At 75.1% G+C, this 54091-nt stretch carries 66 protein-coding genes (2 of these 66 only partly in view); 38 read left to right on the forward strand and 28 right to left on the reverse strand.

Going from position 1 to position 54091, the window contains the following annotated elements:
* From AAHH18_RS05695 to AAHH18_RS05710, 4 genes are all read left to right on the forward strand, one after another.
* Positions 1-519: the 3' portion of a PHP domain-containing protein gene (locus tag AAHH18_RS05695; protein WP_343300897.1), read on the forward strand. 525 nt of this gene lie to the left of the window's left edge; only the last 519 of its 1044 coding nucleotides appear in the window; its start codon lies beyond the left edge, outside the window; its stop codon occupies positions 517-519.
* A 139-nt stretch (positions 520-658) separates the two neighbouring features.
* Entirely contained in the window at positions 659-940 is a 282-nt protein-coding gene (locus AAHH18_RS05700; RefSeq protein ID WP_222169356.1) for an HU family DNA-binding protein, read from the forward strand.
* Positions 941-1092: 152 nt separating this feature from the next.
* Complete coding sequence (locus AAHH18_RS05705; protein ID WP_283320394.1) at positions 1093-1488, forward strand: Fur family transcriptional regulator; 396 nt, start codon at positions 1093-1095, stop codon at positions 1486-1488.
* A 360-nt stretch (positions 1489-1848) separates the two neighbouring features.
* Positions 1849-2907, forward strand: a complete 1059-nt coding sequence (locus tag AAHH18_RS05710; RefSeq protein WP_343300898.1) for a threonine aldolase family protein — start codon at positions 1849-1851, stop codon at positions 2905-2907.
* A gap of 61 nt (positions 2908-2968) precedes the next feature.
* On the opposite strand, the gene AAHH18_RS05715 is transcribed toward AAHH18_RS05710, so the two are convergent.
* Positions 2969-4819, reverse strand: coding sequence for a DEAD/DEAH box helicase (locus AAHH18_RS05715; RefSeq protein WP_343300899.1), 1851 nt, complete (start codon positions 4817-4819; stop codon positions 2969-2971).
* A gap of 244 nt (positions 4820-5063) precedes the next feature.
* Positions 5064-5489, reverse strand: a complete 426-nt coding sequence (locus AAHH18_RS05720; RefSeq protein ID WP_283320391.1) for a CoA-binding protein — start codon at positions 5487-5489, stop codon at positions 5064-5066.
* A 207-nt stretch (positions 5490-5696) separates the two neighbouring features.
* Between AAHH18_RS05720 and AAHH18_RS05725 the strand changes: the two genes are divergently transcribed.
* The 8 genes from AAHH18_RS05725 to AAHH18_RS05760 all read left to right on the forward strand — a co-directional run bounded on the left by AAHH18_RS05725 (position 5697) and on the right by AAHH18_RS05760 (position 11207).
* The gene (locus tag AAHH18_RS05725; RefSeq protein WP_283320390.1) at positions 5697-6308 is read left to right on the forward strand and encodes a CDP-alcohol phosphatidyltransferase family protein; all 612 of its coding nucleotides are present in this window, start codon (positions 5697-5699) and stop codon (positions 6306-6308) included.
* A complete protein-coding gene (locus AAHH18_RS05730; protein ID WP_343300900.1) occupies positions 6305-7282 on the forward strand; it encodes a DUF881 domain-containing protein in 978 nt (325 codons plus the stop codon). The genes AAHH18_RS05725 and AAHH18_RS05730 overlap by 4 nt, the downstream gene beginning before the upstream one ends.
* Positions 7279-7611, forward strand: a complete 333-nt coding sequence (locus tag AAHH18_RS05735; RefSeq protein WP_222169362.1) for a small basic family protein — start codon at positions 7279-7281, stop codon at positions 7609-7611. The genes AAHH18_RS05730 and AAHH18_RS05735 overlap by 4 nt, the downstream gene beginning before the upstream one ends.
* Before the next feature lie 3 nt (positions 7612-7614).
* On the forward strand, positions 7615-8382 hold the full coding sequence (locus AAHH18_RS05740; RefSeq protein WP_283320388.1) for a DUF881 domain-containing protein: 768 nt from the start codon (positions 7615-7617) through the stop codon (positions 8380-8382).
* A gap of 119 nt (positions 8383-8501) precedes the next feature.
* Positions 8502-9014 carry an FHA domain-containing protein gene (locus tag AAHH18_RS05745; protein WP_283320387.1) on the forward strand — a complete coding sequence of 171 codons (513 nt, stop codon included), beginning with the start codon at positions 8502-8504 and terminating at the stop codon, positions 9012-9014.
* Complete coding sequence (ftsR, locus tag AAHH18_RS05750) at positions 9011-9817, forward strand: transcriptional regulator FtsR (protein ID WP_283320386.1); 807 nt, start codon at positions 9011-9013, stop codon at positions 9815-9817. Before AAHH18_RS05745 ends, ftsR begins: the two co-directional genes overlap by 4 nt.
* A gap of 100 nt (positions 9818-9917) precedes the next feature.
* A complete protein-coding gene (locus AAHH18_RS05755) occupies positions 9918-10481 on the forward strand; it encodes a bifunctional nuclease family protein (RefSeq protein WP_283320385.1) in 564 nt (187 codons plus the stop codon).
* A 141-nt stretch (positions 10482-10622) separates the two neighbouring features.
* Complete coding sequence (locus tag AAHH18_RS05760) at positions 10623-11207, forward strand: MerR family transcriptional regulator (protein ID WP_283320384.1); 585 nt, start codon at positions 10623-10625, stop codon at positions 11205-11207.
* Positions 11208-12032: 825 nt separating this feature from the next.
* Here AAHH18_RS05760 and AAHH18_RS05765 read toward each other — a convergent pair.
* Complete coding sequence (locus tag AAHH18_RS05765) at positions 12033-12797, reverse strand: ParA family protein (RefSeq protein WP_283320383.1); 765 nt, start codon at positions 12795-12797, stop codon at positions 12033-12035.
* 113 nt (positions 12798-12910) lie between these two features.
* Between AAHH18_RS05765 and AAHH18_RS05770 the strand changes: the two genes are divergently transcribed.
* Entirely contained in the window at positions 12911-13585 is a 675-nt protein-coding gene (locus AAHH18_RS05770; protein WP_283320382.1) for an MBL fold metallo-hydrolase, read from the forward strand.
* Between the two features lie 54 nt (positions 13586-13639).
* Here AAHH18_RS05770 and AAHH18_RS05775 read toward each other — a convergent pair whose 3' ends face one another.
* The 3 genes from AAHH18_RS05775 to AAHH18_RS05785 all read right to left on the reverse strand — a co-directional run bounded on the left by AAHH18_RS05775 (position 13640) and on the right by AAHH18_RS05785 (position 16317).
* Positions 13640-14917, reverse strand: coding sequence for an endo-1,4-beta-xylanase (locus AAHH18_RS05775; protein ID WP_283320381.1), 1278 nt, complete (start codon positions 14915-14917; stop codon positions 13640-13642).
* A 126-nt stretch (positions 14918-15043) separates the two neighbouring features.
* Positions 15044-16039: a LacI family DNA-binding transcriptional regulator gene (locus AAHH18_RS05780; protein WP_283320380.1), complete on the reverse strand. Its 996-nt coding sequence runs from the start codon at positions 16037-16039 to the stop codon at positions 15044-15046.
* Positions 16040-16161: 122 nt separating this feature from the next.
* The gene (locus AAHH18_RS05785) at positions 16162-16317 is read right to left on the reverse strand and encodes a hypothetical protein (RefSeq protein WP_283320379.1); all 156 of its coding nucleotides are present in this window, start codon (positions 16315-16317) and stop codon (positions 16162-16164) included.
* A 355-nt stretch (positions 16318-16672) separates the two neighbouring features.
* Here AAHH18_RS05785 and AAHH18_RS05790 point away from each other — a divergent pair, with 355 nt between their 5' ends.
* From AAHH18_RS05790 to AAHH18_RS05805, 4 genes are all read left to right on the forward strand, one after another.
* Entirely contained in the window at positions 16673-17788 is a 1116-nt protein-coding gene (locus AAHH18_RS05790; protein ID WP_283320378.1) for an AI-2E family transporter, read from the forward strand.
* A gap of 80 nt (positions 17789-17868) precedes the next feature.
* Positions 17869-18204 carry a cupin domain-containing protein gene (locus AAHH18_RS05795; RefSeq protein WP_343300901.1) on the forward strand — a complete coding sequence of 112 codons (336 nt, stop codon included), beginning with the start codon at positions 17869-17871 and terminating at the stop codon, positions 18202-18204.
* Positions 18205-18312: 108 nt separating this feature from the next.
* Positions 18313-18759, forward strand: coding sequence for a hypothetical protein (locus AAHH18_RS05800; RefSeq protein WP_283320376.1), 447 nt, complete (start codon positions 18313-18315; stop codon positions 18757-18759).
* A gap of 63 nt (positions 18760-18822) precedes the next feature.
* Positions 18823-19116: a hypothetical protein gene (locus tag AAHH18_RS05805; protein ID WP_343300902.1), complete on the forward strand. Its 294-nt coding sequence runs from the start codon at positions 18823-18825 to the stop codon at positions 19114-19116.
* 11 nt (positions 19117-19127) lie between these two features.
* Here AAHH18_RS05805 and AAHH18_RS05810 read toward each other — a convergent pair whose 3' ends face one another.
* Positions 19128-20012: an alpha/beta fold hydrolase gene (locus AAHH18_RS05810; RefSeq protein WP_343300903.1), complete on the reverse strand. Its 885-nt coding sequence runs from the start codon at positions 20010-20012 to the stop codon at positions 19128-19130.
* Between the two features lie 91 nt (positions 20013-20103).
* On the opposite strand from AAHH18_RS05810, the gene AAHH18_RS05815 reads away from it, so the two are divergent.
* From AAHH18_RS05815 to arr, 6 genes are all read left to right on the forward strand, one after another.
* Entirely contained in the window at positions 20104-20589 is a 486-nt protein-coding gene (locus AAHH18_RS05815; RefSeq protein WP_343300904.1) for a MarR family winged helix-turn-helix transcriptional regulator, read from the forward strand.
* 52 nt (positions 20590-20641) lie between these two features.
* Positions 20642-21151: a sigma-70 family RNA polymerase sigma factor gene (locus AAHH18_RS05820; protein ID WP_343300905.1), complete on the forward strand. Its 510-nt coding sequence runs from the start codon at positions 20642-20644 to the stop codon at positions 21149-21151.
* Positions 21148-22278, forward strand: a complete 1131-nt coding sequence (locus AAHH18_RS05825) for a hypothetical protein (RefSeq protein WP_343300906.1) — start codon at positions 21148-21150, stop codon at positions 22276-22278. Before AAHH18_RS05820 ends, AAHH18_RS05825 begins: the two co-directional genes overlap by 4 nt.
* A gap of 284 nt (positions 22279-22562) precedes the next feature.
* The gene (locus AAHH18_RS05830; protein WP_343300907.1) at positions 22563-23108 is read left to right on the forward strand and encodes a hypothetical protein; all 546 of its coding nucleotides are present in this window, start codon (positions 22563-22565) and stop codon (positions 23106-23108) included.
* Positions 23109-23261: 153 nt separating this feature from the next.
* Positions 23262-23861 (forward strand): VanZ family protein, encoded by a 600-nt coding sequence (locus AAHH18_RS05835; RefSeq protein WP_283320369.1) that lies wholly within the window; start codon positions 23262-23264, stop codon positions 23859-23861.
* Positions 23858-24280 (forward strand): NAD(+)--rifampin ADP-ribosyltransferase, encoded by a 423-nt coding sequence (gene arr / locus AAHH18_RS05840; RefSeq protein WP_283320368.1) that lies wholly within the window; start codon positions 23858-23860, stop codon positions 24278-24280. The genes AAHH18_RS05835 and arr overlap by 4 nt, the downstream gene beginning before the upstream one ends.
* A gap of 70 nt (positions 24281-24350) precedes the next feature.
* Here arr and AAHH18_RS05845 read toward each other — a convergent pair whose 3' ends face one another.
* The 4 genes from AAHH18_RS05845 to AAHH18_RS05860 all read right to left on the reverse strand — a co-directional run bounded on the left by AAHH18_RS05845 (position 24351) and on the right by AAHH18_RS05860 (position 28557).
* Complete coding sequence (locus AAHH18_RS05845; protein ID WP_343300908.1) at positions 24351-25814, reverse strand: MFS transporter; 1464 nt, start codon at positions 25812-25814, stop codon at positions 24351-24353.
* 142 nt (positions 25815-25956) lie between these two features.
* A complete protein-coding gene (locus AAHH18_RS05850) occupies positions 25957-27057 on the reverse strand; it encodes an epoxide hydrolase family protein (protein ID WP_343300909.1) in 1101 nt (366 codons plus the stop codon).
* Positions 27058-27109: 52 nt separating this feature from the next.
* Complete coding sequence (locus AAHH18_RS05855; protein ID WP_343300910.1) at positions 27110-27613, reverse strand: CGNR zinc finger domain-containing protein; 504 nt, start codon at positions 27611-27613, stop codon at positions 27110-27112.
* 104 nt (positions 27614-27717) lie between these two features.
* Entirely contained in the window at positions 27718-28557 is an 840-nt protein-coding gene (locus AAHH18_RS05860) for an oxidoreductase (RefSeq protein WP_343300911.1), read from the reverse strand.
* 52 nt (positions 28558-28609) lie between these two features.
* Between AAHH18_RS05860 and AAHH18_RS05865 the strand changes: the two genes are divergently transcribed.
* Entirely contained in the window at positions 28610-29155 is a 546-nt protein-coding gene (locus AAHH18_RS05865) for a TetR/AcrR family transcriptional regulator (RefSeq protein ID WP_343300912.1), read from the forward strand.
* Positions 29156-29227: 72 nt separating this feature from the next.
* Here the strand turns inward: AAHH18_RS05865 and AAHH18_RS05870 are convergent, their stop codons facing one another.
* From AAHH18_RS05870 to AAHH18_RS05905, 8 genes are all read right to left on the reverse strand, one after another.
* Positions 29228-30226 carry a hypothetical protein gene (locus tag AAHH18_RS05870; protein ID WP_343300913.1) on the reverse strand — a complete coding sequence of 333 codons (999 nt, stop codon included), beginning with the start codon at positions 30224-30226 and terminating at the stop codon, positions 29228-29230.
* Entirely contained in the window at positions 30226-30822 is a 597-nt protein-coding gene (locus AAHH18_RS05875) for an RNA polymerase sigma factor (protein ID WP_343300914.1), read from the reverse strand. The genes AAHH18_RS05870 and AAHH18_RS05875 overlap by 1 nt, the downstream gene beginning before the upstream one ends.
* Positions 30823-30965: 143 nt before the next feature.
* Entirely contained in the window at positions 30966-31625 is a 660-nt protein-coding gene (locus AAHH18_RS05880) for a response regulator transcription factor (protein WP_343300915.1), read from the reverse strand.
* Entirely contained in the window at positions 31622-32875 is a 1254-nt protein-coding gene (locus AAHH18_RS05885) for a sensor histidine kinase (RefSeq protein WP_343300916.1), read from the reverse strand. Before AAHH18_RS05885 ends, AAHH18_RS05880 begins: the two co-directional genes overlap by 4 nt.
* A gap of 177 nt (positions 32876-33052) precedes the next feature.
* On the reverse strand, positions 33053-33574 hold the full coding sequence (locus tag AAHH18_RS05890; RefSeq protein ID WP_343300917.1) for a putative immunity protein: 522 nt from the start codon (positions 33572-33574) through the stop codon (positions 33053-33055).
* A 60-nt stretch (positions 33575-33634) separates the two neighbouring features.
* On the reverse strand, positions 33635-34504 hold the full coding sequence (locus AAHH18_RS05895) for an AraC family transcriptional regulator (protein ID WP_343300918.1): 870 nt from the start codon (positions 34502-34504) through the stop codon (positions 33635-33637).
* A gap of 88 nt (positions 34505-34592) precedes the next feature.
* Complete coding sequence (locus AAHH18_RS05900; RefSeq protein ID WP_343300919.1) at positions 34593-36062, reverse strand: MFS transporter; 1470 nt, start codon at positions 36060-36062, stop codon at positions 34593-34595.
* Positions 36063-36170: 108 nt separating this feature from the next.
* Complete coding sequence (locus tag AAHH18_RS05905) at positions 36171-36854, reverse strand: MarR family winged helix-turn-helix transcriptional regulator (RefSeq protein ID WP_343300920.1); 684 nt, start codon at positions 36852-36854, stop codon at positions 36171-36173.
* A gap of 235 nt (positions 36855-37089) precedes the next feature.
* On the opposite strand from AAHH18_RS05905, the gene AAHH18_RS05910 reads away from it, so the two are divergent.
* Entirely contained in the window at positions 37090-37887 is a 798-nt protein-coding gene (locus tag AAHH18_RS05910; RefSeq protein WP_343300921.1) for a DUF4184 family protein, read from the forward strand.
* Here the strand turns inward: AAHH18_RS05910 and AAHH18_RS05915 are convergent.
* Entirely contained in the window at positions 37884-38492 is a 609-nt protein-coding gene (locus AAHH18_RS05915; protein WP_343300972.1) for a TetR/AcrR family transcriptional regulator, read from the reverse strand. The genes AAHH18_RS05910 and AAHH18_RS05915 overlap by 4 nt on opposite strands.
* A gap of 113 nt (positions 38493-38605) precedes the next feature.
* Between AAHH18_RS05915 and AAHH18_RS05920 the strand changes: the two genes are divergently transcribed.
* The 6 genes from AAHH18_RS05920 (at position 38606) to AAHH18_RS05945 (ending at position 42795) form a co-directional block, all read left to right on the forward strand.
* Positions 38606-38917 carry an SDR family NAD(P)-dependent oxidoreductase gene (locus AAHH18_RS05920; protein WP_343300922.1) on the forward strand — a complete coding sequence of 104 codons (312 nt, stop codon included), beginning with the start codon at positions 38606-38608 and terminating at the stop codon, positions 38915-38917.
* The gene (locus AAHH18_RS05925; RefSeq protein WP_343300923.1) at positions 38910-39383 is read left to right on the forward strand and encodes a nitroreductase family deazaflavin-dependent oxidoreductase; all 474 of its coding nucleotides are present in this window, start codon (positions 38910-38912) and stop codon (positions 39381-39383) included. The genes AAHH18_RS05920 and AAHH18_RS05925 overlap by 8 nt, the downstream gene beginning before the upstream one ends.
* Before the next feature lie 80 nt (positions 39384-39463).
* Positions 39464-40333 (forward strand): MBL fold metallo-hydrolase, encoded by an 870-nt coding sequence (locus AAHH18_RS05930; RefSeq protein WP_343300924.1) that lies wholly within the window; start codon positions 39464-39466, stop codon positions 40331-40333.
* Entirely contained in the window at positions 40330-40815 is a 486-nt protein-coding gene (locus AAHH18_RS05935; RefSeq protein WP_343300925.1) for a MarR family winged helix-turn-helix transcriptional regulator, read from the forward strand. Before AAHH18_RS05930 ends, AAHH18_RS05935 begins: the two co-directional genes overlap by 4 nt.
* 41 nt (positions 40816-40856) lie before the next feature.
* Complete coding sequence (locus tag AAHH18_RS05940; protein WP_343300926.1) at positions 40857-41318, forward strand: carboxymuconolactone decarboxylase family protein; 462 nt, start codon at positions 40857-40859, stop codon at positions 41316-41318.
* Positions 41319-41433: 115 nt separating this feature from the next.
* Positions 41434-42795, forward strand: a complete 1362-nt coding sequence (locus tag AAHH18_RS05945) for a TrkH family potassium uptake protein (protein WP_343300927.1) — start codon at positions 41434-41436, stop codon at positions 42793-42795.
* 101 nt (positions 42796-42896) lie between these two features.
* Here the strand turns inward: AAHH18_RS05945 and AAHH18_RS05950 are convergent, their stop codons facing one another.
* Positions 42897-43424 (reverse strand): GAF domain-containing protein, encoded by a 528-nt coding sequence (locus tag AAHH18_RS05950; RefSeq protein ID WP_343300928.1) that lies wholly within the window; start codon positions 43422-43424, stop codon positions 42897-42899.
* 393 nt (positions 43425-43817) lie between these two features.
* On the opposite strand from AAHH18_RS05950, the gene AAHH18_RS05955 reads away from it, so the two are divergent.
* Positions 43818-44288, forward strand: a complete 471-nt coding sequence (locus tag AAHH18_RS05955) for a GNAT family N-acetyltransferase (protein WP_343300929.1) — start codon at positions 43818-43820, stop codon at positions 44286-44288.
* A 276-nt stretch (positions 44289-44564) separates the two neighbouring features.
* On the opposite strand, the gene AAHH18_RS05960 is transcribed toward AAHH18_RS05955, so the two are convergent.
* Genes AAHH18_RS05960 through AAHH18_RS05970 form a run of 3 tightly spaced genes read right to left on the reverse strand, consistent with a single transcriptional unit; the run spans position 44565 to position 48132 of the window.
* Positions 44565-45905, reverse strand: a complete 1341-nt coding sequence (locus tag AAHH18_RS05960) for a glycoside hydrolase family 130 protein (protein ID WP_343300930.1) — start codon at positions 45903-45905, stop codon at positions 44565-44567.
* Complete coding sequence (locus AAHH18_RS05965; RefSeq protein WP_343300931.1) at positions 45902-46969, reverse strand: glycosyltransferase; 1068 nt, start codon at positions 46967-46969, stop codon at positions 45902-45904. The genes AAHH18_RS05960 and AAHH18_RS05965 overlap by 4 nt, the downstream gene beginning before the upstream one ends.
* On the reverse strand, positions 46969-48132 hold the full coding sequence (locus AAHH18_RS05970; RefSeq protein WP_343300932.1) for a glycosyltransferase: 1164 nt from the start codon (positions 48130-48132) through the stop codon (positions 46969-46971). Before AAHH18_RS05970 ends, AAHH18_RS05965 begins: the two co-directional genes overlap by 1 nt.
* A 179-nt stretch (positions 48133-48311) precedes the next feature.
* Here AAHH18_RS05970 and AAHH18_RS05975 point away from each other — a divergent pair, with 179 nt between their 5' ends.
* On the forward strand, positions 48312-49325 hold the full coding sequence (locus AAHH18_RS05975; protein ID WP_343300933.1) for a glycosyltransferase family 4 protein: 1014 nt from the start codon (positions 48312-48314) through the stop codon (positions 49323-49325).
* Positions 49326-49391: 66 nt separating this feature from the next.
* Here AAHH18_RS05975 and AAHH18_RS05980 read toward each other — a convergent pair whose 3' ends face one another.
* From AAHH18_RS05980 to AAHH18_RS05995, 4 genes are read right to left on the reverse strand one after another with little or no spacing between them, the layout of a single operon-like run.
* Complete coding sequence (locus tag AAHH18_RS05980; RefSeq protein ID WP_343300934.1) at positions 49392-49604, reverse strand: hypothetical protein; 213 nt, start codon at positions 49602-49604, stop codon at positions 49392-49394.
* 15 nt (positions 49605-49619) lie between these two features.
* Complete coding sequence (locus AAHH18_RS05985) at positions 49620-50717, reverse strand: fatty acid desaturase family protein (protein ID WP_343300935.1); 1098 nt, start codon at positions 50715-50717, stop codon at positions 49620-49622.
* A gap of 6 nt (positions 50718-50723) precedes the next feature.
* Complete coding sequence (locus tag AAHH18_RS05990; RefSeq protein ID WP_343300936.1) at positions 50724-51188, reverse strand: hypothetical protein; 465 nt, start codon at positions 51186-51188, stop codon at positions 50724-50726.
* A gap of 57 nt (positions 51189-51245) precedes the next feature.
* The gene (locus tag AAHH18_RS05995; RefSeq protein ID WP_343300937.1) at positions 51246-51620 is read right to left on the reverse strand and encodes a LapA family protein; all 375 of its coding nucleotides are present in this window, start codon (positions 51618-51620) and stop codon (positions 51246-51248) included.
* 297 nt (positions 51621-51917) lie between these two features.
* On the opposite strand from AAHH18_RS05995, the gene AAHH18_RS06000 reads away from it, so the two are divergent.
* From AAHH18_RS06000 to AAHH18_RS06020, 5 genes are all read left to right on the forward strand, one after another.
* On the forward strand, positions 51918-52166 hold the full coding sequence (locus AAHH18_RS06000; RefSeq protein WP_343300938.1) for a hypothetical protein: 249 nt from the start codon (positions 51918-51920) through the stop codon (positions 52164-52166).
* Entirely contained in the window at positions 52163-52288 is a 126-nt protein-coding gene (locus AAHH18_RS06005; protein ID WP_343300939.1) for a hypothetical protein, read from the forward strand. Before AAHH18_RS06000 ends, AAHH18_RS06005 begins: the two co-directional genes overlap by 4 nt.
* A 416-nt stretch (positions 52289-52704) precedes the next feature.
* Complete coding sequence (locus AAHH18_RS06010; protein WP_343300940.1) at positions 52705-52827, forward strand: hypothetical protein; 123 nt, start codon at positions 52705-52707, stop codon at positions 52825-52827.
* Positions 52828-52867: 40 nt separating this feature from the next.
* Positions 52868-53074 carry a hypothetical protein gene (locus AAHH18_RS06015; RefSeq protein ID WP_343300941.1) on the forward strand — a complete coding sequence of 69 codons (207 nt, stop codon included), beginning with the start codon at positions 52868-52870 and terminating at the stop codon, positions 53072-53074.
* Between the two features lie 88 nt (positions 53075-53162).
* A protein-coding gene (locus AAHH18_RS06020; RefSeq protein WP_343300942.1) for a hypothetical protein crosses the window boundary here: on the forward strand, positions 53163-54091 show its 5' portion. Its footprint extends 838 nt past the window's final position; only the first 929 of its 1767 coding nucleotides appear in the window; it begins with the start codon at positions 53163-53165; the stop codon falls past the right edge of the window.

The following is a 54091-nucleotide window of genomic DNA, read 5'->3' on the forward strand; positions in this document are numbered from 1 at the left end:
GTGCTCAGCGGCATCGAGGTCGACGTGCTCGACGACGGCTCGCTCGACCAGGAGCCGGAGCTGCTCGACCGGCTCGACGTCGTGGTGGCGTCCGTGCACTCCAAGCTCCGCATGGACGGCGAGGCGATGACGCGCCGGATGCGTGCCGCCGTCGCGAACCCGCGGGTGGACGTGCTCGGTCACTGCACGGGACGGCAGCTCACCGGCCGGCGGCAGCGGCCCCCGAGCGAGTTCGACGCCGCGGCCGTGTTCGCCGACTGCGCGGAGCACGGGGTCGCCGTGGAGGTGAACTGCCGCCCCGACCGCCTCGACCCGCCGCACGCGCTGCTCGAGGTCGCGGTGGACGCCGGCTGCCTGTTCACGGTCGACACCGACGCCCACGCACCCGGTCAGCTCGCGTGGCAGGCGGCGGGGTGCGCCCGGGCGGCGGCCCACGGCATCGGGCCCGAGCGGGTCCTCGACGCGTGGCCGCTGGACCGCCTCCTGGGGCACCTGCGGGGCCGCGACGTCGCTCCCTGAGCGACACTCCGACCGCGTGGCGTTGGGGGAAGCGCCCTGCCTGCCGTTATGGTCGTCCGCGTCGGTCCGCCGGATGCTGACGCCCCACGCAGGCGCCGAGCGGCCCGCGCACCCCGTTCGAACACATAGGAGCACATCCGTGAGCGTGAACCGCACCGAGCTCGTCCAGGCCATCGCTGCCAAGGCCGGGCTCACCAACACCGCTGCCGACGCGGCCCTCAAGGCCTTCCAGGAGGTCCTGGTCGAGCAGCTCAGCGCCGGCGAGAGCGTGACCATCCCGGGTCTGCTCGCGGTGTCCCGCGCCGACCGCGCCGCCCGCACGGGCATCAACCCGCAGACGGGCGAGAAGCTCGAGATCCCCGCCGGCTACCGCGTCAAGCTCACCGCCGGCAGCGCCCTCAAGCGCGCCGTCGCCAGCTGAGCGACCCGCACCCGCACCGCGAGCCGGGGTCCCCACGGGGGGTCCCGGCTCGCGGCGTCCCCGGGACTGCCACCGGGTCGCGCGATGTTGAGTATCATGGTCAGTCGCCCGTTCGGGGCGGTGCCGGAGGGAGAGCAGCCACGATGGCGGTCATGCAGCGCAACACCAGGCAGCGCGCCGAGATCCTGACGCTCCTGGACGACCTGGACGAGTTCCGCAGCGCCCAGCAGCTCCACGACCTGCTCAAGGGCCGCGGGTCCACCACCGGGCTGGCCACCGTCTACCGCGCGGTCCAGACGCTCGCCGACGCCGGCGAGGTCGACGTGCTGCGCTCCCCGGAGGGCGAGGCCGTCTACCGGCGCTGCGTCCGCCGCAGCCACCACCACCACCTCGTGTGCCGCTGGTGCGGCAAGGCCGTCGAGATCGACGGCCCGGGCGCCGAGGCCTGGGCCGAGCAGGTCGGGGCCGCCCACGACTTCTCGGACGTCGAGCACACCATCGAGCTGCTCGGCACCTGCGCGGACTGCCGCGCCGCGCGCACCGCGTAACCCGCACCCCGGGCACCCGCCCGCCCGCCCCGCGCACACACGCGCGCGCACACCCGCCCGCCTGCCTCCCTCGAGATGACAGGACACGCGCGGGTTCCGCGTCGGCGTGTCCTGGCATCTCGGCGATCCGCGCCGCGGACGGGCCGCGCGGACCACGCGCGCACCCTCGGGCCGCGTGGCCCCGCGCCTCCTGCCCCCCGCGCTTCCTGCCCCCGCGCGCCTCCGCGCGGCTGCCTCCTTCGAGCTCACTCGAGACTCCAGGACACGCGCGGGTTCCGCGTCCGTGCGTCGGCGTGTCGTGGCGTCTCGGCGGTGCGTGCCGCGGGCGGGCCCGGTTCCGGGCTGCGGCAGGATGGGCGCGTGGACAGACTGCACGACGCCGACCGACGCGAGCTGGGCTCCGACAACTACGCCGGGGTGCACCCCGAGATCCTGGCGGCGCTGGCCGTCGCCAACGAGGGCCACGTGCCCGGCTACGGCGCGGACCCGTACACCGCGCACCTGCAGGACGTGCTGCGCGGGCACTTCGGGCCGGACGCCGCCGCCTACCCGGTGTTCAACGGGACCGGCGCGAACGTCCTCGCCCTCCAGACGATGCTGCCGCGCTGGGGCGCGGTGATCTGCGCGGAGACGGCGCACATCAACACGGACGAGAACGCGGCCCCGGAGCGCGTCGGCGGGCTCAAGCTCCTCACGGTGCCGACGCCGGACGGCAAGCTCACGCCCGAGCTCGTGGCCACGCGGGCGCACGGCTGGGGCGACGAGCACCGCGCCCAGCCGGGCGTCGTGTCGATCACCCAGGCCACCGAGCTCGGCACCGTCTACACGCCCGACGAGATCAGCGAGCTCGCCGACCACGCCCACTCCCTGGGGATGCGGGTCCACCTCGACGGCTCGCGGCTCGTGAACGCCGCCGCCGCTCTCGACGTCCCGCTGCGGGCCCTCACCACGGACGTGGGCGTCGACGTCGTCTCGCTCGGCGGGACCAAGAACGGCGCGCTGTTCGGCGAGGCGGTCGTCGTGCTCACCCCGGACGCCACGCCGGGCATCGGGTTCCAGCGCAAGGTCGACATGCAGCTCGCGTCGAAGATGCGCTTCGTGTCGGCGCAGCTGATCGCCCTGTTCGAGGGGGACCTGTGGCTGCGCTCGGCGCGGCACGCGAACGCGATGGCCGCCCGGCTCGCCGCCGGGGTCGCCGACGTCCCCGGTGTGCGGGTCGTGCAGCCGCGGCAGGCGAACGCGGTGTTCGCCGCCCTGCCGCCCGGCTGCGCCGACGCCCTGCGCGAGGTCCGGCGGTTCTACGACTGGGACGCCGCGACGGGCGTGGTGCGCTGGATGTGCGCGTTCGACACCCGCGAGGAGGACGTCGACGCGTTCGTCGACGCCGTGCGCGAGGTCGTCGGCCGGTCCGCCGCCTGACGCGCGGACGCCGGGCCGCACCGTGCGGTGCGACCCGGCGTCCCGGTCGGGCGGTGGCCGCTCAGCGCGGCGTGGCGGTGCGGCGCGGCCGCGCGTCCCGGGCACCGGCACGCGGGTCGCGGGCGTGGTGCACCGGTCCGCGGGACGCCCCGCGCTCCGGGCGCGCCGCGCGCGGGCCCTCGTCCACGCGGATGCGCAGCGGGCGGCCGGCGACGCGGGCCCGGCCGATGCGGTCGAACGCCTCGGGCGTCAGACCCGCGGGGATCTCCACCAGGGAGAACGTCGAGAAGATGTCGATCTTCCCGAGGTCCTTGCCCTGCAGGCCGCCCTCGTTGGTCAGTGCGCCGACGATGGCGCCGGGCTGCGCGCCGTGCTGCTGCCCGACGGCCAGCCGGTAGCGCAGCGCGCCGGTCGGCCGCGCCGGGTTGCGGCGGCGGTCGCCGTCGGGCCCGGCACCGCGGTCGGGGCGCGGACCCCGCTCGCCGCGCTCGGGGGCCAGGCGCGCCCGCGACAGCGCGTCGTCGAGGTCGTCGCCGTCCGCAGGCCGGGGCGCGGGGCCCTCGTCGCCGACGGCCAGCGCCGCGAGGACGGCCACGAGCTCGGCGGTGTCGACACCCGGGTTCGCCGCGAGGAAGTCCGCGACGGCCGTGCGGTACAGGTCCAGCCGGCCGGCCTCGGCGCGCGCGGGCACGCGGCCCAGCAGCGCGGTGACGCGGTGCGCGGAGACGTCGGCGGGGGAGGGGATCTCGATCTGCGCGAGGCGCTGCCGGGTGGTGCGCTCGATCGCCCGCAGGCGGCCCTGCTCGTTCGGCGTCACGAACGTCAGCGCCTCGCCCGTGCGACCCGCGCGGCCGGTGCGCCCGATGCGGTGCACGTACGCCTCGGGCTCGCCGGGCACGTCGAAGTTCACGACCAGGCCGATGCGGTCGATGTCGAGGCCGCGCGCGGCCACGTCGGTGGCGACCAGCACCGTGATGGCTCCGCTGCGCACGCGCTCGACGATCTTCTCGCGGTCGGACTGCGCGACGTCACCGGAGATGTAGGCGGCGGCCACGCCGCGCTCCACCAGCGACACCGCCACGTCCTCGGCGGCGCTGCGCGTCCGCACGAACACGATGGCCGCCTCGGCGGACGAGACGGCGAGCACGCGGGCGAGCGCGCCGGCCTTGTGACGGAACGGCACCACCGCGTACGTCTGGTGGACGCTCGAGACGGTGGACGACTGCCGGGCCACGCTGATCTCGACCGGGTCGGTCAGGTGCTGCGCGGCGACGCGGCGGATGGCCTGCGGCATGGTCGCCGAGAACAGCGCCACCTGCTTCTGGGCGGGCGTGGCGGACGCGATGCGGTCCACGTCCTCCGCGAAGCCCATGCGCAGCATCTCGTCGGCCTCGTCCAGCACGAGGAACCGCACCGCGTCGAGCGTCAGGGAGCCGCGGTCCAGGTGGTCGATGACGCGCCCGGGCGTCCCGACGACCACCTGCGCGCCGCCGCGCAGCGCGCGCTGCTGCGGCAGGTAGGGCGCGCCGCCGTACACCGGGACGACCTCGAGCCCGGGGATGCGGGCCGCGAACGACTCGAGCGCCTCCGCCACCTGCATGGCGAGCTCGCGGGTCGGGGCCAGGACGATCGCCTGCACCTCGCGGCGCTCCGGGTCGACGGCCGCGAGCAGCGGCAGGCCGAACGCGGCGGTCTTGCCGGTGCCGGTCTGGGCGACGCCGGTGATGTCGCGCCCCGCGAGCAGCGCGGGGATCGCCTCGGCCTGGATGGCGGTCGGGGTCGTGAAGCCGAGCTCGTCCACGGCCGCGCGCAGGGCGGCGGGCAGCTCGAGGTCGGCGAAGGTGACCGAGGGGCCGTCCGCGGGGGTCGCGTCGGCGGAGGAGGGCAGGGCAGGGTCGAGCACGGACGTCATCGGGTCAGCACCGTTTCGTGTCGCTGGGGGAGCTGCTGGTCCGGCCCGGACGGCCGGTCGCGGTCGCACTCCCACACCCACACATCACGAGGCCGCGCGGGGACCGGGAACGGTCGGGCGGGACCTCGGCACGCACATCACGGGAACCTGCGACGAACTCCGAGTCCTCCCATGGTACCGCCGCGGGGCGCCGGGGCCGGGGAGCGGGCGTGGTGACCTCGGGCACAGCGGCCGCCCGCGCGGGTCAGCCGAGCCCGAGCCGGCGCCCCTCGATGGCCGGGCACGCGTCCATGACGACGTCCAGCCCGGCCGCGGCCGCCCGGGCCGCCGCGGCCTCGTCGACCACCCCGAGCTGCAGCCACACGGCGCGGGCACCGGCGGCGACGGCCTGGTCCACCACCTCGCCCGCGAGCGAGGAGTTCACGAACACGTCCACGACGTCGACCGGCCCCGCGGCGGCGACCGCCTCGGCGACGGTCCGGGCACCCGGCGCCCCGTGCACCGTCTCGGCGCGGGGGTGGACGGGCACGATCCGGTGCCCGAGGTCCTGCAGGTAGGCGGCGACGCCGTACGCGGCGCGTGCCCGGTTGCCGGAGAGCCCGACCACGGCCCAGGTGCCGGGCGTCGTCAGCAGGCGGCGCACCACCGCGGGGTCGTGGACGTGGGCCATGCCCGTCAGGGAACCACACGGTGCGGGGCGGCGCGCGGGACGGTCGTCCGGGCCGGGGCGGCGCGGCGACGCGACGGCCTGCGGCGCGGCGGCGTGTCGGGCGCCCGCCTGCTCCGCGCCTGCCGCCGGCGTGGCGCGGTGGCCCCGGGCGGTCCGGGCCGGTGCGTAGGATGGGGCGTTGATCAGCAGCGACAGGCAGGAGCGGGCGTGGCCGAGCGCGACGTGGTGAGCGACCGCGTGCTCACCGTGCCGAACCTGATCAGCCTGGTCCGGCTGCTGATGGTGCCGGTGTTCGCGGTCCTCATCGCCGCCGGGCACGACGGCTGGGCGCTGGTCGTCCTGGCCGTGTCGGGCGCCAGCGACTGGCTCGACGGCGTGCTCGCGCGCCGGCTCGGTCAGGTGTCGCGGCTCGGGCAGGTGCTCGACCCGGCCGCCGACCGTCTCTTCATCCTCGTCACGCTGCTCGGCCTCGCGGCCCGCGGCGTCGTGCCGTGGTGGCTCGTCGTCGTCCTGCTCGCGCGCGAGGCCATGCTCCTCGTGATGCTCGTCGTGCTCGCGCGGCACGGCTACGGCCCGCTGCAGGTGCACCTGGCCGGCAAGGCCGGCACGTTCGCGCTCCTGTACGCCTTCCCGCTGCTGCTGCTCGCGCACTGGGGCGGCATCGTGGGCGACCTCGCGTCCGTGCTCGGCTGGGCCTGCGCGTGGTGGGGCATCGCGCTCTACTGGTTCGCCGGGATGCTGTACGTCCGGCAGGCGTGGCTGCTCGTCGGGCGCCGGGGCGGTGCGGACGCGGGGGAGCCCCGCACGGTGGCCGTGTGACGTCCACGGGCGGCGACGGGGGCGCCCCGCTGTCGGGGGCCGCGACGCCGTGGCCCCGGCGCCCGGACGCCTCGATGTCGCTGCTGACGGAGGTCACGCGCAACCCGCTCGACCCCGAGTACCGCGAGGCCGCCGAGCGCCGCGCGCTGGCCGGCCACCCGCGCCGCCGGTGGGGCCCGGGCACGGTGGCGGTGGTGGCGATCGCGGTGCTGCTGGGCGTCGCGACCACCTGGTCGGTGCTCGCGCTGCGGGCCCCGCAGCCGTCCGCCCTCGCCGCGCGCGAGGTGCTCGCCGGCCAGATCGACGAGCGCAGCGCCGAGGTCGAGCGGCTGCGGGAGCGCAGCGCCGAGCTCTCCGCGGAGGTCGCGACGCTCCAGGAGCAGGCGCTGTCGGCGGCCGAGTCCCCGCTGCTCGACCGGCTCGCCGCGGACTCCGTGGTCTCCGGAGCGGCCGCGGTCCGCGGCGAGGGGCTGCGCATCACGCTCGAGGACGCCGCGCAGGTGGCCGGCGACGAGGACCCGGACTCCCGGGTGCGGGACTCCGACCTGCAGATCGTGGTGAACGGCCTGTGGGCGTCGGGCGCCGAGGCGATCGCGGTCAACGGCCAGCGCCTCGCCACGACGACGGCCATCCGCACCGCCGGTGACGCGATCCTGGTCGACGTCGTGCCGCTGGTCGGCCCGTACACGATCGAGGCGATCGGCGACCCGCAGGACCTGCAGACACGGCTGGCGCGGACGTCGGGCGGCCAGCTGCTCGCCGTGCTGCAGTCGACCTACGGCATCCGCACGCAGGTGTCGTCGCAGCGCGAGCTCGACCTGCCGTCCGCCGCGACGACGACGCTGCGCTCCGCGCGGCTGCCCGAGGGCGTGGAGATCGTGCCCGGCACCCAGGACCCGGGACCCTCCGGGGTGGCGCTCGGGTCGGGCACACTGGCACCGGACGACGCGCACGACAGCGAGGGGGACCTGTGATCGCGGTCATCGGACTGCTCATCGGCGTGGTGGCGGGCCTCGTGCTCGAGCCCACCGTGCCCGCGGCCCTGCAGCCGTACCTGCCGATCGCCGTGGTCGCGGCGCTCGACGCGCTGTTCGGCGGCCTGCGTGCGGTGCTCGACGGGCTGTTCGACGACCGGGTGTTCCTGGTGTCGTTCCTGTCGAACGTCGTGGTGGCGGCGCTGATCGTCTTCCTCGGCGACCAGCTGGGCGTGGGCTCGCAGCTCTCGACCGCCGTGGTCGTCGTCCTCGGCATCCGGATCTTCTCCAACGTCGCGGCGATCCGCCGCCACCTGTTCAAGGCCTGAGCGGTGTCGACGCCCGACGCCACGCCGGCCGCCCGCCCCGCCACGCCGGTCGTCGGCTGGCGCGCGCTGGCCCGCGCCCTGCGCCCGCGCGCGACACCGGCCCAGGCGCTGACCGGTGTGCTCTGCGTCATGCTGGGCTTCGCGATCGCGGTGCAGGTCCGCCAGACGAACACCGCCAGCCTGTCCACCATGCGCGAGACCGAGCTGGTGTCGCTGCTCGACCAGACGACGCGGCAGGCGGACGAGCTGCAGGACCAGGTGTCCGAGCTCGAGCGGACGCAGCAAGAGCTCCGGTCCGGCTCGACGAGCCGTGAGGCGGCGCTCGACGCCGCGACCCGCAGCGCCGCCGCGCAGGGCATCCTGTCCGGCCGGCTGCCGGCGGAGGGCCCAGGCGTGACGGTGACCGTCCGGGACCCCGAGGCCCAGGTGTCCGCCCTGACGCTGCTGAACCTGCTGGAGGAGCTGCGGAACGCCGGGGCCGAGGCCGTGCAGCTCAACGACCAGCGCCTGACCGCGTCGTCGTACGTGCTGGGCACGGACGCCGGGATCGAGGTGGACGGGACGCTGCTCTCGCCGCCGTACCGCTGGGTCGCCATCGGGGACCCGGACACGATCGCGACGGCCCTGGCGATCCCCGGCGGTGCGCTGGCGAAGGTCCAGATCGACGGCGGCCAGGCGTCGGTGCAGACGCAGGACCTCGTCCAGGTCACCGCCACCCGCACCGTGCCGGAGCCCCAGCACGCCACGCCGCGGTCGCCCGAGCAGGGGTGACACCCGCAGGGACGCACGCCACCCGACCGCGGGCTGTGCCGGGCGGCCCTGCGGCATCTAGGCTGTCGGGGACCCCGGTGCAGGTCGGGGCCGGTGCAGCAGCAGGTCTGGAGACTGGCATGAGCGACGAGCAGCAGGCGCGGGGCGTCACGCCCCCGGCGGCGCCCGACGGGGCGACGGCGCCCGCGGCCCCTGACACCACGATCAGCTTCGGCTCCCTCGGGGCGCTGGACCACGAGGCCGGCGGCCCCGTCGGGCTGACCGCCGAGCAGGCGGCGGCCGTGCAGGCGCTGCCCCCGACGTCCGCGCTCCTGGTGATGCAGCGGGGACCGAGCAGCGGCGCGCGGTTCCTGCTCGACGCCGATCGCACGCTGGCGGGCCGTAGCCCGAGCGCCGACATCTTCCTGGACGACGTCACGGTGTCGCGCAAGCACGCCGAGTTCGTCCGGGAGCTCGACGACTTCGTGGTCCGCGACGTCGGTTCGCTCAACGGCACGTACGTGAACCGCGAGCGGATCGACTCGGCGGTGCTGCGCGCCGGCGACGAGGTGCAGATCGGCAAGTTCCGCATGACGTTCCACCCGAGCCCCGCGGCGCGCCCCGGAGCGCAGCCGGCCGGTCCCGCGCAGTGAGCCCGGCGCGTCCCGCCCGGCGCCCGGAGCCCGACCAGCAGCAGCCCGGCACGGGGGCGCACGAGCAGCCCGCCGACGGTCTTCGCGAGTCGACCGGTCCGTGGCCGCGCGGGCTGTCCCGGCACGCGACGATGCGGATCTCCGACGTGCTGGCCGCGCTGCGGATCGAGTTCCCGGCCGTCACCAACTCCAAGCTGCGCTTCCTCGAGGAGCAGGGTCTCGTCGAGCCGGTGCGGACGCCCTCGGGCTACCGGCAGTACAGCCCCGCCGACCTGGAGCGGCTGCGCTTCGTGCTGCGCGAGCAGCGCGACCGGTACGTGCCGCTCAAGGTGATCGGGGAGCGCCTCGCCGCGCTCGACGCCGGCACGGAGACCGAGCCGCTGGCGCCGTCGCTGATCGTCACCGAGGACGGCGTCCCGCGCACCGGCGCCGTCGACGCCCGGTACACCACGGCGGCCCTGGCCCGGGACGCGGCGGTGGACGAGAGCCTCGTCACCGACCTGGTGCAGGCGGGCGTGCTGCGCCCGTCGCCGTCGGGCCACCTCGACGCCTGGGCCAAGGACGTCGTGGTCGCGGCGGCGGCGCTGGCGGAGCACGGGATCGAGGCGCGGCACCTGCGGGCGTTCCGCAGCGCCGCCGACCGGCAGGTCGACATGGTCGAGGCCGTGGTGGCGCCGTGGCGGGGGCAGTCGTCGCCGTCGGCGCGCGGCCGGGCGAGCACCGTCGCGGCGGAGGTCGGCGAGCTGTGCACGCGGCTGCACACCGCGCTGGTGCGCGCGGGGGTCGCGGACCTCACGCCCTGACCGCGTGCGCCCGCGCCGTCAGGGCTCGGCCGGTGCCCGACCGGGCGCGACCGGGGTTCGACCGGTGCGCCGAGGGTCGGACGGTCGTAGCGTGGGGTGCATGCACGAGGACGACCTGGTCGAGCTGGAGGTCCTCGGCGTGCGCCGGCACCCCGGCGACGACGAGCTCGTCGTGCTGCTCCTGGAGCCGGTGGGCGAGCTGATCGTCCCCATCGCCATCGGGCCGGCGGAGGCCGGGGCGATCGCGACCGCCCAGGCCGGTGTCGTGCCGCCGCGGCCGATGACGCACGACCTGCTGCGCGACGTGCTGGCCACGCTCGGGGTGCGGGTCCGCCAGGTGGAGATCACGGAGCTCGTCGGCGGCGTGTTCCACGCGGCGCTCGTGCTGGGGGACGGGTCCACGCGGGTCGACGCCCGGGCCTCGGACGCGATCGCGCTGGCCGTACGGGTCGGCTGCCCGGTGCTGTGCGCCACCGACGTGCTCGCGGAGGTCGGCGTCGAGGCGGCACCGGCCGACGACGAGGACCAGGAGGCGGGCAGCCCCGAGGAGCAGGTCGCCCAGTTCCGCGAGTTCCTGGACCAGGTCTCGGCCGAGGACTTCGAGCGCGGAGAGCCCGGAGAGCAGGGGGACCAGGGCCGGGGTTCAACCTCAGGTGGAGGGTGAGACACACCGTGCGCGACACGCCGGGAACCGCGGGTGGCGCGGTCGTTGACCGCCCCCTGACCCGGCCCTAGCGTTGCACCAGGACAGCACAGATCCGTGGCGCCGCACCGGCGGCTGCGGGCGCGACGAGCGGAGGACCCCGTGACCGGCACCGAGCAGACCGCAGAGGCGGCCGGAGGGGTCCCCCAGCGCGCACAGGGTCTGCTGTTCGGGGACGACCTCCCGGACCTCGACGTGACCACCGGCTACCGCGGGCCCACCGCCTGCCGGGCCGCGGGGATCACCTACCGCCAGCTCGACTACTGGGCCCGCACCGGCCTCGTCGAGCCGTCCGTGCGTCCCGCGACCGGGTCGGGCACGCAGCGCCTGTACTCGTTCCGCGACATCCTCGTGCTCAAGGTCGTCAAGCGGCTGCTCGACACCGGGGTGTCCCTCCAGCAGATCCGCACCGCGGTCGGCCACCTGCGCGAGCGCGGCGTCGAGGACCTCGCGCAGATCACGCTCATGTCCGACGGCGCGAGCGTCTACGAGTGCACCTCCGCGGACGAGGTCATCGACCTCGTGCAGGGCGGGCAGGGCGTCTTCGGGATCGCGGTCGGCCGGGTCTGGCGCGAGGTCGAGGGCACGCTCGCCGAGATGCCGACCGAGCGGGCGGAGGACGACCACCCCGTGGCGCACGCCCACGACGAGCTCGCCGCCCGCCGCGCCGCCCGCACCGCCGGCTGACCGCACCCGCCCCCGCCCTTCGCGCGGGCACCCCTTCGCATCCGCCGCCGCGCGCCCATCCGGCGCCCGGCGGGCAGCGCCGCCGCGTCCCCGCCTGCCCGCACCCGCCCGCACCAGCGCGTCCGCACCTGCACCCGGGCGCATGCGCACTCGAGCGCGTCCGCACCTGGGCGCGTCCGCACCTGCACCCGGGCGCATGCGCACTCGAGCGCGTCCGCACCTGCACCCGGGCGCATGCGCACTCGAGCGCGTCCGCACCTGCACCCGGGCGCATGCGCACTCGAGCGCGTCCGCACCTGCACCCGGGCGCATGCGCACTCGAGCGCGTCCGCACCTGCACCCGGGCGCATGCGCACTCGAGCGCGTCCGCACCTGAGCGCGTCCGCACCTGGGCGCGTCCGCATCGTCGGAGGCTCCGAACGTGCTCGGAGGGTGCTGCGTGTCATCGGAGGTCTCCGCGGACACCTCCGAGCCCGCGCGGACCCCTCCCACGCCGTTCGGAGCCTCCGAAAGGCAGGACGGGGAGGGGCACTCGCTCACACGCCGGCGCCGCCGTCGATGCGCCCGGCGCCTGGCGCCACGACCGTCGCGTCGGTACCGGTCGGGCACGCCGGCGTCCGCACCGTCGGAGGCTCCGAACGTGCTCGGAGGGTGCTGCGTGTCATCGGAGGTCTCCGCGGACACCTCCGAGCCCGCGCGGACCCCTCCCACGCCGTTCGGAGCCTCCGACGGGGATGCCGTCGGGGGCGGAGGCCGAGGGGGCACCCGGAGCCGATGGCACCCAGGGTGCGGGTGCGGGTGCCGGTGGTCTCGGGGCGCGGTGGGTCAGGTGCGCGGTGCGCGCAGGGCCCGGTCCAGCAGGTCGTCGAAGGCGCTTGCCAGCTCGCGTGCCCCTGCTCCGGGCCAGGCGTGGACGGGCTGCGCCGCTCCCTGGGCCTGCTGCAGGGCGGCGCGCTCGGGCACGAACGGCGTGAGCACCAGCGGCCCGTAGAGACCCCGGAGCTCCTCGAGCCGGAACGCCTGCTCCACGGAGCGGGCACGGACGCGGTTCACCACGACGCCGAGCGGCTGCAGCTGCGCCGCCGGGCCACGCCGCAGGTCGTCGATGGTCCGCATGGCCCGACCCACGGCGGTCACCGAGAACAGCCCGGGCTCCGTGACGACCACCGCGCGGTCGCAGGCGGTCAGCCCCGTGCGGGTCAGGCCACCGAGCGACGGCGGGCAGTCCACCAGCACGAGGTCGTAGTCGTGCACCCACGCGAGCGCGAACCGGAGGCGGTCCAGGTCGTCCCCGTCACGGCTGTCGTGACGGGCGGAGGCCGCGGAACCGACCAGCACGTCCAGGCCCGCCTCCGCCCACGCGCTCGGCGAGGTGGCGGCGGCGAGCGCCTCGGCCGAGGGCGCGTCGAGCACATCCGCCACGTCCCCGCCCGCGGGAGCGGTGGCCAGCGCCAGGGTGCTGTCGCCCTGGGGGTCGAGGTCGACGACCAGCGTGCGCAGCCCGCGCTCCAGCGCCGCGGACGCCAGGCCGAGCGTTACCGACGTCTTGCCCACGCCGCCCTTGAGCGAGCACACACCCAGCACCAGCACAGGCACACCGTAGCCGCCGACCAGCGTCGTCGCGGAATCGACCGGCCCCGGCGTCCGGTCGCCGCGGTCCCGCACGGCTCGACGCGGGGACGCTGCGGGGTGATGCTGGCTGCATGCCCGGAGCCCTCACCCTGACCCACTGGGGCCACGCCTGCGTCCGCCTCGAGCGCGACGACCGGCGCCTGGTCCTCGACCCCGGCGCGTTCAGCGACCTGTCCGTGCTGGGGGACGCCGACGCCGTGCTCGTCACGCACGACCACCCGGACCACGTCGCGCCGCCCGAGCTGGTCGCGGCGGTGCGTGCGCGGCCCGGGCTGGAGGTGTGGGCGCCCGGCACGGTCCTCGACCGCCTGGCCGAGGAGGGCGCGCCCCGCGACCGCCTGCACGTCGCCGCCGACGGCGACCGGTTCACCGCCGCGGGCTTCGACGTCCGGGTCACGGGGGAGTGGCACGCCGTGATCCACCCCGACGTGCCGCGGATCGCGAACGTCGCCTACGTGGTCGACGGCGCGGTGCTCCACCCCGGGGACTCGTTCACCCCGCCGCCCGACGACGTGGAGGTGGACCTGCTGCTGGTGCCGGTGGCCGGCCCCTGGATGAAGGTCGCGGAGGCGGTGGACTACGTCCGTGCCGTGCGACCGCGGCTCGCCGTCCCGGTGCACGACGCGATCCTGGCGGACGCCGGGCGGGCGCTGGTGGACCGGCTGGTGGGCGGGCTGGGCGGCGCGCAGGAGTACCGCCGCGTCACCGCCGCCGAGCCGCTCGTGTACGAGCCGCCGGTGCGATGACGCCCACGCGCCCGGGCCGCCGGGGCTGCCGGGCCGCCGACGTCGCCCGCGGCCTCACGCCGGCGCGGTGAGCCGGGCGTCGACGTCCGCACCCCCGGCGGCCAGCGTCACGGACGCCTCGCCGCGGCCGTCCGCCGTCACCCGGTAGTCGCCGAGGTACCCGTCGAGCACGAACCGCCCGTCGGCGTCGGTGCGCACCGGGGTCGGCCCGAGCCACCACGCGCCCTTGACCAGGCCGTGCAGCGCGTCGTACGCGGGTTTCGGGGTCCCGTCGGTCCGGACGAGCCCGGCGGGCGCCCCGAGCCACGCCCCCGCGTCGCCGAGCCCCCAGTACGTGACGACCTCCACGGCCGGGTGCCCGAACAGCGTGCGGTAGTGCCGCGCGACCTCGTCCGCCTGCCGGGCCTCGCCCTCCGGCGTCGACGGCCACGACGGCACCTGCCAGTCGTTGAGGTCCTCGATCTCCGGCGGCATGAGGTCGCCGGACACCAGCGTGGTCTCGGTGAGGTGCAGCGGGAGACCGAAGCGGGCGAACCGGTCGAGGACGCCGAGGGTCCACTCCTCGCCGCGGTAGCCCTGGTGCATGTGCGTCTGCAGCCCGAGCGCGTCGATGCGGATGCCGGCCGCGAGGCAGTCCTCGACGAGCCGCTCGTAGTCGGCGGACAGGTTGAAGTCGTTGAGCAGCAGCGTCGCGCCGGGGTTCGCCGCCCGCGCCGTGTCGAAGGCGAGCCGCGCCGTCGCGACCCGGCCGTCCCGGGCTGCCAGGCGCGTCAGCCCGTTCGGCTCCTTGTCGAACACCGGCATGATGACGACCTCGTTGATCGCGTCCCACGTGTCGACCAGGCCGCGGAACGCCGTGACGTCCCGCGTGATCCGCTCCCGGACGGCGGTCGCGACGTCGTCCTCCGGCAGGTCGCGCAGCCACGCGGGGGCCAGCGTGTGCCAGGCGAGCGGGTGGCCCTTGACGGCCACGCCGCGCTCGGCCAGCCACCGGGCCGCGCGGAGCAGGCGCTCCGTGTCGGGCCGGCCGCGCTCGGGCTCGAACCGCGCCCAGTAGAACGGCAGGGTCGCGGTGTTGAACACGTCGAGCCAGAGCTCCACGAGTCCCGGCAGGACGTCGGCCGGCGGGTCCTCGGGCCCGGGCTGCTCGCCGGCGGCGAGCGGGATCACCTCGAACGCGGTGCAGCCGAACCCGAAGGCGTGCCGCGTCTGCGCGACGGTGACCGTGGCGTCCGCGAGCGGGAGCCCGTCGGCGCCGCGCACGGTGACGACCGCGCGCGCGCCGCGGTGGGCGAGCTCGGGGGACCGGGGGGCGACGGCTGCGTCGGTCATGCGGTGCACTCCTTCGTGCGGGGCGGGGTCGTGCGGGGCGGGGGTCGTGCGGGCCGGGGTCGTGCGGACGAGGAGCTGCGGCCGACGTCGTGCGGACGGCGCGGCCGGGAGCGGGCCGGCGACGCGTCAGAGCGGCGCCGTCGACCCGCGGCGGACCAGCGAGGTCGGCAGCCGCACGTGCGGCTCGCGGACCTCGTCGCCGTCGAGCAGCGCCGTGAGCAGGGTGATCGCCGCGGCACCGAGCTGCTGGATGGGCTGGTGGACGGTGGTCAGCGGGGGCTCGGTCTGCGCGGACTCCGGGATGTCGTCGAAGCCGATGACCGAGAGGTCCTGCGGGACCCGCAGGCCCAGCTCCCGCGCGACCTCGAGGGCGGCCATCGCGGAGAGGTCGTTGGCCGCGAACACCGCGGTGGGGCGGTCCGGCAGCGACAACAGCTCGCGGACCGGCTCCCGGGAGGACTCCTTGCGGTAGTCGCCCGCGCGGACCAGGTCGTCGTCCACCGGGACGCCCGCGTCCGCCATCGCGGCACGGAAGCCCTGCTCGCGCAGGCGCGACGACTCCAGGTCGGCGCGCCCGCCGACGAACGCGATGCGGCGGTGGCCGAGCTCGAGCAGGTGCTGCGTCCCGATCACGGCGCCGCCGTGGTTGTCCGAGTCGACGGTCGGCAGCCCGGTGGGGCCCGTGTGGGGGTCGATCGCGACGACGGGGACGCCGTTGCCGGCCTCGACGACCGTCGGCGTGACGAGGACGGCGCCGTCGATGAGCGTCCCGCTCAGCCGGGAGAGGTAGCGGCGCTCCCACCCCTCGCCGCGGCCGTGCAGACCGCCGGTGTAGGCGAGCAGCTCGTACCCCGAGTCGGCCAGCGCGCCGGCCGCGCCCTTGAGGATCTCGGCCGAGAACGGCTCGAACTCGGCGACGAGGATGCCGATCACGTGCGTGCGGTGCGACCGCAGGGAGCGGGCGACGAGGCTGGACTCGTAGCCGAGCGCGTCGATGACCTCCATGACGCGGGTGGTGGTCGCCTGCGCGACGCCGTACCGTCCGTTGATGACCTTCGACACCGTCGCCACGGAGACGCCCGCGGTCCGCGCGACGTCGGTGATGGTCACACGCTGCCCCATGCGGTGATCGTAGCGCCCTGACAACGTTATCGATATCGATTTAGGTCCCGGGTCGTCGCGCACGCCCGCCGTGATCCGGGGCCACGGTGCGCTCGGACCCGTCCTGCCGTACCCCCGCCGGGTCAGGCCCCGGTGCCGGGCCGCGGGCGCATCGCCGGGTCCACCGCGAGCCGCAGCGCGACCTCCAGCGGCAGCCGCGTGCGGCGCCTGCTGCGCCGGGCCAGCAGCTCGGCGCGCCGCCGGGCGCGGGTGTCGCCGGACCAGCCGTCTCTCGTCATGCGACCAGCCTGCCGCCGCAGGGCCGCCCGCGTCGTCGCCCCCGGGTCGGATCCGCGGCACGACGGGGGTCCACCGCAGGGTGGAGGTCACTGCGCCGCGGGGGCACAGCGCGACGGGGGACCGCGGGGCGCGCAGGCGCACGGCACGGCCGGGGACCGCGGGGAGCGAGTCGCACGGGGCGGCGGGAGACCGCGGGCCGCGCCGCCGCCCCGGTCGCGGCCTCGCGCCCCTGCCCGTAGCGTCCGAGGTCCGGGCCGCGCCGTGCCCGGGACGAGCCGAGGAGGACGCGTGGGCTGGTGGGGACGGGGACGTCAGGGGCGGGACCCGCAGGGCGCCCCGCCCGCGTCGACCGCCGTGCCCCCTGCCACCGGGCACGCCCGGGGGGTGGCGTCGCTGTGGTCCGACGGCCTCGGGCGCGTGGCCACCCGCTCGCTCCAGGTGCTGGCCGTGACGGCCGTCGCGGTCGTCGTGGGCTACGTGCTGACCCGTCTCACGCTCGTCGTCATCCCGGTGCTGATCGCCCTCGTCCTGGCCTCGGCCATCCACCCGCTCGTGTCGTGGCTCCGGCGCCACCGGTTCCCGTCGATGCTGGCCACCTGGGTGGCGCTGCTGCTGGTCGTCGCCGTGCTCGCGGGAGTGCTGTGGGCGGTCGTGCGGGCCGTCGTCGACCAGTGGGACGAGCTCGCCGACCAGGCCGTCGACGGGTTCGCCGAGCTGCAGGACTCGCTCACCGCCCTGCCGGTCCAGATCTCGCAGGAGCAGATCGAGGACGCCCGCACCGCGGTCACGGACTTCCTCACGTCCTCGTCGTTCGGCGCGAGCGCCGCGGCCGGGGTCTCCGCGACCGCGAACTTCCTCACCGGGTTCGTGCTGATGCTCGTCGTGCTGTTCTTCTTCCTCAAGGACGGCCCGCGCATCTGGGAGTTCCTGCTCCGGCCGTTCGAGGGAGAGCACTACGCCCGCGCGCGGCGTGTCGGGACGCGCACGGTGAGCACGCTCGGCGGCTACGTGCGGGGAACGGCCATCGTGGCGGCGGTCGACGCGGTCGGCATCGGGATCGGCCTGCTCGTCGTCGGGGTGCCGCTGGCGATCCCGCTCGCGGTCCTCGTGTTCCTGCTCGCGTTCATCCCGCTGGTCGGCGCCACGCTCGCCGGCGTCCTGGCGGCGCTCGTCACCCTCGTGGCCAACGGCTGGGTCGACGCGCTGATCGTGGTGGCGATCGTGGTCGTCGTGAACCAGCTCGAGGGAGACCTGCTCCAGCCGGTGGTGATGGGCCGCTCGCTGCGGCTGCACCCCCTGGTGATCCTCGTCGCGTTGACGATCGGCACCGTGGTCGCCGGCATCACGGGCGCCGTGCTCGCGGTCCCGGTGGCGGCCTCGATCTGGGGCGCCGTCCAGGTGTGGAACGGCGAGCACGAACCCGCACGACCGGCCCGGCAGAAACGCCCCGAGACCGTCGCGGGCCGCTGACCCGCCGGATCGCCCCGCGCGGCCGGTGTGCACGTGCCAGAGTGGACCCAGCCCCGCCGACGACGACGGAAGGACGCCGCATGGACACCCAGCAGCTCGCCCAGGACCAGCTCGCCGCCGCCCACGAGGACCCGCACGGTCGCTCCGCGCAGATCATGGTGCACGACGGCCCGCTGCGGCAGACCGTCATCGCGCTGACCCGCGGCACCCGCCTGGCGGAGCACAACTCGCCGCCGGCGGGGAGCATCCTCGTGCTGCGCGGCACCGTCGGCGTGAGCACCGGGGACCGCGTCGACACGCTGCCCGCCGGGTACCTGGTCACGCTCACCCACGACCGGCACGCCGTCGAGGCCCTGAGCGACGCGGCGATCCTGCTGACGACGGTGACGGGCACCGGCGAGCCGTCGCACGGCTGACCTGCCCCCGCCGACCCCCGGACCGGCGGGACCGCGCCGGCACCGCGCTGGCACCGCGGCGTCGCGGCACGTCATGCTGGACGCCTGCCGACGAAGGGGACGACACCGATGGCCGGTCACGACGAGGACGAGGGCACGTTCAGCGACGCCGAGCGCGCCGCGATGAAGCAGCGGGCCGCCGAGCTGCGCGCCCAGGCCGGCGGGACCGGCTCCGCCAAGAAGCAGCGCGAGGCGCAGGCGTGCCTCGACGCGATCGCGGCGTTGACGGACAGCGACCGCCGGATCGCCGAGCTGCTGCACGCCGTCGTCACGCAGGAGGCCCCGCACCTGGACCCGAAGACCTGGTACGGCTTCCCGTCGTACGCCCGTGACGGGAAGGTCGTCGTGTTCTACCAGCCGCGCGCGAAGTTCGGGACGCGGTACGGCACGGTCGGGTTCAACGAGGACGCCCTGCTCGACGACGGCGTCTTCTGGCCGACCGCGTTCGCCGTGCTGGACGTCACCGACGACGTCGAGGCCCGGCTGCGGGAGCTGGTCCGCACCGCCGCGGGCTGACCCCGCACCGGGAATCGCCCCCTCCGCCGGCCCACGCGGCGCTACGGTCGGCGGGGAGAGGCGGTGGTGCGCGTGTTCCTGCTGGTGACGGTCGCCGGTGTCGCGCTGGGCATCGGGTACGCGACGGCGGTCGGACGGCGTCCGGGCCTGCGGGACCCGCGCGCGTGGGCGCTCCTGGCGCCGGTGTGGGTCGCGTACGCCGTCGTCCTGCTCGCGGGTGGCGTCACCGGGTCGCCCGCGCAGGCGGTGCAGGCGGTCGCGCTCGGGTCGCTGGTGGAGACGGCCGCGGGGACGGTGCGGCTGGTGGCGTCCACGCGCCGCGGGTCCGCGGCCGGTGCCGGGCCGCGGACCCCGTAGCGGTGGCAGGGTCAGCCGTCGACGCGCTCCAGGAACGCCAGGACCGCGGACGCCAGCGCGTCGGGGGCCTCCAGCGCCACGTGGTGCCCGACCCCGTCGAGGAGCACCGACCCGACCGGGCCCCGGACGACCTGCCCGAGGGTCGCGGCCGTGAACGGACCGCCGGAGCCGCCGACGGCGAGCGCCGGCACGGTCAGCGGACGCGCGGCCACGAGCGAGCGCAGCTCGTCCGCCTCGGTGAGCAGCGAGCGGTACAGGCCTGCGGCCCCGTTCCAGCCGCCCGGCCGGCCGTACGTCCGGGCGAGCTCCGCGACGTCGGCGTCGGTGACGGCGCCGGGGACGGCGGTCATCGTCGGGAAGGCCCAGGCGCCGAGCACCTCCCGCTCCCGACCCGCCAGCAGCAGGTCGGGGATCCCGGGCGCCGCCAGGACGCCGATGTGCCAGGAGCCGCCGTGCGTCACGTCGGCGAACGCCTCGAGGCCGTACCCCGCGAGGCCCATCTCGACGGCGACGAGGCTCGCGACGTCCTCCGGGTGCTGCGTCGCGAGCCGCAGGACGGCGCCACCCGCGACGTCCTGCGCCAGCACGTGCACGGGGCCGAGGCCCAGTGCCTGCACCAGCGCGTGCAGGTCGTCGGCCGCCACGGCGCTGCCGAACGCGTCGTCGGCGACCGCGGAGTCACCGAACCCCCGCAGGTCGACGGCCACCACGCGGTGCCGCGCGGCGAGCAGGGGGAGGAGCCGGTGGAACGCCCACCAGGTCTCGGGGAAGCCGTGGACGAGGAGGACGGGCGAGCCCTCCGCGCCGGCGGTGACGTGGTGCAGCCTCGTGCCGCCGACGTCGGTGACGTGGTGGACGACGCCGGGGATCGTGGCTCCGGGGTGGGGGACGGGCACGGGGACCTCCTTGATGGACAACCGGGTTGTCAGCCTGCGGTGTGCGCAACGTGGTTGTCAATACCCCCGGCCCGCCTCTAGGCTCGACGCCGTGCCCGTCCCGACCGAGACACCCCCGACCGACCCCGCCGCGGGCGTGCGCCTCGCGCTCCTGCTGCTGGGGGCCTTCGAGCAGCTCGTCGACGAGGTCGTCGCCGAGCTCGACCGGCAGGGTCATCCCGGCGTGACCGCGAACCTCGAGTTCGCGCTCGCCGCTGTCGCCGACGGCGCCGACAGCGCCTCCGCCCTCGGGCGCCGGCTCGGGACCAGCCGCCAGGCCGCGGCCAAGACCGTCGCCACCCTCGAGCAGCTCGGCTACGTGGAGCGCGTCGACGACCCCGCCGACGCGCGGCTCAAGCGGCTGCGCGTCACCGCGCGCGGGCACGAGATGACACGGATCGGTGCCGCGACCTTCGGCGAGCTGCGGGCGCGGTGGGCCGCGCCCCTGTCGCCCGGGACCGCCGACCGCGTCGAGGAGGCGCTGGCGCAGCTCGCCGGCACGCGGGCCCCCGGGGCGCCGGGGACGGGGGCCGGCTGACGGGTCCGCGGTGCCGACCCAACGTTCCGCGGCCCCCAGGACTTGGAGGGGCATGAGACCTCCGCGGGACGCCGACCCACCCCCCGACTTCGCGACGTGGTACGCCGCGGAGCTGCCGCGCACCTGCCGCGCGCTCGCGCTCGCCGTCGGCGACCCGGGCCTCGCCGAGGAGGCCGCCGCCGAGGCGTTCGCCCGGGCGCTCAACGCCTGGGGCACCGTCAGCCGGATGGAGCGGCCGGGCGCCTGGGTCTACACCGTCGCCCTGAACGAGGTGCGCCGGACCTGGCGCCGCGCCCAGCTGGAGCGCCGCTACGTGCAGCGCCTCCGGGACGAGGGCGTGCCGCCGCCGGCCGCCCCGGACGACGCCCTGTGGCGAGCGGTCGCCGACCTGCCGCACCGCGCGCGCACCGCCGTCGCGCTCCGCTACGTCGCCGATCTGACCGAGCCGCAGGTCGCCGAGGTCATGAACGTCTCGCGCGGCACCGTCGCGTCGACGCTCTCCGCCGCCCGCCGGCGGCTCGCCGCCGTCCTGGAACCCACCCGTGAGGAGCTCGTCCGATGACCACCGACCCGCTGGACCGCCTGGCCCTCGTCGACCCCGTGACCCCCGTCCCCGACCTCCTCGGCGTGCAGCGGCGCGCCCGCGCCCTGCGGCGCGCCCACCGGCGCACCCGCCTGGTCGGCGGCACCGTCGCCCTCGCCGCGGCGCTCACCGTCGGCGGGGTCGTCCTGCCCCAGCTCGGCGGTGACGGCACGGGCGCCGAGCCCGGTCCCGCCGCCGTCGCGCTCGGCCTCGGGGCGGCGCCGGCCCGGGCGGCGGACGTCGCGGCCGGGTGCGGCACCGGGCGCGCCGACTGGGTCGACCCCGCCGGGTGGGCCGCCGACCCCCGCATCACGCGCGCAGCGACCCTGATCGACGGCGCGCCGTGGCCGCTCGCCAGCGCCGGCGTCCACGAGACCACGATGGACTGCCCCGACGCCGTTCCGGTCGCGGTCCTGCTCGCCACCGGGCCGCAGCGCGGGGTGTCGGTGTGGTCGCAGGTCGCCGACCCGTTCCCGGCGGGCACCGAGGGCGTCACCGACGTCCGGGTGCGCGGCGTCGACGGCCGGCTGCGTGACTTCGGCGGCGGCCTCCTGCTGAGCTGGGTGGACGCCGACGGCACCCGGTGGATCGTGAACGGCAGCGGCATGACGCCCGAGGACCTCGTGTCCCTGGTGGACGGCCTGCAGCTCGACGGCTCCCGGGTCGACACCGGACGGTTGCCGGCGGGCTACGAGCCGGTGCCGGTGCCCGATGCCCCCGCGAGCCCGGTCACGCGCCGGTGGTGGGTCACGTACGGGGACACGCAGCCCGTCGAGGCGCAGGACGGCGTCGCGAAGGCCCCGCTGGGAGCCGGCGTCGAGCTGGAGTCGCGCGTGGCGACCGCCCCGCCCGAGCTGGCCGTCAGCTACTGGGCGGCGGAGACGGTGCTGGTCGACGTCGACGGCCACCGCGGCGTGTTCACCCCCTGGGGGCAGCCGGGCGTCGACGTCGGCGGGTGGCTGACCTGGGTCGACCACGGGATCGAGTACCGGCTCTCCGGGGCGCTGCCTGTCGAGCAGCTCGCCGCCCTGGCCCGCGCTGCGACGCCGGTCGCCGTGGACGACGCGCGGCTCGCGGGTCTGCCGCAGACGCCCGGGGAGTCCTGACCGGAGGGGGCCAGGCGGTGCGCGGCGACGTCACTGGCCGTCCGGCCTGGTCCGAGTACGTCGTCGTGGAGACCGACGCCGGTCCGCTGCGGTTGGGCGGCTTCGACGTCGGCGTCCCGGTCCTCGTCAGCCGGATCCAGGCGTGGGCAGGTGTGGGTGAGCAGCCGGCGGACCCGCACAGCGGATGAGCCGCTGGAGCGAGCCTGTCGCCCGCCCGCACTACACCGTGTGGTGCAGACGTAGACTCGGCGGCGTAGGGTCGGACGCCGACGACAGGGGGAGCGATGACGGCACCGCACGACGGGTCCGCGCCGGGCGACGCGCACACGGCGGGCGACGCCGCCACCCGGGCCGGCCGGGCCGCCGCCCTCAAGGAGCGGGTGTACGTGTCGTTCACGGCGCTGGCGGTGATCATCACCCTGCGGGCGCACGACACCCACGCGAGCGCCGGCACGGCCGCCGGGACGCTGGCGGTCGCCGTCGCGGCCACGGTCTGCGCGGTCTACGTCGCCGACCTGCTCAGCCACATGGTCGTCCACTCGCACCTGCCGGACCGCACCGAGCACCGGCGCATCGTCACGGGGACGCTCGGCGCCGCGTCCGTCGCGCTGCCACCCCTCGTGTGCATCGCCCTGTCCGGCACCGGCCTGTACCCGACGTCGGCCGGGCTGCTCGCCGCGATGGTCGTCACGGTGGCCACGCTGACGGCGGTCGGGGTGCTGGCCGTCCGCAACCTCGACCTGCCGCCGCTGCAGCGCCTCGTGATCCTCGCCGCGGAGGCCCTGCTGGCGGTGCTGGTGCTGGCGCTCGGCGTCCTGGCGCACCAGTAGCGCGCCCACGTCCGTGCTGGTGCCCCGTGCTCGCCGGCGCGGGCGACGGCCCCGGCTGACGCACCGGTCCGACCACGGGTGGATGCCCGGCGGGGCAGTCGCCTGGCAGCCTGGCGCGTGGCGGGCGTCCAGCCGCGGCGCCGCCGGTCCTCGATGAAAGCGCAGGTCGTCGTGTTCCACCAGGTCCCCGTCCTCCCGGTCGTCGTCCCGCTCGCCGCGGTCGTGCTCGCGGCGCTGCTGTGGTCGCTGCACCGGACCCGACGGCTCACCGCGCCGCGGGCCGTCGTCGCTCTCGTGCTGTGCGTCTACGTGGCCGGCGTCGTCGCGAACACGGTGTTCCCGGTCTTCACGGACAAGCCGGCCCGCTCGGGGGCGTGGGGCGACGCCCTGGCCCTGGTCCCGTTCGCGCACTACGAGGTGGCCGACGCGCTCATGAACGTGCTCGTGTTCGCGCCGCTCGGTGTGCTGGTGGCGCTGCTCGTCCCCCGGGCGCGGTGGTGGACGGCCCTGGTCGTGTCGGCGGTGTTCAGCCTGGGCATCGAGCTCACGCAGTACGTCACGGCCGGCCTGCTCGGCGGCGGGCACGTGGCCGACGTGAACGACCTGCTGTCGAACGTCGCGGGCGGGGTGCTGGGCTTCCTCGTGCTCGCGGCGCTGGTCCGGGTCCCCGCGGTCTCCGCGCTGGTCGACCGGTTCCGGTGGCCGCCGGTCACCACCGGGGCGCGGCCCTCGGGCGTGGCGGTGGGCGCGTGAGCGCGGGACCCGACGAGGGGCCGTTCTTCCACGGCACGCGGGCCGACCTGCGCCCCGGCGACCTCCTGACGGCGGGGTTCCCGTCGAACTACCGGCCCGAGATCACGATGAACCACGTGTACTTCACGTCGCGGGTGGCCGGCGCCGGCCTCGCCGCGGAGATCGCCGCCGAGCTCGCGCCGGGGGACGCCACGCCGCGCGTGTACGAGGTGGAGCCGCTCGGCCCGTTCGAGGACGACCCGAACGTGACCGACAAGAAGTTCCCGGGCAACCCGACGCGGTCGTTCCGCACCAGCGAGCCGCTGCGGGTGGTCCGCGAGGTCGACGACTGGCCGCGGCTGAGCCCCGAGGACCTCGCGGCGTGGCGCGAGCGGCTGACGGTGCTGCTGTCCGACGGGGGCGGCGAGATCGTCAACTGAGGGCCCGGGACGGCCCGTGCCCCGGGTCGCCGCCCCGGCCGCCGGGTCCGGCGGTCACGTGGCGGCCTCGTCAGCCCCCGGCGGACCCCTGTCGCGCCCGGACGAGGCCGACGGTCACCAGGACGCCCGCCACGAGCGTGAGCGTGCCCCCCGCCGCGTGCACCACCCCGCCGAACTGCGCGACCTGCTGCGGGGTCCACGCGCCCGCCGACACGTCGCCCGTGACCAGGGCCGCGAGGAACGTCCCGCCGACCGCGACGCCGGCGGCGGTGGCGACCTGGGCCGCGGTGTCCGCCAGCGCCGCCCCGGTCGTCGTCCGGTCGGCAGGCAGGCCGCGCATGACGTTGGTGCCCGCGACCACACCGTTGACGCGCATGCCGGCCGCGACCAGCACGAGCGCGAGGGCGACCCAGGCGTACCCGCGCCCGCCGAGCACGACGTAGGCGAGGAGCCCGAGCACCACGGTCAGCGCGCTGAGCGAGGCGGCGCGCTCGAGGCCGAGCCGTCGCATCACCGGCCGGATCAGGAACCCGCCACCGATCAGCACGACCACCTGCGGCAGGGTGCCGACGGCGGCCCGGGCGGGGCTCCAGCCCCAGGCCAGCTGCAGCTGCAGGGTCACGAGGAAGCCCAGTCCCGCAGTCGCCAGACCCGTCGCGGCTTTGAACGCGAGGCCGGACGACACCAGGGGGTGGGCCACGAGGCGCAGGTCGAGCAGCGGGTGCGGTGTCGACCGCTCGCGCACGACGAAGGCCGCTGCCGCCACGAGTGCCCCTCCGGTGGCCGCCCACGGCAGCCAGGCCGGCGCACCGGCCTCGGTGAACAGCACCGGCGCCACGAGTGCCAGCACGACCGCCGCGGTACCGAGCACGCCGGCGGGAGCGTCGGCGGGGGACCGGTGGAGGTCGGCGAGCGCGTCCGCGGCGACCCCGCGCCGGATGCACACGAACGCCAGCGCGGCGACGGGCGCGTTCACGATCAGCAGCGCCTGCCAGGGCGCGACGGCGAGGAGGAGGCCGCCGACGGTCGGACCCAGGGCGAGCCCGACCAGACCGACGGTCGAGATCACCGTGGTCGCACGGACGCGCAGCTCGTCGGCATCGAACAGGCGGAATGCGAGCGCCAGCGACCCGGGCGTCGTCATCGCCGCGGCCACCCCCATGACGGCCCGCACCGCCACGAGCTGCCAGATCGTCGTGACCGCCCCCGTCGCCAGGGCAGCGGCCGCCAGCAGCACGAGACCGGCGAGCATCACCCGGCGGCGGCCGACCCGGTCGGCGAGGGCGCTCAGGGTGAGCATCAGCCCGCCGAACACCACGGCGTAGGAGCTGGTCACGAGCTGGAGCGTCGCCGCCGACGCGTGGAGCTCGCGGCCGATCGTCGGCAGCGCGACCGTGAGGACGGCGTTGTCGAGCATCTCGACGAGGAAGACGGCGGAGAGGCCGATCAGGGCGACCCGGGCCTCACGCAGGCTGCGCGGCGGTCGGCGCGGGGCGGGCGGCGGGACGACGGGGACGCGGGGCTGCGCACGCACGGGCACTCCTTCGAGGAAGAAGTGGCGGCTCACCCGAGTCCGCGTGCGCGCGCCGTCCGCGGTGCGGCCGGCGTTTTTCCTTCGGCGGGAGCATAGTCCCCGGGCGGGCGCCGCGACGGCGACCGCGAACGCGGGGCACGCGTCAGGCCAGGCTCCTGATCGCGTCCGCGACCGCGCCCGGGTTCTCCCAGGCGGTGAAGTGCCCGCCCCGCCCCAGGCGCTCGAAGGAGCGGATGTCCGTGTAGCTCTTGTCGCCGAGCGACCGGGGGTAGCCGCGCTCGTGCGTGTTGACGAGCAGGGCGGCAGGCACCGTCACGACCGGGTGGAGGTCGAAGTCGGCGGGCTCGGCGTAGGACCGGAAGCTCGTGCCGATCGACCGGGTGAACCAGTAGAGCGACGTGAGCGTCAGCAGCTCGTCCACCGGGATGCGATCCAGCCCCGTGGCAGTGCCCCCGTCGCTCCACGCGGCCACCTTCTCGGCGATCCAGGCGAGCAGGCCGGCGGGCGAGTCGAGCAGACCGACCGCCAGGGTGTCGGGGCGGGTGCCCTGCTGGTGCGCGTACCCGGTCTCCTCGGGCCGGTAGGTGCCGGCGAGGAACGCCTGCTCGCCCTCGTCGAGCTCCACGCCCGCGCGCTGCTGCGCGGAGAACGACGGGTGCGAGGCGACGATGCCCGCGACGTGGTCGGGGTACATCCCGGCGATCCAGTCGGCGACCGGCGCCCCGATGTCCTCGCCGTAGACGAGGTAGCGCTCGTGACCGAGCCCGTCGGTCATCATGTGGTGGAACAGCTCGGCGACCCGGCGGGCGGAGAACGGCTCCCGCAGGGCGGGGGAGTGCAGGTAGCCCGGGAGCGACGGCGCGACGACCCCGTGGTCGCCCGCGAGCTCGTCGGCCAGGGGCACCATCTGCGCGTAGGTGTACGGCCACCCGTGGAGCGCGAGGACCGGGAGCGCGCCCTCGCGCCGCGGGGGACGCCAGAGGGCGTGCAGCTGGGCGCCGTCGCCCGTCAGGAGGAGCTGCCGCTCGCGCCCGAGGCGTGCCTCCACCGCGTCCCAGTCGAGCGCGAGCCACCTGTCCACGAGGCCGCCCAGGACGTCCACGGGGATGCCGCGCTCCCACGGCCGGCCCGGCTCCTGCGCGGGGAGACGTGTCCGCTCGAGCCTGCTGCGGAGGTCCTCGCGCGCGGGTCCCGGCACGCGGAACGCGAGGTCGCCGGTGTGCCAGCGTCGGCCCTGGGGCATCGGTGTCTCCTTCTCGGTCGGCCGCGCGGGTCCCGGGTGGGAGCCGGGCACGTCATCCACGGCGTTCGGCGCGGTGCCGGCGCACCCGGTCGCGGGTCGCGCACCGGTCGCAGCAGAATGTGCGGGTCCCACCCGGGGACCCGTCGAGGAACGGCGTGGTGCACGGGTCGCTGGCGCACCGGCGGATCCTGCGGCGGCACCCGCCCGCGACCGCCTCCATCAGCGGCACCAGCACCTCGGCCCAGACGGGACCCGCGGGGTCCGCGCCGAGCGAGGTGAAGCGCACGCCGGAGCGGTCGGCCGACGGGGTGATCCGGTGGGTCCGCGCGAGCCCGTCCAGGAGGGACAGCGCGTCGTCGTCGGTGCCGTCCAGCAGGACGGCGCCCAGGACGTCGCGGACCGCGCGGGCGGCGCCGTCGTCCACGAGGCGGGCCGCCGTGGGCGCGACCGGGGACAGCAGCGAGCGGAAGGCGTCGACGTCCAGCTGGTCCGGCCACGGACCCTCGGGGCGCGTCGCCGCGACGGCGAGGAGCGCGGAGACGGTGTCGTCGTGCACGCGGCGAGGCTACCGTGCGTAACGGTGTCGGGGCACATCGGGGCGTTACGCCGCCCGTGCGCGTGCCGTCGGCGCCGCCGCCGTGACGACCTCGCCGCCCGACGTCACCGCCGTGCCCGCGGCAGCCCGCTGACGCGCACGATGAGCCGGTCGTACGCGCGGTCCCCGAGCCAGCGCCGGGCCAGGACGGCCGCCCGGGCGGCGCCGATCGCGTAGCGGGTACGCGGCCTCCGGGCGGTCGCGGCCGTCGTGATGACCCGGGCGACCGTCGCCGAGGGCGTCAGGCGGGCGGTCCCGCCGGTGTGGTCGTACCCGGCGGCGAGCGGGACGGCCAGCCTGGCGTAGGGCCCGGAGCCCGATGTCTCGCGCAGCAGGCGCGCGGCGATCCCGCCCCACTCGGTGTCCGTCGGCCCCGGCTCCACCACGACGACGTCGATCCCGAACGGCGCGAGCTCGATGCGCAGGCAGTCGCTGATCGCCTCCAGCGCGAACTTCGTGCCGTGGTACCACGAGCCCAGCGGCGTGTGCGCCTTGCCGCCCCCGGACGTCACGTTGACGATGCGGCCACGGCCGGCGTCGCGCATGTGCGGCACGACGAGCTGGATCAGCCGCGCGGCGCCGAACACGTTCACGTCGAACTGGCGGCGGCCCTCGTCGAGCGGCGTCTCCTCGAGCGAACCGAGCGAGCCGTAGCCCGCGTTGTTGACGAGCAGGTCGATCCGGCCGGTCTCGGCGAGCACGCGGTCGACCGCGGCGACGAGCGTCGCGTCGTCGGTCAGGTCCATCGGGAGGGGCCTGACCCCCTCGTCCGCGAGCGCGGCGAGGCGTTCCACCCGCCGGCCGGAGCCGTACACGGTCCAGCCCTGCGCGTGGAGGGCTCGGGCGGTCGCCGCGCCGATGCCGGAGGTCGCTCCGGTCACGAGTGCTACCTGGTGGGTGTCCATGGCGTAGAGTGAACCATAGTTCACTTAAGCCGTCCGCGGAGGAGGAGCGTCCATGGTCGAGGTCCCCCGACGAGCGAATGCGGTGCGCAACCGGGCCCGCATCCTCGACGTCGCGCGCGCGCTGCTGGCCGAGCGCGGCACGGCCGTGGGGATGGACGAGATCGCCGCAGCGGCCGGCCTCGCCGTGGGCACGCTGTACCGGCACTTCCCGAACAAGCGCGACCTCGTCGTGGCGGCGCTCGGGGAGACGCTCGCGGAGGTGACGGACGAGATCGACGCCGCGGCGAGCAGCATCCGGTCCGGCGCACCGGCGGGGGAGGTGCTCGAGGCCCTGCTCGCCGACGGCGCCGGGGCGGAGCGGCGGCTGCACGCGCTCAAGGAGGCGGCGGTCCTCCTCGGTCACGACAGCCACGCCACGCCCGCGATGTCGACCATGACGCGTGCGATCGAGGGTCTGCTGGCCGCCGGCCGGGACCGCGACCAGATCCGGGCGGACATCGGCGCCGACGACATCTACCTGCTGCTCGCCAGCGCCCCGCGCGACGAGCGCCGCTCCCGGTGGGTGCACCTCATGCTGGCGAGCATCGTGCGGGCGTGACACCACGCCGGCGCTCCACCTGCCGCCGGGCCGGCATCGCCGGGAGACCCGCGCCCCCGGCGACGCCGCCCGTCAGCCGGCCGCCGGCCGCGGCCCGCGGAGCGTCACCTGGATGCTCCCGCCCACCTCCAGGTCGACCCGGGTGCACGCCGCCGCGGGATCCTCGACGGCGCTGGTCGGCCAGTGGTGCGCGGTCCCGAGCGCCTGCGCCACGACCGCCTCGGCCTCCGTGAGGTCGAGGCAGGTGTCCGCGATGCCCGTCCGGAGCTCGTCGCGCAGCTCCAGGACCTCGGGCACCACGTCGCCGCGCGCGACCAGCGTCTCCAGCGACTCGAAGGGGCCGGTCGCCACCACGGTCAGCCGCCGCCCGCCCGCGTCGACGACGACGCCGGCGCACGCGCCCGTCCCGGCGTCCTCGTCCACGTCGACCGCCCAGTCCCCGAGGGACAGTCGGTCCAGCTGCGCCTGCGCCGCCGCCGCGGCCGCCGCCGGGTCCAGGCACCCCGTGACGGGCCCGTCCACCAGGTCGTGGACCGACGACTCCAGCTCCTGCGCCGCCAGGTCCGCCGGGCCGGCCGGGTCCAGCAGCTCGGCGCCGTCGGGCACGCGGTCGCGCGGCACGACGACCACCGGGTGCCAGGCGTCCCGGAACGCCACCGGGTCCTCGATGGGCGGCAGCCCGGCGAGCTCCTGGTAGCGGGCGCAGTCGGCGACCGGGTCCCCGGTGAGCGCCGGCCCGCCGCTCGTGAGCTCCCCGGTCTCCCCGAGCGGCCCGTAGTCGAGCGAGCAGGTGATGCCGTCGGCGCCCCCGTCGGAGCCGTACCAGTCCTGGTAGCCGGCGTAGGCCGCGCCTCCTCCCACCAGCAGCGCCAGGGCGCCGCCGACGGCGGCCGCGCGCCGGGCCCACCGGCGGGGGCCGCGCACCGCGGGCCGGGCCCCGGAGGCCAGCACGGCGGTGCGCAGGGCGAGCAGCGCATCGGGGTCCACACGATCCAGGTCGGCGCGCGCCAGCGGGTCCGCCGCGCGCAGGGCCGTCACCAGGTCGTCCGTGCTCGTGCCGTCGTGCTGCATCACGCCTCCTCGGTGCTGGGTCGGACGGTGGTGGCGAGCCGGGCGCCGCGCGCCCGGCCGTCCGGGGGACCTGGTTCGCCGCCGTCGGGGGCCCGCTCGTCCCGACGCAGGTCGGTCACCAGGTCCATCTGCTCCCGCAGCCGGCGCCGGGCGCGGTGGAGCCGCACGCGCACCGCCGCCCGCGACACCCCCAGCACCTGGGCGATCTCGTCGTGCGCCAGCTCCTCCCACGCGAGCAGGCGCAGCACCTCCTGGTCCGCGTCGGGCAGGCGCCGCATGGCCGCCAGCGCCGGGGGCTCCGGCTCCGCGGGCTGCGGGACCACCTCCGTGAGCTGGTCGCGCAGCCGGTCCGCCAGGGCGTCCCGCCGCCGCTCGCCGCGGTAGTGGTTGGCGAGCACCCGCCGGGCGACCCCGAACAGCCACGGGCGCGCCGCCTCGCCGGCCGGGACGTCGTCCAGCCGCCGCCACGCCACGAGGAACGTCTCGGCGACCACGTCGGCGGCGTCGGCCGGGTCGCTGACCCGCCGCAGCGCGTACGCGAGCAGCGGCCGGTGCGTGCGTTCGAACAGTGCGGCGAACCGCTCGTCCGGTGTCATCGTCGCCCTTCCACGTCGGGGAGCCTTCCACCTCCGACGTGTCCGGCAGGCGTCCGGGCGTTACAGCCCCCGGCCCACCTCCGTGGGAGCCCCGGCAGCCGGGGGGCAGGCGGTCCCGGACCGTCGCGGGCGCAGCGGTGCCGCTACGCCATCCCCGCGCGGTGGGCGAGCACGACCACCTGCGCCCGGTCCCGCGCGCCGAGCTTCATCATGGCGCGGTTGAGGTGCGTCTTGACGGTGAAGGGCGAGATGAACAGCTGCGCAGCGATCTGCCGGTTGTCCGCGCCCTGGGCGGCCGCGGCCACCACGTCGCGTTCCCGCGCCGTCAGCGTGGCGATCCTGCGCGCGAGGTCCTCGTCCTGCGTGTCGCGCGCCTGCCGCCCGGAGGAGTCCTCGACCACGACGCTCAGGGCGTGGGCCGACAGGGCCGCGCGTCCGCCCGCGACCGCGAGGACGGCCTCGACGAGCTCGTCGGGTCCCGCGCTCTTGCCCAGGAACCCCGAGGCGCCGGCACGGAGCGCGGCGACGGTCTCGGCGTCCCCGTCGAACGTCGTCAGCACCAGGACGCGGGTGTCCCGCAGCCGGGAGTCCCGCCGCAGGCGACGGGTAGCCTCCACGCCGTGGAGCCCGGGCATCTGCAGGTCCATCAGCACGACGTCGGGGCGCAGGTCGACCGCCTGACGCACCGCGTCCGCGCCGTCGGTCGCCTCGCCGACGACCACGATCCCGTCCGAGCCGTCCAGGATCGCGCGCAGGCCGGTACGCATCATCGCCTGGTCGTCCACCAGGAGGACCCGCGTCACCACGTCGCGTCCGGCTCGGTCGCGTCGGCGCGCCGCACCGCGTGCCGGGTCCGCGGGAGCCAGGCGTGCACGGAGAACGAGCCGGCGTCCGCGCGGAGCTCCAGCGACCCGCCGGCCTGCTCGACGCGCTCGCGCATGCCGACCAGGCCGTAGCCGGCGGCCCGCCGGCTCGGCAGGTCGGCCACCGGGTTGCTCACGTGGACGGCGACGGCGTCGCCCTCGTCGGCGACAGCCACCGTGACGCCCCCGGCACCGTGACGGTGCGCGTTGGTCAGCGCCTCCTGCACGACGCGGTAGAGCGCCGCGCCCACCGCCGGGTCGAGCCCGTCCAGGTCGACGTCGACGTCCGCCACCACCTCGTCACCGCGCGCCGCCGCCTCGGCGAGCAGCGCCGGCACCCCGGACGCCGAGGCGCGCCCCGTCACCTGGTCGTCCGCGGACGCGCCCGACCGGAGCACCGCGACGATGTCCCGCAGCTCCAGCAGCACCGCCCGGCTCGCGCCGCGCACCTGCTGCAGGGACTCCTCGGCGCGGCCCGGGTCCGCGCGCAGGTGCCGTTCCGCGGCACCCGCCTGCACGTTGATCGCGGCGATCGAGTGCGCCACCGCGTCGTGCAGGTCGCGTGCGATGCGCAGCCGCTCGTCCGTGATGTGCCGGGCCGTCTCGCTGGCACGGGCGGCGCGGACCGCCGCCGCCTCGTGCTCCAGGGCGAGCACGTAGTCGAGGTTCGCACGCACCGCGGAGCCGAGCACGAGCGCCAGCGCCGTCCACGTGGTGACGGTCAGGAACGACACCAGGAGCGTCGCCCCGTCGCCCGCCGCGGCGATCGTGAGCGACAGCACGACGAGCACGCCGACCGCCAGCGCCGGGACCGAGCGGCCGCGGACGTGCATCGCCGCACTGAACAGCGCCGCGCAGGTGAGCACCGCGTACACGGTCGGGTCCGCGCCGAGCGCCGCGGCGACGACCGACAGCACGCAGACCACGCCGGTGGCGACCCGCAGGTGGCGGCGTCGCAGCGCCAGCACCACCGCGACGGCTGCCAGGACGACGACCTCCGCGACACGGCCGTCCCGGACGAGGAGCGCCCCGCGGACGACCACGGCGACCAGCAGGGCGACGTCCAGCACGCCGTCCCACAGGTCCTCGTCGCCGGGCCGCCGGAGCCCGGGGCGGGGGAGCGCGAGACCAGGGAGGCGGCCGCCGGTACCCGCGCGCGCCGGAGGGGACGGACGGTCGGCGGGCTCCATCAGCCCCCTTCCGTCGTGGTCGAGCCGATCGTCGTGGAGCGGCCGGCTGCGTCCAGCATCCACGACCCCGACGCGGCCGTCACGCCCGCGCCCCGCTCCGGGGCCGAGATCAGCCCACCGGCGTAGGCGGGTACTGCGGGCGCAGTACGCCGCCCGGCCGCGAGGCCCGCCGGACGGTCAGCCGCGCGCCCGGATCGTCGCGTCGAGCACGCTCATGAGCTGCGCGACCCGCGTGCTGCCCCGCGGGGCGGCCGGGTACCGGCGCAGGACGTCCGGCACCGGGGGAGCGGCGCGACCGGCGATCAGGCGCACGGCCTCGCGGTCGTCGCCCGTCCTCAGCTCGGCCACCCGGGCGGCGCACGCGGCGGCACGCAGGATGTGACCGACCTGGGTCGCCCTCGCGACCGGGTGGAGGTACGCCGCCGCCGCCGCGTCGCCGCACGCGAGCGCGGCGAGCCGCGCCGGCTCCGCGGTCACGTCCCGGGCTGCCCGGTGCGCCGCGAAGGCCGCCGTGCGCTGGAGGTTCGACCGGGCGGCGCCGTCGGCGAACACCCGCGCCGCCGCGAGCGCCTCGCGCGGGCGCGGGTCGTCGGGGGCGACCGCCTCGAACTCCGGCAGCAGCCCCTCCGCGCAGCCCGCGGCGAAGCGGACGACGGCGCGCAGCTCAGCCGTCGAGAGGTCGACGTGCTCGGTGGTCACGTCCTCATCGTCCCCGACGCGGCGTCCGGCGGGGGCCGCGGGCTCTGGTGCGACGACCCGTCAGGCGGCCTCGACGGGCAGCCAGAGCTCGACGGTCGCCGTGCTGAAGTCGTCGGCGCGGTCGAGCACCGCGACCAGCTCGGGCCCGGGACGCAGCCGCCACGGGTTCGACGGGAACCACTCGGTCGCCGTCGCGGCCCAGAGCTCCTGCAGCGCGGCGGGGTAGGGGCCGGACGCCCGGAACACCGCCCACGAGCCGGACGAGACGGCGAGCACGTCGAGGTCGGCGGGCACGTCCACCTCGTCCGACACGGCCACGCCGTGCAGGTAGGTCAGCTCCATGCCCTCCCGGCGGTCGGGGTCGAGGTCGGCGCTCACGGCGAGCAGACCGCGCGGCTCGGTGTCGCCGAGGTCCTTCAGGCGCTGGTGCTCCTGCGGCGGCAGCGACGCGACGTGCTGCTGGATCGCAGGGTTGACGCCCTCGTGCACGAGGGGGACACGGGTGGCGTGCCCCACCAGGCGGAACGCGGGGCGGGAGTCGATGCGGACGTCCATGGGTGATGCTCCTTCGACGGTCAGGCGGAACCTCAGGCGAGGCTGGCTGCGGAAGGGGCCACCGTCACGTCGCGCCCGGCCCGGGCTGATGCCGTGCACGGCCTGGAACGCCCGGCCGAACGCCTCGGCCGACCCGTAGCCGTAGCGCACGGCGATGCCCAGCAGGTCCTCGGACCGGCCCACGACGTCCGCCGCGGCCACGGTCATCCGCCGGCGGCGCACGTACTCCGACAGCGGCATGCCCGCCAGCGAAGAGAACATGCGCCGCAGGTGGTACTCGGTGGTCCCGACGGCACGCGCGAGGCGGGCGACGTCGAGCTCCTCGGCGAGGTCGGCCTCGACGAGGTCCACGAGCCGGTTGAGCGAGGTGATCACGGTGCTCCCTTCCGCCGACGACTCTGGCGCGTGCGGACGCCGCACGACCCGATCATCGCCGTCCGGTGCGATCAGGAGCGGCACCCGCTCAGTGCTCGTCGGCGCTGCGCGAGCTCGTCAGCGACCGTGCACCGAGCAGGCCGATGACGGCCACGACGACGGCGAGGACCAGGTACGTGACGCGCTCGCCGCGGAAGAACGAGTCGACCAGCGCCGCGGGCCAGTCGCCGTCGGGGAGCACGGTGGTGACGAGTGCGGCGATGAGGGTGCCGGTCAGGGCGGTGCCGAACGAGGTCCCGATCTCCTGGGTCGTGTCGTTCAGCGCCGCGCCGAGGGACGTGCGGTCCTCGGGCACGGCGGCCATCAGCGCCACGGCGCAGGTGGTCATGAGCGTCCGCAGGCCGAGCGAGAGGCCGAGCACCGAGACCGCGACGGGGAGGTAGCCCAGGCCGCTGCCGACGGCCCACGCGAGACCACCGAGACCGGTCGCGAGGAACCCGACCCCGATCGTGCAGGCCGTGCGGTGGCCGTAGCGCCGGATCAGCCCCTCGGACACCGGCGTCCCGCCGATCATCGCGACGACCATCGGCAGGTTGGCCAGTCCCGCCTGGAGCGGGCTCCAGCCGAGCGCGTACTGGAAGTGCAGGATCAGGCCGAACATGACGCCCGCCATGGCGACGGACGACGCCACCTGGACGACCGCCGACCCCCGCACGGTGCCGGAGCGGAACAGCGTGAGGTCGAGCATCGGCGCGCGGGCGGTGCGCTCGCGCCGGACGAAGCCCACGACGGCCGCGACCGCCCCGGCCGCGCACGCCAGGGTGGCCGGGGCGAGCCAGCCGTCGCCCACGCCCACGGTCAGCGTCTCCATGGTCAGCCCGATGGCGGCGACGGACAGCAGCGCGCCCGGGAGGTCGAGCCTCGTCCGGGTCAGGCCGGCCGGGTCGTCCGCGGGGACGCCGAGCCGGATCCCGATCGCGGCGATCAGCGCGATCGGGGCGTTGACGACCAGGAGCCACTCCCACCGCACGTGGACCAGGGCCGTGCCTCCGAGCAGCGGGCCGAGGACGAACCCGGACATCCCCACGACGATCATCACGGTGACCGCCCGCATCCGGACCGTCTCGTCGTCGAACAGCCGGAACACCAGGGAGTTCGTGATCGGCGCCATGGCGGCCGCCGCGATGCCGAGGGCGGCGCGCAGCAGGATGAGCTGGCCGGCCGAGTCGACGAGGACGACGAGCAGGCTGGTCAGGCCGAAGGCGACGAGGCCGACGTCGAGGACCCGGCGGCGCCCGAAGCGGTCGGCGATCGAGCCTGCCGTCAGCAGCAGGCCGCCGAAGGTCAGCGAGTAGGCACCGGTGACCCACTGGAGCGCCGTCGTGCCGGCGCCGAGGTCGCGGCCGATCGTCGGCAGCGCGATCGACAGGAGCGTGTTGTCGACCATCTCGACGAAGAACGCCAGGCACAGGGCGGCCAGGGGGATCCAGGCGGCGCGGAGCGAGGGGTAGGTGCGCGCCGGCGCTGCGGTGGGCACGGGCTGGGTGAGTGCGGACACGGGGGACCTGCGATTCGGGGTCGGAGGGCATGACGGGGCGGGGCGGCGCCCGGGCGGGGGCCACCCTCGGTGGAGCGCCCGCGTGCGACGACGCCGGCGCGCGCCGGCCTACCGGCCGTCGGTGGAGCGCGGGTCACCGCCGTCCGGACGGTCGGAGCGGTCGTCGTCGGCACCGCGCCGGGCGCCGCGGCCCGGGAACCGGTCCCCGTGGCCACCCCAGGGTCCGCGGCCGCCGCGGGGACCGAACCCCGCCGGACGCGACCCGGGACCGAAGACGGGACCGCCGCGACGGTCGAACCCGCCCATCTCCTCGAGGCGACGCATGCGCTCCTCCATGGCGAGGGCGAAGTCGTCGTGCTCCGGGTCGAGGCCCATGCGCTCGGACAGCGCCGCGATCAGCCGGTCGAGGTAGCCCGACAGGGTCTCCTGCTCCTCGTCCGTCAGGCACTCGAAGATGTCGGTGTCGTCCGGGGACTCACCCTGCTCGACGGAGCGACCGGCGTCCGTGAGGGTGACCAGCATGACGCGGCCGTCGTCCGGCGACTGTGCGCGCGTGACGTAGCCGGCCTTGACCATCTTGCCGATCAGCTCGTTGAGCGAGGCCGTGGACATCCCGAGCACGGCGGCGAGGTCCCTGGTCGGGATGTTGTCCTTCAGCTTCAGCGCGGCGAGCAGACGCCCCTGCCCGCGCGTCCTGTCCGCCAGCGGGCCGCGCCCACGGAACGACCGCGCGCGGTGGTGGTTCGCCAACCACATGAGGCGCATGAGCTTCATCCTGAGGTCCTGGGTCATGAGAGCTCCCGATGTTCGATGGGTACCAGATCTACAGGTACCCGCTGGACCGAATCTATGGGTACCTGTCAGACCTGTCAACACCGGGATCCCGACGACGGCGCAGGAGCACCGCACCCCCGGCGACGCCCTGGCCCGGGCGGCGTCACCGCCCACCTCGGCCGGCCCCGGGTCCGACTGCGGGTCCGACTGCGGGTGGACGACGGCACCTCGCGCCGACCACCACCATGGCCCGGTGCCGTTCACGCTCGCCCATCCCGCCGCCGTCCTCCCGCTGGCCCGCCGTCCGCTCGTCCCCGCAGCCCTCGTCGCCGGCGCACTGAGCCCCGACGTGCCCTACTTCCTGCCGCTGCGCAGATCGGCCGACGCCTGGTACGAGCCCGTCGTCAACGCCACGACCACGCACAGCTGGCCCGGGGCGCTGACGGTGGCGGTGCCGACCGCGGCGGTCCTGCTCGGGCTGTGGCTGCTCGTCCGGGAGCCCGCGCGCACGGTGCTCCGGCCGGACACCCGCCCGGCGGGGGAGGGCACGTCCCGGTCCGGGACCGCCGTCCGGGCCGCCTGGGTCGCCGCCTCGCTGCTGCTGGGGGTGCTCACCCACGTGGTGTGGGACGCCTTCACCCACGGGGACGGCGTGATCGTGCGGAACGTGACGTGGTTCCGGGAGCCGCTGGTCGGCGACGTGCCCGCCGGCCGGGTCCTGCAGCACCTGAGCACGGTCGTCGGGCTGCTGGTCCTGGCCGTCTGGGCCGCGCGAGCCGTCACGGCGTGGCACCGCGGAGGAGGCCGGCCGCGGCTCGACCGGGCCCGGATCGCGGTCGTGACCGCACTGGTCGTCACAGGCGTCATCGGGGCGGTGCTCGGCGGCACGGCCGAGGCCGGCTCGGGGCTCGAGGGCGTGCTCTCCGGGGCCGCGAAGACCGGCCTGGCGGCGTCCGCGGCGGCGGTCCTCGTCGCGGCGGCGCTGTGGTGGCTGCTGCGGGCGCGGACGGTCGTGACGCCGCGCAGCCCGCGACCTGCGGGTCGGCGCTAGCGGTTCCCGTAGCGAGCGGACATGGTCAGCACGGCCTCGTCGACGGCGCGGGCGACCTCACCCTCGTCGGGGTCCCAGTCGGGGAGGAACATCCGCGGCCACAGCACGAAGGTCGAGATCATGCCCAGCATCTGGGTGGCTGCCATCGTCGGGTCGTCGACGGCCAGCGTCCGCGCCCGGGAGGCCGCGGTGAGGTAGGCCCGCACCTCCTCGAAGAAGGGCATCTTCCCGAGGTCGAACTGCCGGCGGCCCAGCTCGGGGGACGTCGGCGCCTCGCTGATCACGAGGCGGAACAGGTCGGCCATCCCCGGCCGGGTCAGCAGCTCGGCGTACAGCGTCCCGAGAGCACGCAGCCCCGCCTCGGGGTCGGCGGGGTCGAGGTCGGCGGGCCGCGCCTGCGGGGTCCACACGTCGGTGACGATCGCGTCGAACAGCGAGTCCTTCGTCGGGAACCGCTTGAACAAGGTGGACCGGGAGACTCCCGCGGCCGCGGCGACCTGCGCCAGGGACGTGCGGGCGAACCCCTGGGTCCCGAAGAGCGCGGTGGCGGCGGCGAGGATCGCGGCCCGCTTGTCGGCGGCGACCTGCTCGTGGAACGACGACATCCCTGGCACGGGACAGGAGTCTACCGGCGGGCGAGTGGCTTGACTCGCCTCACGCGCGGGGTGACGATGGCGTGCAGCGAGTCACTTGACTCGCCTCACGAGAGGGAGCCACCATGACCGAACGCTTCAGCGGGGAGGTCGTCCTGGTGACGGGAGCCACCGGCGGGATGGGCGCGTCCCACGTCCGGGGTTTCCACGCCGAGGGTGCGCGGGTCGTCGTCGCGGGTCGCCGCAACGACGCGGGCGCGGCACTCGTGGACGAGCTCGGCGCCCGCGCCGTGCACGTGCACCTCGACGTCACCGAGCCCGAGGACTGGGGGAGTGCGGTCGCCGTCGCCGAGGCGGCGTTCGGCCCGATCTCCGTCCTGGTCAACAACGCGGGCCTGCAGACACCGCCCGCGCCGATCGAGCACACCCGTGCCTGATCCCGGGACCGCTCGAGACGGCCGACCGGACCGTGCGGCCGTCAGGGCGGCGCTGTCCATCGACCGGTGGTCGAGTGCTGCCGCGCGCACGATCGACCTGACCACCACCGGCGCACGCTCCGGGCGCCCCCGCAGGATCGAGATCTGGTTCTACCGCGCGGGCGACGACCTGTACCTGACCACGACGCCGGCACGCCGCCACTGGTACGCCAACGTCCGGGCCCACCCGCGGATCGTCGTGCACCTCAAGCACGGCGTCCGCGCCGACCTGCCCGCCACCGCGGTCGTCATCACGGACCCCGTCGAGCGTGAGCGGGTGCTGCGCGAGATCGTCGAGGAGCTCCGGCACCCCGACAACCGCGGGGGAGTCCAGGGGATCGTCGGCACGGTCGAGGACTGGGTGAGCGGGAGCCCGCTCGTCCGGATCGACCTGGACGACCGCTCGCTGCTGCCCGGCGGTCGGTGAGCACGTCGTCGGTCAACCCCACGCCGACGGCGCACCGATATGCTCTTGCTTCGGATGATCTGATGTCGTACGTTCGCGCCATGCCTCGTTCCCGGACCGTCGCCACCTGGGCCCTGCCGCTGCCCGACGCCACACCTCCCGCGACCATGCGCCTGCACCAGCTGCCGACCGGGACGTACACGACCCGTGCCGCCCTGGCGGTGACCGGGGGACGCTTCCGCGACCGCCGGGAGCTCGCGGCCACGGCGGTGCTCGTCCAGCACCCGGACGGCGACCTGCTGATCGACGCGGGCTTCGGTGCGGGCCTCGACGACCACGTGCGCATGCTCGCCCGCATGGAGCGTGCGCCGTACCGCCGGACCCGGACGGTCCGGGAACAGCTCGACGCGGCCGGGTACGACTACTCGCGTCTGCTCGGCGTGCTGGTGACGCACGTGCACTGGGACCACGTCAGCGGCCTCGACTCCCTCGACGTCCCGGTCTGGCTCACCAGCGAGGAGCGGGCCTACGGCGCCACCGACTCGCACGGGGCGGTGTTCCGCTCCGTCTCCCGCGACCACGAGATCCGCGAGTACGAGATCGACGGGCCGCCCTACCTCGGCTTCGCCGCGAGCCACGACGTCCACGGCGACGGCTCGGTGGTCGTCGCCCGGGCCGGGGGACACACGCCCGGGTCGGTCGTGGTGTTCGTGACCCTGCCCTCGGGCGCGCGCTACGGGTTCATCGGGGACCTGACCTGGCAGCTCGACGGGATCACACGCGGGGCGGAGCGTCCGTGGCTCCTGCGGCGCGTCGCCGACACGGACGCCGCCGTCGTGCGCGCCGGGCTCGACCGCAGCATCGCTCTGCGCGACGTGGTGCACATCGTCCCGTCGCACGACGTCTCGGCGTACGCGCCGATCCCCGTGCTGGCGGCCGGCGCCGACGACCAGCCGGGGCTCGAGCCGTGAGCGCCACGCCCGACCGCGCCGCGGGCCACCCGTCGGCGTACGGTCCGGGGCCCGACTCGGAGATGACGTGGCTGCTGCACCGCGCGGCGCAGCGCATGCGCGCCGTCACCGGAGCCGCAGCAGCGGCGCACGGCTGCTCCCTGCGCGACCACATCGTGCTCAGCGCGGTCGACAAGTCGCCCGGACTGACCCAGATCGAGCTCGGGCGAGCCCTCGGCATCGACAAGACGACGCTGACGAGCGAGCTGGACCGGCTGACCCGCGCCGGCCTGGTCGAACGGCGCGTCGACCCGCGCGACCGCCGTGCCCGCGTCATCGCGCTCACCGGCGCCGGCGACGAGGTGCGCGCGGCGATCGCAGCCGACGCCGAGCGCGCCGAGGCGGCCGCACTCGCCCCCTTCGACGCCGACCAGGTCGCCGCGATGCGCGCGATGCTGTTCGAGCTGATCGGCACCACCGACGACCCCGGCACGTCGCTGTGACGGCCGAACCGCCCGACAGCCGGGTCGCGCGGGGGCGCGCCGTGTATGCGCGCAACCTCGGCCTGCCCGAGACGGAGATCGAGGCGCGGATGAGCGACCGGTCGGGGACGCTGTTCACCACCGAGGCGTACGCCGCGGCCGGCGGGCCGGCATGGCGCACCGACGAGCTCACGGACCGCGACAGGAGCATCGCCGTCATCGCCGCGCTCGTGGGTCAGCACGTCACGGACGACCGGCTCGACGTCTACCTGGGGCTCGCGCGCCGCAACGGCGTCTCGGAGGACGGGCTCGAGTCGCTCATGGTGCTGCTCGCCTCCTACCTCGGCCAACCGAGCACCTCGCTCGGCGCCGCCGCCGTCCGACGGACGCGGCAGCACACGCCGGGCGGCGGTGGGGGAGACCGGGCCTCACGGCCCGCTCACGGGTCGGTGCGGGTTCACGGGAGCGACGCCGTGCCGGTCGGACGCCGGGGCGGGCCGGATCATCCCGCGACCCGTGAGTGACTGTTAGGGATCCGTGAGGATCGGCGCGTCCGGCGCAGCTCCTGATCCTCGGCACGGTGCGATGCGTGTGCGCTGCAGCTCGCAGCATGGACGTGCCGACCCCGGGGGAGATGCTGTGCCTGTCGTGTCCGTGCGTCTGCGGGCGCGGTTGAGTGCGCACCGCGGCCCGGGGCAGCTGGTGGTCCTGGGGTTCGCGGCGGCGGTGGTGGTCGGCACGGTGCTGCTGTCCCTACCGGTCTCGGCGGCGCCGGGGCAGACGCCGTCGTTCATGGCGGCACTGTTCACGGCCACGTCGGCGGTGTGCGTGACCGGGTTGGTCGTGGTCGACACCTCGACGGCATGGTCCGGGTTCGGCCAGGGAGTCGTGCTGGCGCTGATCCAGGTCGGCGGCTTCGGCATCATGACCCTGGCGTCGCTGCTCGGCGTGCTGCTGTCGCGGCGCCTCGGGCTGCGGACCCGGCTGACGGCGGCCGCCTCGACCCGCAGCGTCGGCCTGGGCGACGTCCGCCAGGTCCTCGTCGGCGTCGGGGCCATCACCGCGGTCGTCGAGATCACCACCGCCACGGTCCTGACCGCACGGTTCATGACGGTCTACGACGAGCCGTTCGGTCGCGCGCTGTGGCACGGTGCGTTCCACTCGGTGTCGGCGTTCAACAACGCCGGGTTCGCGCTCTACCCGGACAACCTCGTGCGGTTCGCCTCCGACCCGTGGGTGTGCGTGCCCCTCACCCTGGCGGTGCTCGTGGGCGGCATCGGCTTCCCGGTGCTCCTCGAGCTGCGCCGCAGCAGGTGGCGTCCCCGGCGGTGGTCCCTGCACACCCGCCTGACGCTGCTGCTGACCGCGGTGCTCCTGCCCGCGGGGTTCCTGCTCATGGTGCTCGGCGAGTGGTCCAACCCCGCCACGCTCGGGTCGATGGACACCGGCGGCAAGCTCCTGAACGCGTTCGTGCACGCCGTGATGCCCCGCACCGCCGGGTTCAACACCGTCGACGTCGCCGGGATGAACCCGGGGACGTGGCTGGGCACGGACGTCCTGATGTTCATCGGCGGCGGCAGCGCCGGCACGGCCGGCGGGATCAAGCTCACCACGTTCGCGGTGCTGCTGTTCGCGATCTGGTCCGAGCTGCGCGGCGACCCCGACGTCACCGTGTTCGACCGCCGCATCTCGACCACCACGCAGCGGCAGGCGCTGGCGGTGGCCCTGCTCGGCGTGGCGGCAGTGGTCGCCCCGGCCATCGTCATCACCTCGACCTCGGGGTTCAGCGGCGACCAGGTGCTGTTCGAGGTGGTCTCCGCGTTCGCCACGGTCGGCCTCTCGACCGGTATCACCGCCGACCTGCAGGTCTGGCACCAGCTCCTGCTCGTCGCCCTGATGTTCCTCGGACGCCTGGGGCCGATCACCCTCGGGACCGCGCTCGCACTGCGGGAACGACGCCGGCTCTTCCGCTACCCGGAGAGCGCCCCCGTCATCGGATGACCACCACGCCGACGACTCACCTCCGGGGAGGCCTCCGGGTCAGCAGAGCCGCCCGGCCCGCGGCTCGCGACAGGCGTGCCGCAGCTGCCTGTGCTGGTGGGTCAGCCGCGGGCCGCGTCGCGAGTGAACCGGCGGAACTCCAGGTGCGTCTCCAGCACCTGCGCGAGGGTGTGGGCGTGCTTGATCTCGCGATCCGTCCAGACCCTGGGAACCAGGTCGAGCGCCTCGATCGCACCGAGGAACGTCCCGTCCAGCGAGACGACGGGCGCCCCCAGGTACGCACGGAAGCCCGGGTACCCCGCGACGAACGGGCTGGTCGCGAAGCGTGGGTCGGCGGCCATGTCCGGCACCGCCAGCACCGCGTCAGGGGCGGCCAGGATGTGCCGCGCGAACGACTCCTCCCGGGGGATCTGCCGCACGTCCGTCCCCACCCGGGCCTTGAACCACTCCTGCGAGGCGTCGAGGACGGCGATCGTCGCGGCGGGCACGTGGAGGAGGTCGGCGAGCAGCTCGACCAGCTCGTCGTACTCGGGCTCGTCGAACGTCTCCACGACCGCGTACTGGGCAAGGGCATCGAGGCGCCGGGCCTCGTCCTGGTCGACGACTGCGACGCTGGGGTCGGTCGGCATCGGTGCCTCCGCTTCTCGTCACCACCGGGTTGTGGTCCCCGTAGCATCGGCCGGCCGGACGGGTAGCAAAGGTGTTCTTCGTCCCGGAAGGTCAGGAGAGGACGTCCGCCCACGTCATCGGTGACATCCCGAACCAGGCTCGCTCACTGCCAGGTCGGGCCGGGCGGCCAGCACCTCACGAGCTCGCGCGACGCGCGGAAGCCGTCGCTGTCAGAGCCCAGGAGGTCCTCGACCCGGTTCGCACGGGGACCTCCACGCCCGACGGACGGTGGGAACCGCTCTCCGAGCACTGAGCCCGGACCACAGCCTCGCGGCGTCGTCTGCGTATCGGGATCGTCGTCCTGGTCTCGAATGGGGCGGCGACGAACCACCGGGCGTCTCGAGGGTGATCGAGTGCGAACACTGGCGACAGACAGGCTCCTGCTCCGGGACTTCACCGCTGGCGACGTCGAGGCGGTGCACGCCTACGCGGCCGACCCCGAGGTGTGCCGGTACACGGAGTGGGGGCCGAACACGCTGGAGCAGACTCACGAGTTCGTCGACCAGAGGGTCGCGGCCGCGTCTCAGCCGGAGCGTGCCGCGATCACCTGGGCCATCACGGTCGGCGGGGCCCTGGTAGGGGCGTGCATGGTCTCCGTGACGAGCGCCCAGCACCGTCGTGGCGAAATCGGCTACGTCCTGGCGCGGGAGCACTGGGGGAGGGGCTACGCCACGGAGGCCGCGTCGGCGGTCCTCGCCTTCGCCTGGGACGAGCTCGGCATGCGGCAGGAAGGCGTCATGCGTTCCCACATGCTCATCCGCGGGAACCGCGAAGACAGCCTGCTGTTCGCCGCTGTCGCCGACGACCGCCGAGGCACCGCCTGACGTCAGCAGGGCACGGTCAGGGCGATACGCAGTCCACTACTGGCACCTCTGCGTATCAAGGTTGGTCGTACTCGCGCTGAAGTGGCGGCATGTCGCGCCGGTCTGCTGACGGTCGGCCGCGGACGCCTGCGATGGGTTGCGTCGGCTGGACTCGGACTGAACGAGCGCCTGGTGGCGCCGGCGCCGACACGCTCTCGAGCGTGGTTCATGACCATCTCTTCGATGCCACGACCCAGAATCGATCGGGCTCGCTACTGTCCGCGTACGCGCGTTCGGTCACGGACCGGCGAGCTTCTCGAGGAGGGCGGGCAGGTCGACCAGGGCGAGCCGGGTGGTCGAGTCGCTGCAGCCGTAGGGCAGCACCAGGCAGTGCCCGTGCTGCATGGCCCCGCAGGAGTAGACGACGTTCGGGACGTAGCCGGAGCGCTCGTCGCCCTGGGCTGTGAGCAGCGGCCGGGACAGCCGCCCGACGACCCGCATCGGGTCGTCGAGGTCCAGGAGCAGCGCGCCGATGCCGTAGGTCCGCATCGGGCCGACGCCGTGGGTCAGGACGAGCCAGCCCGCCTCGGTCTCGATCGGGGGGCCGCAGTTGCCGAGCTGGACGAGCTCCCAGGCATGCTCCGGTCGTTGCACGACGGCAGGGTGGTCCCAGCGGAGCAGGTCGTCGGAGGTGGTGATCGCGTTGTTCTCCCGATCCGGACGGGAGACCGCGACATACCGACCGGCGATCTTCCGGGGAAACAGCGCGAGGCCCTTGTTCTGCGCACCCGGTCCGCTGAGCGGTCCGCTGGTGATGTGCGTGAAGTCAGGTGTGCGCAGCAGCTGCCCGGTGATGGCACGCCCGTCGAAGGCCGTGTAGGTGCCGAGGTAGGTCGCGGTGCCGTCGTCGTCACGGAACCGGACCATGCGCACGTCTTCGATGCCGTGTCTCTCCGCGGGGCCTTGCGGCGGCAGCACCCGTTCGTCGAACGGTGACCCCGGCGGGAACTCCAGCCGCCAGGAGCGTCGGGCGATCTGCTCGACCTTCGACGGCGGCCGGGCATGGACGGGCGGCGGCGAGAGCCGCACCACGCCGGCGAGGTCCACGGTGCCGGTGCGCAGCTCCATGCTGGAGACGTGTCCCTCGCCCGTGCCCCGCAGGGTCATCACGAACCGGGTCGACCCGGCCGGCAACCCGTCCTGGTCGGGGTGCGGGACCATCGATGGGTTGAACAGCGCTGCCGCCTCGATCGCGTACTCCTGGGTGAAGCAGGCACCCACGAGCCGGCGCCGATGCTCCGGGAGCGGCCCGGCATCGGGCAGCCGGTCGCGCACCAGGGTGAAGTGCTCGTCCCAGATCGCCGGCAGGTCGTGGTGCCGATGCGCGAACCTTGCGACGAGGACCTGCAGCTCACGATCGACCTCGTGGTCGTCCAGCTCGAGCACCCGCTGCAGGACGGCCGCGGACCGGGACTCCCCGGAGGAGTCCAGCTCCTGGCCGGGCAGGAACGGACGGGCCAGGACCCGGTCGGGATCGGGGCGCAGCAGGTGTCCGGTGCGGCGCACCCACGACGGGTCGGGTCCCGCGGTCCCGCGGTCGCTCGCGCTCACCGGCTCGGGCGGGTCCGCGGCGCTCACGACGTCGCGGTCCGCACCCGGACGGCGGGAGGCCCGGCGAGCTGCGCGCACGCGAGCCACGCCAGGGTGGACTCGGCACCCTGGTTCTGGTTCACCCCGGTGCGCTCGAGCCCGTCGAACCCGCCGCCCGTCTCCGGGTCGCGGACCGGGACCCGGGTGTCGTTGGCGCCCTCGAACCAGGCGACGCACCGCTCGATCACCCGTGACCAGGCCTCGTCGCTGGTCACGCGACGCGCCGTCGCCGCCGCCTCGGCGAGCGCAGCGACCTCGATCGGCTGCTGGTCGAACCCGGGACGAGCATCGTGCGGGCCACGGCCCCCGGCAGGCACGACGGACAGGTGCTCGTCCACGGTCTGCTCGGTCACGAGCCAGGAGAGCAACCGCACGCCGGCATCGAGCAGACCGTCGTCGGCCACGACCTCGGCGACGGCGATCATCGCCTCGGGCAGCACCGCGTTCGCGTAGGTCAGCCGCGCCTCGGGCCACGGCCAGCGCGGGTCGGTGCGCGGGCGGGGGAGCGTCGTGCGAGCGTCGTCCAGCAGGCGCTGCGCGCCCTCGTGCTGCGGGGCCGCACGCAGCACCTCGACGGCGCCGAGCGTGGCGTAGGCGGTCGCGCGCGGATGGCTCGAGCGCCCGAGCAGCGCCTCAGAGGCTCCGCGCAGTGCCTCATCCGCACGGGGGCCCGGCGGCAGGTGCGCCGCGGCGGTGCCCAGCGCCCACAGCGCCCTGCCCCAGTGGTCGCCGGCCGAGGGCTCGTCCTGCCACGCGCCCTCCACGGTGCGGCGGTTGTGCAGCAGCCCGGCACCGCGCTGCGCCTGCCGGATGAAGTGCAGGTAGACGTCCGTGGCGTCCGTCACCGCTGCATCGGGGTGCGGGACCCGGGCCGTCAGGACGAGCGCACGGGCGACGTCGTCCACGCACATGCCGTGCTCGGGGCGCGGCTCACGGCCCAGGGCGTGCTCGTGCAGGCCGCTCGGAGTGCTCAGGTGCAGGAGGTGCGTGAGCCGTACCGCCCGGCCTGCGACCGGCTCCGCAGCGGTGGTGGGCTCGACCTGCGCGGACATCAGACGGCCGCCGGCAGCGCCGGCACCAGCGCGGCCGAGGGCAGGTCCGGCTCCCGGACCGCTGCCGTCAGCGCGAGGTACTGCTCGGCGACCGCCGGCCACAGCAGCGAGTCGGCCAGCCGGTCCGCCGTGTGCGCCATCGCGTCCGCGACACCGAAGACGGTCAGGACCTGTTCCAGGGCCGCGGCGATCGCCTCCGGGTCACGTCGCGGGACGAGCAGCCCGGCACCGTCGGACAACAGCTCGACGGCGTGCGGGAACTCCGTCGCGATCACCGGCCTGCCGGCGGCCACGGCCTCGGTCAGCACACCGGACGTGACCTGCTCCACCGAGTCGTAGGGCAGCAGGACGACGTCGGCCGACCGGACCACGGCACGCAGCTCGGGGCCGGAGAGGTACCGGGCGTCGAACCGCACGACCTCGCTCAACCCGAGCTCATGGGTCAGGGCCACCAGAGCGTTGCGGTACGCCTCGCCCTCACGCTCCAGCACCCGAGGGTGGGTCTGACCGACGACCAGATAGGTCGGCAGGGGCACTCGTCCGCGCATCCGGGCCAGGGCCCGCAGCGCCCACTCGATGCCCTTCCCGTCCGACAGCAGCCCCCACGTCAGCACGGTGTGCGGCTCGCCTGTCCGCCTCCCGTCCGCCAGGGGGACCGCAGATCGGTTGTCTTCCGCACCGTGCGGCACGACGGTGACCCGCCGCGGGTCGACGTCCCACCCCGCGATCAGCCGGTCCCGAGCGGTCGCCGTCATCGTGACGAGCGCCGCCGAGCACGCCACCAGCCCGGCCAGCACCCGATGCTGGTTCGGCGTGGGCGTGGTCAGCACGGTGTGCAGCACGGTCACCACCGGGACGTGGACCTGGGCGAGCAGGTCCAGCACGTCCTGCCCGTCCAGGCCGCCGTAGATGCCGTACTCGTGCTGCAGGAGCACGACGTCGTACCGGTCCAGCACCGCGGCGGCGGCGCGGGCGCCGCGCGGCTGCCCGGTGACCCACTGCGCCACGACCGGGGCGGCAGCGAGCTCCGGCTCGTCGACCAGGCGTACGACCGCGACCTCGGCGCCTGCCTCGACGAGGTGTGATGCCAGCGCCGCGCTGAACGTGGCGATGCCGCACGGGGTGGGCGGGTAGGTCGACAGGACAGCAAGGCGCACGCTCATCGGAGCTTCTTCCCTGGTACGTTCGCGCAGCGGGTGCTGCCGTGCACGGAAGGAGAAGAAGGCCGCGTCCCTGAACGCGCCGCTGAGGGCGCCGTCGTCTGGGCACGAGCCCGACGACATCTGATCCGAGAGTAGCAGCCGACCCGGGCCCACCCTCGGGTCGAACCCGGGAGGGCGACGTGAGAGTCGCAGTGCTCGCCTCGATCGCACATCGTCTGCCGCCCCGCGGCTACGGCCCGTGGGAGCAGGTCGCGTCCACGATCACCGAGGGGCTGGTGGCACGCGGGCACGACGTCACCCTCTTCGCCTCGGCGGACTCGACCACCACCGCCCGTCTGCACGCCGAGACCCCCGCCGGGTACGACGAGGACCCGAGCCTCGACGCCAAGGTCGCCGAGGCCCTGCACATCTCGGCGGTGTTCGAACGGGCCGACCGCTTCGACGTGATCAGCAACCAGTTCGACTTCCTGCCGCTGGTGTTCAGCAGGCTCACCACCACGCCCGTCGTCACGACGATCCACGGCTTCTCCTCCGCCCGGATCGTCCCGGTGTACCGCGCCTACGACGACATCGCGCACTACGTCGCGATCAGTGACGCGGACCGGCACCCCGACCTCACCTACGCCGCGACGATCCACCACGGCGTCGACCCCGACGCGTTCACCCTCGGAGCGGGGGAGGGCGGGTACCTGCTGTTCCTCGGGCGGATCCACCCCGACAAGGGCACCGCCACGGCCATCGAGGTCGCCCGCCGCGCCGGCCTGCCCCTGCTGATCGCCGGTGTCGTGCACGACGAGGCGTACCACCGCCGAGAGGTGGAACCCCACCTCGACGGCGACCGGGTCCGGTACGTCGGCGCGGTCGGGCCGCGCGAGCGCGACCGGCTGCTCGGCAGTGCACGCGCCCTGCTGCACCTGATCGACTTCGACGAACCGTTCGGGCTCTCCGTGGTCGAGTCGATGATGGCAGGAACCCCCGTCGTCGCCTACCGTCGCGGATCCATGCCCGAGCTCGTGCGTCCCGACACCTCTGGCTACCTGGTCACCGACGTCCCCGGTGCGGTCGACGCGGTCGCGCGCACGGGTGCCGTCGACCGGACGGCGTGCCGTGCCGACGCGGTCACGCGGTTCTCCTCGGCGCGGATGGTCGACGACTACGAGCGCGCCCTCGAACGGATCGCCTCTGGCGGGTGAGAGCTGGACGGGCGTCCAACACCTGCCTGTCCTCAGGGCGCGCTCCTCACCCGTGGCCGTTCCGCCTCACCCGGTGGGCGAGGACGGGTCGATGTCGTCGGGGTCGGGCCCGGGGCCCTTCGGCGGGTCCGGGGGCCCGTCGTCGGCCTCACGGTTCTCGGCCTGGCGCGAGGGGTCGATGTCGTCGGGCTCCACCTGCGGCGTCGTCCGGGGCGCGGGTTCGGGGTCGGCGGGATCATCAGGCCGGCGGGGGTGCGGCAGGGGGTTCGACGTGGTCATGGTGGTGGCTCCTCGTCAACCGGCCGTGCGGTACTGCGCGGCGAGCGGGCACTGGAACGGGTCGGCCGCGGCGAGCCCGACGGCGTTCAGATGGCGGATGACGATGCCGTACGACGCGTGCAGGCTGGTCTCGGTGTAGGCGATGCCGCGCTCGGCGCAGAACGCGCGCACGGTCGGCTGAAGCCGCCGCAGGTTCGGGCGCGGCATGCTCGGGAACAGGTGGTGCTCGATCTGGTAGTTCAGGCCGCCCATCAACGTGTCGGTCACGTGGCTGCCGCGGATGTTGCGGCTCGAGAGCACCTGTCGACGCAGGAAGTCGATCCGTGCGTCGCGCGGGACCAGCGGCATGCCCTTGTGGTTGGGGGCGAACACGGCCCCCATGTACAGGCCGAACAGCGCGAGCTGGACCCCGAGGAACGCGGCCGCCATCCCGATCGGCAGCAGCCACAGCACCAGGGCGAGGTAGCCGCCCAGACGCAACGTGATGAGGGCGATCTCCACGGGCCGGCGCTTGACCGGTCCCCGCCCGAACACGGTCTTGACCCCAGAGACGTGCAGGTTCAGCCCTTCGAGCAGCAGCACGGGGAAGAACAACCAGCCCTGACGGCGGGTGAGCCAGCCCTTCAGGCCGGAGCGGGCCGCCGGCAGGTCCTCGGTGTGGAAGAGGATGACGTCGGTGGCGATGTCCGGGTCCGCGCCGACCTGGTTGGGCTTCGCGTGGTGCCGAGAGTGCTTGTGCTGCCACCACCCGTAGCTCATCCCCGCGTAGAGGTCGGCGAGGATCAGGCTGGACCAGTCGTTCCATCGGCCGGACTCGAAGATCTGCCGGTGGGCGGCGTCGTGACCCAGGAACATCACCTGACCGAGCACGGCGGCCAGCACGGCTGCGGTGACCAGCTGCCACCAGGACGGGCCGACGAGGACGAACATGGTCACCGTGGTCACCAGCAGGGCGGTGAGCACGACGAACCGGGTCCAGTAGTACCCGTAGCGGCGGCGCATCAGGCCGGACTCCTGCACCAGGCGGCTCAGGTCGGTGAACTCGCTGACCTGACGCTCCCGTGCCGGTCGGGTCGCCGGGGAGGGTGTCCAGGCCGGCGTGGGGGTGCCCATGGCGGGCTACTCGAACCTGATCGAGGCGATCGTCGCGTGCACGGCGTCGGCGCGCTGCCGCTCCCGGGTCGTCTGCGCCTCGGCGGCGACCTCGCGCTCGGCGCTCGCCCGGCGCAGCTCGCCCGCGAGGTCGCGCAGCATGGCGGCCAGCGCCGCCGCCAGCCCGTCACGCAGCTCCTCGAGGGTCGTGGGCTCCACGAGCAGCCGCAGGTCGGAGACCGTGAGACGCAGCCCGGTCCCGGTGCGGCCCGTCGCCTCCGCGATGGCGCGAGCAGTCTCCGGCGCCTCAATCCTGGCGCGCTCGGAGGGCGAGACCTGTCGGGAGAAGACCAGCGGCACCACGTACGCGGTGGGCTGCTCGGGGGTGGCGAGGCGGCTGGGCAGCCCGGACTCGAGCACCGAGACGATGTGCAGGTCGGTGGAGAGGGTGGCCGGAGGGGTGCGCGTGGGCACGCCGTCGAGAGTGGTCATGAGGGTGGGCCTGCCTGTGGGAGTGCGGCGGCCGCAGGTGCAGCCGACCGGGGTGCCTCAGAGCGTCGGACGGTGCGGCGTCGTGCCGGTGCTCCGAGCGGCGCGGATGCGGCGTCGGAGCTGACCGATGCGCAGGCTCCCGATCACGAGGGCGACGACGCCGACGCCGAGCCCGGCGACCAGCATCACCAGGGCCAGCGGCGCGGTCCCGGTCATCGCGAGGAAGGACACCTCGACCGGGGAGGTGTTCTGGAGCATGAAGACCACCAGGGCCACGAGTACGAGCGCCCCGACGCACACGCCGACCCAGGCCGACCCGGTCCGCGTGCGGCCGGGAGGCCGACCGACCGCGGGGACCGGACGCACCGCGTCGCGGACGGGCGTCGTCGGGAGATCGTGGGGCTGGTGGGTGGAGCTTCGCTGGACGGGCATGACGCCCTCTTCCGCAGTGCCGGGACGCAGGCCGTCAGCTGACGGCCGTTCATCTCGGGGCTAGCTAGATCGTACGCCTGTTCGAGCGAATGCGACCCTTCAGGCGGAAGGCGGGGTTGCTCGGCCCATGGGGGAGGGATGGCGACACCACGCGGGCTGCATCAGATGCAGGACGCAGACTGATATCTGACATAACGTCCATTATCGGCGTCAAGTCAGAACGCTGACCAGCAGGTTCGCGAGCCAGGCTCGCTCGTGGAGGTTCACGGCACCGGCGCTGCGTACGCCGATCATGCCGTGCGGACGTTCCTGACGATCCGCGAGCTGCACGGCGCTGACTCGATGTCGCCGGAGTCGGTCCGGCTGTGTGCCCGGATGGCGCGGCGGATCGTGCTCGATCAGCTCGTGGAGTTCTGCGAGGCCGGTGTCGACGGCCCGGAGCGGGCGCTGCTGTGTGACGCCGTGACGTGGCTCGGTGTGCTGATCGCTGAGCCGCACGCCTGGGCCGTCAGCGTCGCTCTGGCGGATCGGCAGGTGGAACGGTGATCCGTTTCCTGCTGGTCTCCCTGGCGGAGGTCGTCGCGGTCACGGCCGCTGTCGGTCTCATGGCGTGGGCGGATCGTGACCGTCCGGCCTCTCCCGGCGAGTTCCTGCGGGGGGTGCTGTGACGTGGCCGGCCTCGCTGGGGCTCTCCGGAGCGTGGGGGCCGGCCTCCGTGCCCCTGTCGCTCGTGGAGCCGTCGCCGGAGCCCTCGGCATCGTCGTCCTCGCAGTCGTCGCTCCCCGAGCCGGTGCCCTCGTCCTCTCCGCCTGCCTCGGAGCCGGCTGCTACTACGCCGGCTACTACGGGCTGCGGTACGCCGGACGTCCCGTGCGTGGTGTCGCTGTCCGCGGACGCGATGCAGCTCGCGCTGGGGTTCGCGGTGATCGGGGTCGTCCTGGTGCTCCTGAGCGCGGTCGCAGCGGTGCGGCTGCTGACGAGGTGACGGGCTCGTGATCGTGGAGTTCGTGTCGGCGGTGGGCGCCTTCCTGGTCGCCCCGCTGGCCGTCGTGTGGGCCGCTGACGCTGCTAGCAAGGCGTCGCGGTGGATCTGACCGGCGCGGACCTGCTCGCGCAGATGGTCATCGGAACTGCCGTCGCGGTGGCGGTCGGTACAGCCGTGGCGCTCGTGTACAAGGTGCGCGAGTGGAGCGGCGCCCACGGGTGAGCAACCGCTCCCCCGTTCGTTTCAACTGGAAGGAAGAACCATGCTCCCCATCCTCCTGGCCGTCGAGCCGCCCGCCCCGGGCTCGGGTGTCTCCGCCGTCTTCGACGCGTCGCAGACGGAGCTGTCCGTGTCGGTGCCGCTGATCGTCGCGGGCTGCGCGGCGATCCTCGGCCTCGCCTGGGTGCTGCGGTCGGTGTTCATCGCCAACCGTGCCGCCAAGAAGGCGTCGCAGCAGGTCGGCTCCTGAGCCACCTGTCCCCCGGCTGCCCGGCGTGCCCTCCCGAACAGGGCGCGCCGGGCAGTACCCCGCCACTCTCCCCGGAAGGGCCCTGACCGTGCTGGTGCACCTGCGACGCATGTCGACTGTTGTCGCCGCTGTTCTCGTCGGCCTGGGCCTCGTCGTGCTCGACCCGCACGCCCCGGCCGCGATGGCGTATCAGGCGCCGCCCCCGATCACCTGGAATCCCTCGGCGGTCGGCACCGAGGCCAACACGCTCACGCCGGACCAGTGGGACCGGACTCTCACCTCCAACCCGGACAAGATCGTCGGTAACCGCGCGACCACCGGCGGCGCGGCGTCCAAGGTCGGCGTCCGCGGCGCTGCCTCTGGTGTTGGCGTCGCGCTGCTCGGGTTCACCGTCGGGTATGAGTCCACGTCGCACATCGCGAGCGTGTTCGGACTCCCCACCGGTTCCGGGGACCTCTGGTGCGACCTCGCGCAGCTCACGGTCGGCTCCAACTGCGGCGTCATCGCGTCTCCTGAGTACGACAGGAACTCCGACGTGGCGACCGACCCCCACGGCTGGGTCGACATCAGCAGTGCGTCTGCGGTGAACTACTCGCCGCTCGGTGAGATCTGGTACGGCGGCGCTGCGGGCAGCGTGCGCGGCACGGTCGCCATCTCGGGGGTTGCAGGCAATCGGTCTGTCACGGTGTCCCTGTATCGCGGGTCGAACAGCGTGACCGGGATTGACTTCTGCACGACGACTACGTGCGACGCGGCGGCCGGCCTCGGGGCCTGGTCCTCGGTCTCTAGTCCCTACTTCTCGGCGCCGAGCTCGTACACCTGGACGACTGAGGTCCGCTCCCTCACCGCGCTTCGCATCTCGACGAGCGGTACCCGGCAGGTCTGGTACGCCCCGGAGCACACCCTTCGGCCGGAGTCCCCGTCGCCGGACCCTCAGCGGTGGTGGCGCACGGTCTGGCGCTGCTCGTCCGGTGCGTCCGGGTCGGCGTTGTCGTCGCCGTTCACGGAGTCCTCTCC

It is taken from the genome of Cellulomonas olei (assembly GCF_039548315.1).
In the GTDB taxonomy this organism is placed as follows: domain Bacteria; phylum Actinomycetota; class Actinomycetes; order Actinomycetales; family Cellulomonadaceae; genus Cellulomonas.

What these genes read in the sequence shown, in the direction of transcription:
- AAHH18_RS05705 (WP_283320394.1), top strand. Translation starts at nt 1,093, where the DNA reads ATGCAGCGCAACACCAGGCAGCGCGCCGAGATCCTGACGCTCCTGGAC.
- AAHH18_RS05715 (WP_343300899.1), bottom strand. Translation starts at nt 4,819, where the DNA reads ATGACGTCCGTGCTCGACCCTGCCCTGCCCTCCTCCGCCGACGCGACC.
- AAHH18_RS05720 (WP_283320391.1), bottom strand. Translation starts at nt 5,489, where the DNA reads ATGGCCCACGTCCACGACCCCGCGGTGGTGCGCCGCCTGCTGACGACG.
- AAHH18_RS05745 (WP_283320387.1), top strand. Translation starts at nt 8,502, where the DNA reads ATGAGCGACGAGCAGCAGGCGCGGGGCGTCACGCCCCCGGCGGCGCCC.
- AAHH18_RS05755 (WP_283320385.1), top strand. Translation starts at nt 9,918, where the DNA reads ATGCACGAGGACGACCTGGTCGAGCTGGAGGTCCTCGGCGTGCGCCGG.
- AAHH18_RS05770 (WP_283320382.1), top strand. Translation starts at nt 12,911, where the DNA reads ATGCCCGGAGCCCTCACCCTGACCCACTGGGGCCACGCCTGCGTCCGC.
- AAHH18_RS05775 (WP_283320381.1), bottom strand. Translation starts at nt 14,917, where the DNA reads ATGACCGACGCAGCCGTCGCCCCCCGGTCCCCCGAGCTCGCCCACCGC.
- AAHH18_RS05780 (WP_283320380.1), bottom strand. Translation starts at nt 16,039, where the DNA reads ATGGGGCAGCGTGTGACCATCACCGACGTCGCGCGGACCGCGGGCGTC.
- AAHH18_RS05785 (WP_283320379.1), bottom strand. Translation starts at nt 16,317, where the DNA reads ATGACGAGAGACGGCTGGTCCGGCGACACCCGCGCCCGGCGGCGCGCC.
- AAHH18_RS05795 (WP_343300901.1), top strand. Translation starts at nt 17,869, where the DNA reads ATGGACACCCAGCAGCTCGCCCAGGACCAGCTCGCCGCCGCCCACGAG.
- AAHH18_RS05800 (WP_283320376.1), top strand. Translation starts at nt 18,313, where the DNA reads ATGGCCGGTCACGACGAGGACGAGGGCACGTTCAGCGACGCCGAGCGC.
- AAHH18_RS05820 (WP_343300905.1), top strand. Translation starts at nt 20,642, where the DNA reads ATGAGACCTCCGCGGGACGCCGACCCACCCCCCGACTTCGCGACGTGG.
- AAHH18_RS05825 (WP_343300906.1), top strand. Translation starts at nt 21,148, where the DNA reads ATGACCACCGACCCGCTGGACCGCCTGGCCCTCGTCGACCCCGTGACC.
- AAHH18_RS05830 (WP_343300907.1), top strand. Translation starts at nt 22,563, where the DNA reads ATGACGGCACCGCACGACGGGTCCGCGCCGGGCGACGCGCACACGGCG.
- AAHH18_RS05835 (WP_283320369.1), top strand. Translation starts at nt 23,262, where the DNA reads ATGAAAGCGCAGGTCGTCGTGTTCCACCAGGTCCCCGTCCTCCCGGTC.
- AAHH18_RS05850 (WP_343300909.1), bottom strand. Translation starts at nt 27,057, where the DNA reads ATGCCCCAGGGCCGACGCTGGCACACCGGCGACCTCGCGTTCCGCGTG.
- AAHH18_RS05860 (WP_343300911.1), bottom strand. Translation starts at nt 28,557, where the DNA reads ATGGACACCCACCAGGTAGCACTCGTGACCGGAGCGACCTCCGGCATC.
- AAHH18_RS05865 (WP_343300912.1), top strand. Translation starts at nt 28,610, where the DNA reads ATGGTCGAGGTCCCCCGACGAGCGAATGCGGTGCGCAACCGGGCCCGC.
- AAHH18_RS05870 (WP_343300913.1), bottom strand. Translation starts at nt 30,226, where the DNA reads ATGCAGCACGACGGCACGAGCACGGACGACCTGGTGACGGCCCTGCGC.
- AAHH18_RS05875 (WP_343300914.1), bottom strand. Translation starts at nt 30,822, where the DNA reads ATGACACCGGACGAGCGGTTCGCCGCACTGTTCGAACGCACGCACCGG.
- AAHH18_RS05885 (WP_343300916.1), bottom strand. Translation starts at nt 32,875, where the DNA reads ATGGAGCCCGCCGACCGTCCGTCCCCTCCGGCGCGCGCGGGTACCGGC.
- AAHH18_RS05905 (WP_343300920.1), bottom strand. Translation starts at nt 36,854, where the DNA reads ATGACCCAGGACCTCAGGATGAAGCTCATGCGCCTCATGTGGTTGGCG.
- AAHH18_RS05915 (WP_343300972.1), bottom strand. Translation starts at nt 38,492, where the DNA reads ATGTCGTCGTTCCACGAGCAGGTCGCCGCCGACAAGCGGGCCGCGATC.
- AAHH18_RS05920 (WP_343300922.1), top strand. Translation starts at nt 38,606, where the DNA reads ATGACCGAACGCTTCAGCGGGGAGGTCGTCCTGGTGACGGGAGCCACC.
- AAHH18_RS05930 (WP_343300924.1), top strand. Translation starts at nt 39,464, where the DNA reads ATGCCTCGTTCCCGGACCGTCGCCACCTGGGCCCTGCCGCTGCCCGAC.
- AAHH18_RS05950 (WP_343300928.1), bottom strand. Translation starts at nt 43,424, where the DNA reads ATGCCGACCGACCCCAGCGTCGCAGTCGTCGACCAGGACGAGGCCCGG.
- AAHH18_RS05965 (WP_343300931.1), bottom strand. Translation starts at nt 46,969, where the DNA reads ATGTCCGCGCAGGTCGAGCCCACCACCGCTGCGGAGCCGGTCGCAGGC.
- AAHH18_RS05970 (WP_343300932.1), bottom strand. Translation starts at nt 48,132, where the DNA reads ATGAGCGTGCGCCTTGCTGTCCTGTCGACCTACCCGCCCACCCCGTGC.
- AAHH18_RS05980 (WP_343300934.1), bottom strand. Translation starts at nt 49,604, where the DNA reads ATGACCACGTCGAACCCCCTGCCGCACCCCCGCCGGCCTGATGATCCC.
- AAHH18_RS05985 (WP_343300935.1), bottom strand. Translation starts at nt 50,717, where the DNA reads ATGGGCACCCCCACGCCGGCCTGGACACCCTCCCCGGCGACCCGACCG.
- AAHH18_RS05990 (WP_343300936.1), bottom strand. Translation starts at nt 51,188, where the DNA reads ATGACCACTCTCGACGGCGTGCCCACGCGCACCCCTCCGGCCACCCTC.
- AAHH18_RS05995 (WP_343300937.1), bottom strand. Translation starts at nt 51,620, where the DNA reads ATGCCCGTCCAGCGAAGCTCCACCCACCAGCCCCACGATCTCCCGACG.
- AAHH18_RS06015 (WP_343300941.1), top strand. Translation starts at nt 52,868, where the DNA reads ATGCTCCCCATCCTCCTGGCCGTCGAGCCGCCCGCCCCGGGCTCGGGT.